This is a genomic window from Viridibacillus sp. NPDC096237 (genome assembly GCF_050278625.1).
Taxonomy (GTDB): Bacteria; Bacillota; Bacilli; order Bacillales_A; family Planococcaceae; genus Viridibacillus.
The window spans coordinates 1-57671 of sequence record NZ_JBNNTI010000019.1 but is presented as its reverse complement, the minus strand read 5'-3'; the positions used below and the strand labels follow the sequence as shown (position 1 = coordinate 57671).

Below are 57671 nucleotides of genomic sequence, written 5' to 3'. Positions count from 1 at the left end.
AGGCAGCTTTAGCGGCCCGGAATTTTCCTAAAGGGGTCATTATTCATTCAGATCAAGGAAGTGTCTATACATCGTATGCTTATCAAAAATATTTGAAGCAACAAGCACTTGTCAGTAGCATGTCTCGTCGTGGTAACTGTTGGGATAACGCAGTCATTGAATCATTCCATTCGAACTTGAAAACAGAAGAATTTCAGTACGTGAAACACCATTCGCTTAAACAACAGCAAGTCAAAGTACGTACTCAGAATTATTTAGAGCATTATAACGAAGAACGAATTCAGAAAAATTAGGCTACCTTTCTCCGAGAGAATTCGGAAGAAAGATAGCCTAATGAAGGTGTTTTATGTGTGTCCCAAAACGCTAGGTCAGTTCAGGGGTCAGTCCCAAAATTCATTTTATGGACTTTTTCGGTGCCCTCGATAATAAGAAAGTACTAATCCCAATCTTTCATCTGTTCTTCCTCTGCAACAACCTGCAAATCATAGGCGTTAATATTGAGAATAGTATAATTATGCTTGTCGGCAAACAGCTCGGCAAGTTTTTTTATATACTTTGGCGAACCGTCATTTTCTTCGTCATAAATAATGAGTATACCGTCTGAATTTTTTATAAGGAACTTATTTTTTTCGATAAATTGCCAAGGGGCTTCATAAGGGCGCTTCGTTAAACTTGTCACAAAGTCTGCTTTTGCCGCAATCATATCGTATTTCTCTTGTTTTTGTTCATTCCAATTCTTTTGCTGATCAAGAAATGGCGTGATAATCGCATATTTTAGCTCTGAATATTCTATTTGCAGTTCTTGTACAACTTCTGCTGCCCAAGTTTCTACACCGAGTTGACCACTTAAAATAATCCATTCCAATCCGTCGTTGATTAAGGATAGCAATTGATTATGTAATGCCTTCTTTATTATCGATATACCGGGGTGCTTATCATTAAAAATACCAAGCTCATGGGCTTTATAGCCAGTGATGACTAATCGTTTTAGCATGAGGCACCTCCTTTGTAGAAAATAAATTATAGATAATATTCTACACGTATAATGAAAGAATAGAAAAGAATCTACAACTATTAAAGTAGAGCAATTCAATTTTGGATAATTAACGGAGGGCAATATCTATGAGGTGAAACATAAAATTACCTTATATAGATAAAAAGAACCTATTTGAAAGTAATCCTCACAAATAGATTCTGTAATTAAATGATTTTTCGATTTCACCGAAACATGCACATAATTTGTTTATTTCAAATCTACAGCATTTGTTAATACATGAACTCATTGCAAACGAATTACTAGAGATGAACGAGATTACAGCGACATGTAACAGTAATTGGCGGGTCATGTTATAGCGTTTATTAATCATTTAATATATATAAACAGATTGAAGACAAAAGGCAGTTGGATTGAGCTCATTCACCTGCCTCTGAAACTTTTCTTGATTTTTCCTAATAAATCTCTATTATTATCGAGAGTAGTACTCTACAAGTACCAATTTCCACTTCGTAATTGGACGCATGCTCTTCCTTAGCACGCAAACTTAGAAAAGAAGAAGGCAGCATTTTGTTGGTTTAGGAAGCGTCCGCTTGACTCCCGCGGAAAGCGAGCGGTAAGCTTCGGAATAAGGGTTTGTTATATTAGAATTCCCATCTAATCAGTTTTATCAAGAGGTAGTAGCTGCGAACTGACATTTCCAATGCACGAAGGTGTTAATGTAAATGGAAAAGATGCACATCCAGTATTTCAAATATGTTACTGCACATTCAAAAGGGTCTTTAGGGAAAAGGGAATTTCACAAAATTTTTAGTGGATTTAGAAGGAGAAATTGTACAACGATTTGGATCAAAGAATAACAAATATAGTTTTGAAGAGGGAATTCTAAAACTTTTATAGAATTAAAGATATACATAAGTGCACTATTTACAATGTATCTCATTAAATAATCTTGGCTAGACCAGCACCTGCATGTTGGAACGTGGCAATAAATCTCTTCAAGCAACTTAGATGTGCTTTTTTCATGCTTAAAAAAGCAAGAAAGACATTAAGTAGTAATGATAGGAACAATTAAATAAGTGGGGTAAAAAAATATGGATATATTAGAAAATCAAGTAACAGACGAACTTGTAGTAAAGGCCATAGAAAATAATTTAGCTATTATTCGATTTGATTTGAATAGAAAAGTGGCATACGTAAATAATCTTTTTGCTCAAACTTTAGGTTATAGTGTGGGAGAAATGTATGGGAAGAATCATAAGGAATTTTGTTTTCCAGCCTTCATAAATAGTTCATCTTATGAAAGGTTTTGGAGAAATTTACTCTCAGGTAAGAGCTTTCAAGATAAAATTGAGCGGATGGATGCAATGGGAAATCGAGTATGGCTTGAAGCTACCTACATGCCCATTTTTGCTGAAAATAGCAGTAAAGTAGTTGGCGTTTCGAAAATAGCCACTAATATAACAGAGCGTCAGAATATGATTGTGGAAGTAGCTGACGATTTAAAGGGTATGTCCAAACAGTTACATAATCGTTCAGAAACCGGAATAATGAGAAGTCAGGAATTGCGAGAGACGATTAATCGTATCGCAAGAGAATCAGAGGAAAATACCGTTAATTTAGTAAATTTACAAAGCCAAGCTGATTCTATTAAAGGTATTGTGAAAACCATTCGGGAGATTGCTTCCCAAACAAATCTATTAGCATTAAATGCAGCGATTGAAGCTGCTAGGGCAGGAGAACATGGGCGTGGTTTTGATGTTGTTGCAAAGGAAGTGAGAAAACTGTCTGTGAAGGTAGAGCAATCAATTTCCCAAGTAAGGGACAATATTGAAGGGATTGCTATAGAAATTGAAAAAGTAACAGGAAGTATAAACCGTGTGTCTCAAAGCGTGGAAGAAACGAATGAGCAAATTAATGTTGCAATACAAGACTTTGTAGAAATATCTTCTTCGGCCGAAGCATTGGATGAAAAGGCGCAGAATTTCACAGAAATTATTTGATGGCATTTTAATAAAAAAACTGAAACCCAAAAGTGTACAAGAAATATAAAGTAACATTTTTGGGTTTTTTGTTATGTAGATTGCATGTGATAGATTACATTATTCTCATTCATAGTTTTACCTATATTTAAGGTCTTTATAGCAATAAATCATATGAATTGAATTTTATTTGAAGATGGCAGTAGGATGGGAGTGTAATAGGGTAGCCATAGGTGCCAGTAACCATTTCTTTTTCATTTCAAAATACCCTCATTTCTATAAATGTGTATATTTAACTATACAGGAAATTGTAACTATTGTGGAGGGTAAATAAAATACCGCTTGAATGAACAGTTTAAATATAAGGATTGTCACGGTAAGGTATTTTAAATTACAAAGATTTAACAGCTTTTATAATTAATCATCGTGAATTTTAACCCCAGTTTAACCCCAATGCAGAATATGTATATTAAAAAACACCCCAACCTTTTATGGTTGAGATGCTATATAAACCCTTTAGTATCAACAATTTAATAAGCCGCGTATGCCGTAATTTTTTAATATTGAAAGTTTTAAACCACCACTCCTCAAAGTGGGTGTTCGCAGAGGTTCTCGTGTTTGTCCGCATTAACAATGGAATGCGGCATGCCAGTCCTTCCTCAATTAAAACTCCCTTTTACAGCTTAAAGGTTAAAACTTAATATGATTACGAACAATGCAGCTTGTATTCATATAATACTGCAAAATTGGTGGAACTGCAAGAATGATGATTACATAGCAATTGCTTTCTTTTTCAAGTACACTAAAGACTGAAAAATGGAATAATAAGGGGAGGTAAATAGATGAATATTGATCATTTAGAAGCCTTTATGTATGTCGTACATTTGCAGAGTTTTCATAAAGCATCTAAGGCTTTATTTTTATCACAGCCTACGGTCACGGCACGGATTAAAACATTGGAACGTGAATTGAATACGGAATTATTTGAAAGGCAAGGAAGAGGAGTAATACTAACTCAGAAAGGGAAAGATTTTATTCCTTATGCACAGCAAATAATTCAAACATTTAATGATGGAAAACAGCAAATGAAACATCGGAAGAGCGAAGATGAAATTGTGATTGGGGCAAATATAATTACTTCTCAATACTTTATTCCATTTGCTTTATCTTTTTGGAAAACGCAAAATCCTGAGCGCCGCTTTAAATTTGTTTCGGCTACAAATGATGTGCTACTAGAAAAATTATTGAATAAGCAAATTGATATGGCTTTTATGAAGCAGTTAACAAGTGAAGGTATTCAGCAAGATAGTATGCTTGATAATTCTGTGAGACTAATTGTTAGTCCGGGACATCCGTTATTAGATGAGCAAATGATAACCGCAACAGTACTTGCTGACGAACCAATGGTGTTTTTTGAGTGTGGTGCTTTTGATTGGAACTTGGTTTATAAATTATTTGAGGTAGAACAGGTAGAACCGCGTATTGAATTTAAAGTAGATCATTTAGAAGTAGCAAAATCACTCATAAAAAATAAACACTGCATTGGTTTTTTACCTTATTTATGCGTGAAGGATGAGCTTGCAAGAGGAGAATTAGTAGAAATAGATACTTCTCATTTGTTATTGATTAAGCAACATGTCTATTTAACATATTTTCAAAGTGAAGTGGTAGAACTACTTCGTAAGGATATAAATAGCTCTATACATGCATTTTTAGAATGAAAAATAGATTGATAGAAATTTTTAATCAATTATTAATTTTTCCTATCACTATACCCTTGTCAGCACTATAAGAAAAATGTTAGTATTATCCACAATTAGAAAACGTATAATTCATATCATTTAACTAGTGATTAAAATTATGCGGAATTGAAAATGGGAGGTATTAGTATGGCTGAAAAACGACAAATCAAATTTGGTGCAATTATTCATGGTGTTGGTGGTAATATTTCAGGCTGGCGTCATCCAAAAGTGTTAACAAATTCAAGTGTAAATTTGGATTTTTATACGCAACAGGCACAAAAGGCGGAGAAAGGAAAGTTCGATTTAGTATTTATAGCAGATGGTCTATACATTAATGAAAAATCAATTCCGCATTTCTTGAATCGTTTTGAACCTATAACTATTTTGTCAGCGCTAGCTACAGTTACTTCAAAAATAGGTCTCGTTGGTACAGTCTCTACTTCTTATAGCGAACCGTTTACAATTGCGCGTCAATTTGCATCACTTGATCATATAAGCAATGGTCGTGCAGGTTGGAACGTTGTAACAACTCCATTAGAAAATACAGCATTAAATTATAATAAGACTGTTGCTGAGCATCCTGACCATACAAAACGTTATCGAATTGCTGAGGAATATTTAGAAGTCGCAACAGGCCTTTGGGATTCTTGGGATGATGATGCATTTGTTGGGGATAAAGAGAATGATCAATTTTTTGACCCATCTAAGTTACACCAACTTAATCATCAAGGGGAATTTTTCTCTGTACAAGGACCACTGAATATAGGGCGTACAAAGCAAGGGCAGCCAGTCATTTTCCAAGCAGGCTCTTCAGAAGCAGGAAAACGCTTAGCAGCTAAAGATGCCGACGCTATTTTCACAATGTCTAAAACATTGCAGGAAGCACAAAAATTTTATCAGGACGTAAAAGAGCAAGTAATAGCTTTTGGACGTAATCCAGAAGAAGTTGTTATTTTGCCAGGTATTTCTCCAATTATCGGTGATACGGAAGAGGAAGCAGAAAGGAAATATGAAGAATTAGCAAATTTAGTATCAATTGAACGGGCACTTGCTTACTTAGGACGCTACTTTGACCATCACGATTTTTCACAATATCCACTAGATGAAGTATTCCCTGAGCTAGGAGATATAGGTGCAAATAGCTTCCGTAGTCATACAGAACGTATTAAAAGAGAAGCTAAAGAGCAGGGATTAACATTGCGTCAAATAGCTTTACGTGAAGCAACTCCTCGTACACAATTTATCGGTACACCTGATAAAATTGCGGACTTAGTACAGTTATGGTTTGAGGAGCGCGGGGCAGATGGCTTTATTATTGCAGCCACATTCCCAGAAGCATTGGATGATTTTGTAGATAAGGTGGTACCGATTTTACAACAGCGTGGCATATATCGTGAGGATTATGAGGCTGCTACTTTGAGAGGGAATTTAGGATTGCCATTCAAAAAAAGCCGCTATACTAAGCAAACTGTATAAAATTTTTAAGTTAAATACCTAGTTATTCAATGTGAATAATAATGATTGTTGAGAGAAAAGTCTTGAGAGGAGGTATTAGATGATTGAGATAAAAGAGTTACGCAAAAATTTTGGACATAATGAAGTGCTAAAAGGAATTAATATCAAAGTAGAAAAGGGTGAGATTATTTCGGTTTTAGGACCAAGTGGATCTGGTAAGACAACACTTTTAAGATGTCTAAATTATTTAGAAAGTCCAGATGGAGGCACTATTACAATCGACGATATTTCTATTAATACAAGTAAGGTAAATAAAAAAGAAATAAATAATCTGCGAAAAAAATCTGCAATGGTTTTTCAAAGCTATAACTTATTCCAACATAAAACTGCATTGCAAAATGTGATGGAAGGCTTAATAGTTGTTCAAAAAAGAAACGTTAAAGAAGCGAAAGAAATTGCATTAGAGGTTCTACAAAAAGTAGGACTAAAAAGTAAAATAGATTCTTATCCTAGTCAATTATCTGGAGGTCAACAGCAACGTGTCGGAATTGCTAGGGCACTCGCATTGAACCCGGATGTTATTCTATTTGATGAGCCTACATCGGCTTTAGACCCGGAGCTAGTAGGCGAGGTATTAGATGTAATAGCTAAGATTGCAAAAGAAGGAAAAACAATGATTATTGTGACACATGAAATGAACTTTGCTAAGGAAATATCTGACAAAATTATTTTTATGGATAATGGTGTTGTGGTAGAAGAGGGAGCACCAAAGAATATATTTGTTGAGCAGAAGGAAGAACGTACAAGACAGTTCTTGAAAAGAATGACACCGGAATTGGATTATTCGATATAGGTGGAAAATGGGAGGGCTAAAACAATGAGTTATAAAATTGGAATTCTAGATCAAAGTCCAGTCATTGAAGGAGTATCTAATTATGACGTTTTGCAACAGACGGTGAAATTAGCACAACTGGCTGAGGAGTGGGGGTATGAGCGATTTTGGGTATCAGAACATCATAATTCAGTAGATGTTGCAGGCTCATCCCCAGAAGTGTTGGTATCCTACTTATTAGCTAAAACAAAAAAAATTCGAATTGGCTCTGGTGGTGTGATGCTTCAACATTATAGTCCATTTAAAGTAGCAGAAAATTTTCAAGTATTGTCTACTCTAGAACCTGGACGTGTAGATTTAGGAATAGGTAAGGCACCAGGCGGGTTACCTTTATCAACGAAAGCCTTACAATATGGCACTGTCAATAATGGAGAAGATTTTGATGAACGTTTAATATTCTTACAGCAAATATTGGATAATAAGGTTCCCGCAACACACCCATTAGCAGGAATTCAAGCAACTCCAATTCCGCCTGAAAAACAGGAATTATATTTATTAGGTGCTAGTATAAATAGTGCGAAATTGGCTGCAGAGTTAGGGATTACATTTGTTTTTGCACGCTTTATTAATAGTGATGACACCATTATTGCTGAGGCGGCAAAATTCTATCGTGAAAATAGTACGAATGGAAAATTCATTGTTGCTGTAGCAACAATTGCGGCACCAACTTCACAAGAAGCAAGAAATTTAGCTGAACACCAAAAAATCATTAAAGTACATCTAGCTAGTGGACGCATTTTGACTTTAACTTCGCACGAGGCAGCAGAAAAATTTGGGCAAGAGTCAGGTGAGGAATATGTAGTAAAGGAGTATGCAGCGAATATAATTGCTGGCACAGCTACTGAAGTGAAATGTACGTTGGATCAACTGCATGAACTATACAGTATAGATGAATTTATTTTACATACACCTGTACCTAAAAGTGAAGAGCGTTTAAAATCCTTTGAATTATTAAGTCCCAAATCTTTGGCAACAATTGTACGTAAAGTAGTCTCAATTTAATAGAGTATAAATAAAGAAATAGTTTATTTTGGAGGTTTAAAACATGTCGCAAAATGTATCAATTATCGTTTGGTCAAAGGAAGGCTGTAGCTATTGTCATGATGTAAAAAGATATTTAGCTAAACAAGAATTAACTTATAAAATAGTAGATATTACAAATAACGATCATTTACGAGATATTTTAGATGCAAAATACGGTGTACGTCATGTACCTGTTGTGGAAGTAGGTCAAGATAATGTGTATCGCGGAGTAACGGAAATTGGAATAGAACATTTACAACTAGCACTAGATGAGTTTTTAGTTGCGAATAAAAACCAAGTAAACCAATAGTAATAAAAAGAATTGTTAGGGAGGTATAAATTATGAGGAAAGTATGGTTATGGGGACTGATATCTGTAATAGCTTTATTGAGTGCCTGCTCATCAAAAGCAGAGTCAGTGGATAATCAAAAAGGAAGTTCAAAAAAGGTTCAAAAAATCATTGTTGGTACGGGTACTCAGTTTCCAAATATCTGTTTTATTAATGAAAAAGGTGAGCTAACGGGGTACGATATCGAAATCGTAAAAGCGATAGATGAAAAGTTACCGGAATATGAATTTGAATTTAAGACGATGGAATTTTCAAATTTATTATTAAGTTTAGAAACAAAAAAAATCGACCTTATCGCGCATCAAATGGAAGTGAATAAAGAAAGAGAAGAAAAATTCCTATTTAACAAAGAACCATATAATGTTTTTCCATTAAAAGTGACTATTCATCAAGATAATAATGATATTAAATCGATTGATGACTTAGCAGGAAAAAATATTAGTGTTACACCAACAAGTAATTCATCTGTATTTATAGAAGAATACAATAAAAAGCATAATTTAGGAGCAAAAATTAATTACGGAACTAATACAACCGATATTATCAATCAACTTAAAACAAGACGTATTGATGCTATTATTTCTACTCCATTTGCAACTAAATTTTACAATGAACAAGCAGATGCGCAACAAAAAGTAGTTGGGGATACATTACTTAATTCTAAAGTTTTTTTCTTGCTCAATAAGGACGAAACAACACTATCAGATAGAGTTGATGAGGCTCTTCAAGAGTTGAAAAAAGAGGGTGTTGTAAGCAAATTGAGCAAAAAATGGCTAGGGGCAGATTATTCAGTTGAATTTTAAATGATATTTTGGAAGGAAGAGAGTGGATGGGGAAAGTATTTGATCCGGTATTAATTATTGAATTTATCCCAACGTTAATAAAATACTTGGGAATTACTCTGGAAATTTTAGTTTATTCTACAATACTTGGAACTTTAATTGGTATAGTTGCTGTTATACCAAGATTATTCCATATCCCTGTTTTAAAACAAATGATCACTTTATATATTTCATTTATTAGAGGTACACCTATACTCATTCAGTTATTCCTTGTCTACTATGGGGTACCAGCAATATTAATGTTCTGGAATATAGATATTACAAGAATGGATGCACTCTACTTCGTTATTATTACTTATTCATTAAGCAATGGAGCCATTTTTGCAGAGATATTTCGCAGTGCTATCTCAGCTATCGATTATGGTCAAACGGAGGCAGCTTATTCAATAGGTATGACTCGTTTTCAAAATTTCTTTAGAATTATATTTCCACAAGCAATTAGAATCGCATTTCCTAATATTTCAAATTCAATAATAGGTTCTTTAAAGGATACTTCTCTAGCTTTTACAATTGGTGTAATGGATATGATGGGGAGGGGCGAGACGTTAATCGCTTCTACTGCGCATGCTTTAGAAGTATACATTTCCTTAGCTATTGTGTATTACATTGTTGTAGTAGTTTTAGAAAAAGTATTTAAAATTTCCGAGAAGTATTTAAATCGTAATCAACCAAATGAAACGGCTACTATTTAAGAAGGGGGTAGAGTAGTATGACAATTGACTTTCTTTTTATTTGGATTGCATTCAAGGAACTTTTAAAAGCCGTCCCGTTAACTCTTATACTTACATTCATACCTGTTATTATTGGGTTTCTTATCGGTATATCTGTTGCGATGATTAGGGCATATGATTTGAAGTATTTAAGTCGAATAGCTAATGGCTATGTTTCTTTTTTTAGAGGTACCCCTGCAATTATGCATATTATGTTAATTTATTTTGGTGTACCGCTATTACTAGATATCATTATTGAATATTTACATTTGCCTATACGATCAAATTCTATACCTATTGCCTTGTTTGTCATAATTGCTTTGTCGTTAACAGCTGGATCTTATTTATCTGAGATTATTCGTTCAGGAATATCTAGTGTATCACAGGGGCAAATAGAAGCAGCCTATGCAATAGGAATGAATACGTTTCAAGTAGTGAAAAGAATAATATTACCACAAGCATTAGCTCAGTCTATTCCTAATTTTACAAACTTAGTAATCGGCTTTTTACATACCACATCCATTGCTTTTCTTGTATCTCAAAAAGAGATTACAGGAACTGCTAATATAATTGCCTCCAAAAATCTGAAGTTTTTAGAAGCCTTCATAGCTGCTGGTTTTTTATATTGGATTATTACGGCAATTATTGAAGCCGTATCTTACGTAGTAGAGAAAAAGGCAAAAGCCTATACCAATAGTGCAATATAGATATCTAGAAGGGGGCAATGAAAAATGGGGAGTATTATCACTATAGATGCATTGTTAGAACATGAAAAAGATGCAACACGTGAAGTTTTAGTGGAAAGCTATAAACAATATAAAGATAGTTATGAAAATGAGGAAGTATGGAATACGTATATTGGGGAGATTAGATCCTCATTAGACAATCCTAATCTTGATCGTATATTAGTTGCGAAAAGTAACGATAATGTTCTAGGAACATTACAAATTTTTTCTTCATCTAAAGAAGCCTATGGACTGCCAGAATTAGAAATCCATACACCTATTGTACGTTTGCTAGCAGTACATCCTTCCGCTAGAGGGAAAGGTGTGGCAAAGGAATTATTAAGAGTAAGTATAGCGTATGCTAAACAAAAAGGTGCTAATTCTCTTTACTTGCATACGACAGATAAAATGTCAGATGCAATTAGATTGTACGAATGGCTTGGATTTCAAAGAGATCAATCAAAAGAGTTTTATAAATTTAATACATTAGTGAAATGTTACAGATTCGATATAACAGAGTAGGAAGGAGGTACTTAAAGTGACACGAGATTTCTACACAGCAGTAGAAGAAAGACGATCCATATATGGCATTACAGATGAGTTTGTGATTACAGACGAACGTATTGAGAAGATTGTCCAATTAGCTGTAGCAAACACTCCAACGGCTTTTAATTCCCAAACAGGTCGAGTTATTGTTTTATTAGGAAATAGTAATAAAGATTTCTGGCAAGTTGCATTTGAATCGTTAAAATCTGAAATAAATAAAGAACAAATAGGAAAAATAGAGGGGAAATTTAAAGCATTTGCAAGTGGATATGGCACAGTGCTGTTTTTTGAGGATTATGAGGTAGTAACATCGATGCAGGAGAAGTTCCCAACATTTCATGAACAATTTACTGAATGGTCGCATCAAGCTTCAGGTATATTACAATACTTAATATGGACATCTTTAGAGTATGAAGGGTTTGGTGCTAGCTTACAACACTATATTCCGGCGTTTTCATATGATATTAGGCAGCAATGGGGAATCCAACATGGATGGAAATTGATTGCCCAATTACCATTTGGAAAGCCAATTGTAGCACCGAAGGAAAAAGAAATAAAACCGCTCGACCAACGCATTGTTATCATAAAATAACTTTTGTTTTAAGAAATTTCTCGTCATACTCTTGACCGAACCCATTCGTCTAAAATAAACATATAATAAAGACATCATTATAAAAAGGAATTGAAAAATTGGAGTGGATAAAATGTCAGAGCACCAGCAAGCATTTCGTAAAGCTTTAGGTAACTATCCTACAGGAGTTACAGTCGTGACAACTTTCAATGAGAATCATGAGCCTATGGGATTAACGGTGAATTCATTTGCATCTGTTTCTCTAGATCCTTTACTTATTTTATGGTCAATCGATAAAAAATCAAAATCATATAATGAATTTATGAAAACGAAAAAATTTGCTGTAAATATTTTAGCAAGTGATCAACAAGAACTGTGCAACCTATTTTCTAGTAAAGTTGAAAATCGTTTTAGTCAATGTATATGGCAAGAGTCTGTACAAAGATTACCTATTTTGGATGATACATTATCAGTGCTGGAGTGTGAAACGGTCCAGCAAGTTGATGCAGGTGATCATACTGTTATAATCGGGCACGTCATCAATATTGAAAATACAGAGAAGGAGCCATTGCTCTATCACCGACGTAATGTAGGGGCAATTCCAGAAGAGTTCTATAAAATAGAAGCAAAGTAAAGGGCAAACTGTGAATTCCTAAAGTGTCTTGGGATTTACAGTTTTTTTATATGAAATAGGGTAAAATAAAAAAGCTCTTCGCCTTTTTATTTCAAGGCTTAGGCTTTATTGATAATTTCATGGGTTAAATCGTAGATATCAATTTGCGTTTCTTCTGCGATCACATCTGCTAACATAATTTCTTTGAAGTATGCTACGCTCGTTTGTAGTGGGATAAGCAATAGTTTTTCTAACGCAGTTTGATACATATAGACAAACTCTAAATCAGTATTACCTCTTTTTAGTTCTGCAAATGCTTCGTAGAATTGATCGAGTTTATCTGCGAATTCGAGTAGACGACCTTCTGTTGTGGCGTCTTTTCCTTCCTTCATACGGTCAAAGAATATGGCTTGGAACTCTTCTGGAATTTCTGAGACGATGAATTTTTCCATCATTTTTTCTTCGACATGAGCTAACATTTGTTTGAGCTCGGGTGATGCATGTTTGACTGGTGTTTTGATATCACCAATGAAGACTTCTGCAAAATCATGGTTAATCGTTTTTTCGTATAACGATTTCCAATCGATTGTTGCGCCGTTCATTTCCTCTAAGGTGCCGAAGAACATGGCGTATTGAGATACTTTCCAAGAGTGTGCTGCTACATTATGTTCCTCGAATTTGAAGCGTCCAGGACAGCGAATAATTCGCTCTAAGTCGTTTAAGCTTGTAAAAAATTTATGAATACCTATAGAAATCCTCTCCTCTATATTAAGTATATGCTGAGATGCAACCTTTTATGCATTGTTTTCACCACTACATATGTATCATACTACAGAAATAGAACGAAATAGTACAATTTACGATATCTTAATAAGTAATTTACATTAGTTTAATAATACTGCAAGTGTATATTATTAAATAGAAGAAAGGCTGTTTTTTTAATCTATTATTGAAGATTTAAGGGACTAAAATCTTTTGTTCATAATTCGGACATTGTACTCTAATACCTTTTCAATTATCGTGAATATTGAAGGAAGATAAAAAAATACCGTTTAAAGGACTTAATCAAATGACTTATTCAATAATCGTTTTTATACATGTAATTAGTGCCATTTTGTCTATTGGACCGTTTTTTGTGTTGCTGCTGATGTTGAAAAAGATGCGTAATACACAAAATCATCATGCATTGGAGGCCTATGTGGCGACATTTTCGATGGCCATTCGTATTGTGAAGCATGCCGGACATGTACTTGTCACTTCTGGGTTTCTTGCCATGTGGCTTGGTGGTTGGAATTTGATGACATCATGGATTGTTATGACATTTGCGGTGATGATTAGCTCAATCTTCTTTTTGGCGAGCGCATTCAAGCCGACAATTCGTACATTTAACACACCCGAATTCAATCAGCAGCTATTTATCAATAAACTAGTGAAGTCTGTTTGGATTTATATTTTACTGTTACTTATTATGTTGTGGTTTATGGTTGCAAAGCCAACACTATGGTAATAGAAATACGAAAGCTATCTATTCATCAAATATGATGAATAGATAGCTTTTTTTAATTATTAGAAATTTTAATGCTTGAGAAAGGTTTATCCGTTAGAATTGAAGATAACATTATCGTTCAAACAAAGGAGAAATTGAATGTTCGAATTGTTTATAACAATGTTAGAGAGACTAGGAATCATCGTCATGATTGCATTTATATTGACGCGCTTGAAATTTTTACGTGGCCTAATGGGACAGGAACAACTTAGTAAGCGTCAGCAATGGATGGCCATATTGTTTTTTGGTTTTTTTGGAATCATAGGTACTTATTCAGGCATGACTTTTAGTATTGAAACACAACAGTTTAATCGTTGGGCCTCAGGACTTACTGCGGATGAAGCGATAGCAAATTCACGGGTTATTGGTGTAGTTATTGCTGGTTTACTAGGCGGATATAAAGTTGGTATTGGAGCAGGTTTGATAGCGGGAATACATCGCTTAACCTTGGGTGGGTTTACAGCAATTCCTTGTGGCTCTGCCTCGATTTTAGCTGGTGCTATTGCAGGTGTTTTTCATAAAAAGAATAAGGAAATTAAGCTACCTACAGTATTTTTTATAGGAGCTATAAGCGAAGGTTTTCAAATGCTCAATATTTTGCTTTTATCAAAGCCGTATGAAAAAGCTTGGGATCTTGTTGAGCTGATTGGCTTGCCAATGATTATGGCAAACGGACTAGGTTGTACAGTATTTTTGTTAATACTAAAAAATGTTGTAAATGAAGAGGAAAAAGTTGGAGCAGTACAAGCGCAGAAGACACTTCGAATTGCAGACCAGACACTGTTCTATTTACGTGAAGGAATGAATCAGAAAACAGCACAAGCTGTATGTGAGATTTTACATAAGGAATTACAGACTAGCGCAGTTGCGATAACAAATCAATCAACAATATTAGCTCACGTTGGAATGGGTGATGATCATCATATACCACATAGCCCCATTATGACACGAATAACACGGCAAGTAATTGTAGAGGGGAAACTGACTGTTGCAAGTAGTGAGATGATCCATTGTCTTAGAGAAGATTGCCAGTTGCATGATGCAATTGTAGCCCCTTTAACTCAACGTGGTGAAACAATTGGGACGATGAAATTTTATTTTCAGTCGCGGAAGGATATTACACCTGTAGTAATCGAGCTTATTTCAGGGCTTGGTTCATTGCTTAGTAATCAGCTTGAAATTGCCGCTGCAGAGCAGTCTTATCAATTTGCGAAAGAGCTTGAAATTAAAGCATTGCAGGCTCAAATTAGTCCACATTTTCTGTTTAATTCTATGAATACTATAGTTTCATTAATACGATTAGATCCTGATAAGGCTAGAAAACTTTTAGTATCCTTATCACATTTTTTAAGACAAAATTTAGCAGCTACTACTATGGAAATTACTCCACTTGCCCAAGAAATAAAACATGTAAAAGCTTATTTAGAAATTGAAGAAACGCGTTTTGTACATAAATTAGTTGTGATTTATGACATTGATGAAAAAGCGTTAGCTATGGGCATACCTCCACTTACCCTACAACCAATTGTTGAAAATGCAGTGAAACACGGCATTCAAAATATGAGTGAAGACTGCGAAATCTATGTTCGAATTATGGTAGTAGATGACCTAGTTGTAGTAACGATTGAGGATAACGGCCGAGGAATGGCCCCAGAGCTAGCTAAACGAATTGGAAAAGAAGAAATTACTTCTAAAATTGGAAGTGGCATTGCATTATATAACGTGAACCGCAGATTGACGATGCATTTTGGTGAAGAGGCATCAATACAAGTAAAGAGTATAGAAGGACAAGGTACGGCTATTACATTTTCAGTGCCACAAAGGGAGATGATTGTTAGTGGAGTCCATTAGGGCATTAATTGTCGATGATGAGCTATATAATCGAGAGGAATTGAAGCATCTTTTATCCGGATTTTCTTCTATATTAATAGTAGGTGAAGCTAAAACGGGAGAAGAGGCGATCATGCAAGCTATTCAGCTCCAACCAGATGTCGTGCTTTTAGATGTTGAAATGCCGTCAATGAATGGGATGGAGGTAGCGAAATCATTACGTGCATTAAAAAAGGTGCCCCTTATTATCTTCTCAACAGCTTATCCACAATTTGCAGCTGAGGCCTTTCGATATGAAGCGGTCGATTATTTATTGAAGCCATATGATGAAGAAGAAATGAAGCAAGCAGTTGAACGTGTTAAAAATAAATTGCAGTTCCAACCAGTTGGTGAGCAGAAGAAAAATTCGGGTAAATTAGCTGTTGAAGTAGAGGGAGAAATAGTCTATTTGAATTTAGAAATTATATATTATTTTTCACGTGAAGATAAAATAACGAAAATTATGACTCAGCTAGGTGAGTATGAGACAAAGGCAGCGCTTAAAGATTTGGAGTTTCGATTGCACTCCTACTCTTTTTTTCGTATTCATAAAGGTTTTTTAGTGAATTTGAAATATATTAAAGGGTTAAGCCCCTGGTTTAATGGGGCATACCAATTGGAAATAGAAGGGCAGGAATCATTATTACCGGTAAGTCGTAATTATGTAAAAGGGTTACGCAAAAGTTTAGAGATTTAATGTTATGCACAGTTTCATAAAAAAATAACCGCATTTTAGACCGTTATAATTGCATGTAAATCATACATATCGACATGTTAGTCACAGAATGTTCATAAACGATCCTCTTTTATTATAATTATGTAAACGTATTCAAAAATTATTATTTAAGGGGGGAAGGCTATGGTTACATTTTTGTTTGGTATAGTCTTATTGATTTTCGGATATTTTACTTATGGCAAGTTTGTTGAAAAGGTATTTGGCTCTAAGGAGGAACGTCCAACGCCGGCCTATACAAATGCAGATGGTGTAGACTACATACCGATGTCGACTAGTAAAAACTCATTGATCCAGCTGTTGAATATTGCTGGAGTGGGTCCAATATTTGGCCCAATTATGGGTGCCTTATATGGTCCTGTTGCATTTATATGGATTGTAATTGGCTGTATTTTCGCAGGAGCTGTACATGATTATTTAACGGGTATGATTTCAATTCGTAACCGAGGTGCACATTTACCGGAGCTTGCAGGTAAATTTTTAGGGAAATTCATGAAGCACGTTGTAAATGCTTTTGCTATTTTACTTCTATTATTAGTAGGTACGGTCTTTGTAACTTCACCCGCAACATTACTTTATAACTTAATGGATGGTTGGGCAGCGATGGGTATTATCGTTGGTGTTATTTTCGTCTATTATATTTTAGCAACGTTATTACCGATTGATAAGATTATTGGTCGCTTTTATCCAATCTTTGGGGCATTACTTTTAATCAGTGCACTTGGGGTTGGGGTAGGACTAGTTGTAACAGATGCTCCAATTCCTGAGTTATCATTACAAAATTTCCACCCTGATAATTTACCAATTTACCCTTTATTGTTCCTAACGATTTCATGCGGAGCACTTTCTGGTTTTCATGCAACTCAATCACCCATCATTTCTCGTACAACGAAAAATGAAGGAGAAGGTCGTAAAATTTTCTATGGCATGATGATAGCTGAAGGTGTTATCGCTATGATTTGGGCTGCTGCAGGGATGAGTTTATTTGGTAGCTATGAAGGTTTAAATGAATTACTAGCAGCTGGTGGTCCAGCGAAGATCGTTAGTGATGCTTCTATTATGATGCTTGGCGCATTTGGTGGTACATTAGCTATCTTAGGAGTAATCATCTTACCAATTACTTCGGGAGATACTGCTTTCCGAAGTGCGCGTATGATTATCGCGGATTATTTTAAATTATCACAAGTTAAATTCATGAGTCGAATTTGGATTGCGTTACCTTTATTTGTTATTTCATTTGCTTTAACAAAAATAGACTTTAATATTCTTTGGCGCTACTTCTCATGGGCTAACCAATCTACAGCAGTAATTGCACTATGGGTTGCGACAATGTATCTATTCTTAGCAAAGAAAAACTACTGGATTTCTCTTATACCAGGAGTATTTATGACAATGACAACAACGACATACATTTTAAATGCTACGATTGGTTTTAATTTACCGATGAACGTGGCATATATAGGCTCAACAGTTATCACTTTGGCAATTATCGCCATCTTCTTTGTTGCTGCAGTTAAACAGAGAAATGAAAATTCGGTATTACTAGATGAAGATGTATCAGGTAATAATAAAGACTATATTTAATGGGATGTTGCAGTCCTAATTATCGTTAGTTAGTCGATGAAGAAGAGAGAAGAGTCAACTCAAAAGGAAAAGAAAACACGCCTTGGTTATTCAAATTAACCGCCTTCATAATCATTATTGAATAATAAAATAGGTTGAAAAAGCCATTTCATCAACTAGATGAAGTGGTTTTTTGCTTTTGAACTAAATCGCATTCACTTTGTAAAATAATTATTATTCTAATAAACATAAAAATTTTCTCTTTAAAGCAGAAAAGTTGTTAAAAAGAAAAGGTTTAAGAATGCAGTTGTCGAATTGTATAGGAGTAGGATTATTTTGCAATAAAGGGGATGAATGTGTATGAATAAGGTAGAAAAAATAGCTATTCAGGATGAATATCCAGATGAATTTGCTTGGTGCTATGGTTGTGGAAGATTGAATACTGACGGTCATCATATTCGCACAGTTTGGGAAGGTGAGGAAACCGTTACTTATTATGAATCGGGTGATAAATTCACTGCTATACCCGGATTCGTATATGGCGGATTTTTAGCTTCACTAATTGACTGTCATGGTACTGGATCAGCAGCTTTGGCACTGCATCGAAAAAATGGGTATGAGCCAGGTGATAGTGTGGAACCACCCAGATTTGTTACCGCGTCATTACATGTGGATTACTTGAAACCGACGCCACAAGGGGTACAGTTAAAAGCTGTTGGTAAGGTAGAAGAAATTCACCCAAAGAAATTCAAAATTCATGTGAAATTATATGCTGGGGATGAGCATGTAGTAAATGGAGAAGTAGTAGCGGCTTATATGCCAGCTAGTTTTGTTAAATAATTATTTAATTTCAATTTATATTTCCCACTAATATTAGTCATCAAAGCTAGTTTTCAACACTAAATTTCAATAGTACAAATCCGAAAACTATATAATAAAAGTAACTCAAAATTCACAAAAGGAAACACATTTAAAGGAGTGAAAAAAATGTTTGATGCGCAAGCTTTTGGAATGAAATTGAAGGAACTACGAGAGTTAAATGATTATTCGATGTTGTCATTAGGTAGGAAAATTGGCACATCTGCAAGCCGTATTAAAAGTTGGGAGATGGGAGAAAGTGTTCCATCTGCAAGCTGGATTGTAAAATTGAGTGGAGTACTACAAGTATCGGCTGATGAATTACTTTTAAATGTAATGGAAGAGTCAGTTGAACAAAAAGAAGACAAAGACAAATTTAAAAAACGTAAAGTATTACTACGAGATATCCATTTGCTATTGCCAGAACTTAATAAACAGGACTTATTAGAACTTTATACTTTGGCTGAATTAAAGGCAATGCAAAAAGAGGTTACTTCATAATTATTTATTAAATGTTTGGGATAAAGCACGATAACCAGCCCAAGATTATATTGAATTTACTTATCACCTTCCATGAATCTTAATGGAAGGTTTTTTTACGAAGAAATGGAATGGATGTACTTTAAAACTAATTATTTATTTTAAAATAAATAATTAGTTTTAAATAATTTTTTCTGGAAAAAAGTGAATAACATCCCGTTATTATGTACTTAATCTAAAAATAAACATGTTTTTTGTAATATTTGAGTCCTTTTCTCTCTATTTTTACCCTCTATTTAATCAAAACTCCCTCATTTTTCACGAAAATTAAAAAAATCTCAGACAATTTCTTTACTTTTTTTAGCAGAATATTTTTTAGAATTAAATATTTGAAATTATACTCCAATGTTCATCCTAGCAGTCATGGCAAGCCTCTTGAATACTTCATAAATTTTTTTAATAGAAAAATGTATAAAATGACAGAAAATTGCCAACTATTGTAACAGGATTGATACCCCCCCTACATCTTTTAGAAATATTCATGAAATGTGGGGATGTTAGAGTTATCCGTGTTAGTGAAAAGGAGGTCGTTTTTAACGATGAGAAAACAATTGATTGCACTAGCAGCAGGTTTGATATTAGGATCTGCAACATTGACAGCACATGCTGCACCTGTTAGCTATACTGTAGAAAAAGGGGATACACTTTGGTCTATTGCACAGGACAACAACGTTACAGTTGGAGATTTACAAGCATCTAACCTGCTAGATTCTTCTTTAATCTTCCCAGAACAACAACTAGATTTAGAATCTAAATCTGATGAAAAATCAGATGACACATATACTATTAAAAAAGGTGATACACTTACAAAAATCGCCGAAGAAAAGGAGGTTACTATAGCGGATTTGATGAAATGGAATGATTTATCAAGCGATTTAATCTTTGCAGGAGATAAACTCGCTTTATCTGCTACGGCAACTTCAGACATAACAAGAGTTACACAAGCACCTGCACAAACAAAGCAAACAAAATCAACATCTGCACAAACATCAACGCCTCAACAAGGGGGTAAAACGATGACTGTACGTGCGACTGCATATACGGCCTATTGTACAGGGTGTTCTGGTGTGACAGCTACTGGGTATGATTTACGTGCAAATCCGGGAGCGAAAGTTATTGCAGTTGATCCTTCTGTTATCCCTTTAGGATCAAGAGTTTGGGTAGAAGGTTACGGAGAGGCAATAGCTTCTGATACGGGTGGTGCTATTAAAGGAAACCGTATTGATGTATTTATCCCAGATAATAATAAAGTTTATCAATGGGGCGTACGTAATGTCACAATCAAAGTTTTAGACTAAACTGCAGAGTAATATAAAATGTACCTCTCATGTCGAAAGTAGTTCGTCGTGAGGGGTGTTTTTTTATTCATTTTTTAAAAAAAGCGAGGGATTTGGCAATCATCATACATAATTTTCGACAAATTACCCATGCTTATATAAAAGGAGTGGTGTTCAATGAGTGGAAAAAAATCGCAATGGATGTTATTAAGTCTGACAAGTATGACATTATTGCTTGGTGCTTGCTCTGCAAATAAAGAAGCTTCACAGCCAGTAACTGCAATTCCAGCTGAATCGGCACATGCAATGTTTATTAATAGTGAAGGAAAATCTATTGGTGAAGCAGTTTTAACTGAAACAGAAGAAGGTGTTAACATCGGACTTGCATTACAAGGGTTAGAACCTGGTGAGAAGGCGATTCATATTCATGCAGTCGGAAAATGTGAGCCACCTACATTTGAGTCGGCAGGTATGCACTTTAACCCAACACATAAGCAACATGGTTATCTTAATCCAAAAGGATACCATTTAGGTGATTTGCCAAATTTACAAATAGATAAAGATGGTACAGTTGATTTGGAATTTTCGACTAAGGCTTTTACTTTGAAAAAGGGAGATAGTCGTTCCATTCTAGATGGAGATGGTAGTGCTTTTGTTATACATGAAACATCGGACGACTATAAAACAGATCCATCAGGGAATTCTGGTAAGCGAATTGCATGTGGAGTTATCAAAAAATAGTCGATTTGTGAAAAAAAAAAGAATTTAAGCCACGAATTCAGCATTTTTTGCGTCACAACTGTATAGTAGTATTATACAAAGTTGATGTAAATGGGTGGTTACGAATGAAACTAAACAAATCGACAATTTTTCAATGGCTGAAAATCATTCTTCCAGTACTATTAATGATTTTCGCTATTCATGAAATAGGTAAGATTCTTGGGAATGTTAATGGGCAAGAAATTGTTCGAGAGCTAAAGAATTTAGATGTCCGTACTTTAGTATTAATGGCAGCTGTTCCTTTAGCACTAGTATTCCCAATGTTTTTCTATGATTATTTTATTGTGAGGAAATTAAAGCTTAAAAGACCGTTAAAACGTTTAATGAAAGAATCGTTAATTATTAACTCGTTCTCTAATCTAATTGGTTTTGGTGGCTTAATTGGTGTGCTATTGCGTACACATTATTTTAAGAAAAAAGAAGTGGATAGTAGCACATTTTTTAAGACAATTGCATCAGTAACCTTATTTTATTTAGCAGGTCTTTCATTTTTTGCTTGGGTATTACCTATCTTCTATTGGGATTTCCCATTATTAAATGAACGGAAAATTTTAGTTGTTGCTGTATCAATTATTGGTTTATATGTGCCCTTTTTAATTATCAAGGCTATTGTTCAATTAGCTAAAAAAACGACAACACCTCGCCATGTATTAGGAGATGTAGGCTTACTAGGTGTATCAGTTTTAGAATGGTTAGGTGCATTTGCATTTATTTACTTAATCAGTTATATGCTAGAAGTGCCAATTGGTTTTGAAAAATTACTGCCGATTTTCATTATTGCCTCATGTGCAGGTATTGTGAGCATGATTCCAGGTGGTCTTGGATCTTTTGATCTTGTATTCATCTGGGGGACCCAAAGCTTAAATGTACCTGAAGAGTCCGTATTATTGATGCTGTTATTTTACCGCGTCGGATATTATATTATTCCTTTTTTAGCAGGGCTTGCTTTGTTCCTACGTGATTTATGGGGCAAATTAAATGCTGGCTTTAACAGTGTTCCCAATATTATTTTAGAACGAGCTAGTCATATCACTGCTACGGTCCTTGTGTTCTTATCTGGCCTTTTGCTTTTGATATCTTCGGCTGCTCCTGGAGCTATTGAAAGAATTAAGTATGCAAAAGATGTATTATCTTTGCCAATAGTTAATGTATCTCACCAGGTAGCTGTAGCGACTGGGTTTATATTGCTAGCGTTATCGAATGGGATTTCTTACAAGGATCGGCGCTCATATCAATTCACATTATTCGTCTTATTATTTGCTGCGGCATTGTTTATTTTAAAAGGTATTCAATATGAACAGGCACTATTTATGATATTTGTAGCTGGACTACTATTTGTATCGAGAGATCGTTTCTATCGTGAGAGTTACATTGTTACGTGGGGTCGCTCAATCGTAAATGTTTCTATTATTTTGGTTATCACAGCTTTATATGTAGGTATTGGTATTTGGGCGAAACCATCTGCAAAATATCCTATTCCAGAAAGTATGAGACCATACTTTATTACCGACTCAGGTGATTTGTTTTGGAGTGCCTTTATTGCTTTGATTGTTGTGACCATTGTTGTGTTAATAGAAATTTGGTTAAGAAAGGTCACACAATTTAAAAAAATATCTTCAGTCCAACATGAAAAAGAAATATTTTTACATCTCAATAAATATGGTGGTAAAGAGTTATCACATCTCATTTTCTTGCATGATAAATACATTTTTTGGAATGAGAAGAAAACGGTCTTATTCCCTTATCAAGAAAGTGCCGATAAGTTAGTTGTTCTTGGAGACTTGGTTGGAGAAAAAGCAGATTTTGCGGAAGCGATCGAGGAGTTTGTTGCTCATGCTGATTATTATGGTTATACGCCAGTCTTTTATGAAGTGAGCGATCAGTTCGTACCTTATCTACATGGCTTCGGTTATAATTTCTTTAAATTAGGAGAAGAAGGTTTTATAGATATAGAGAATCTTGTATATTCCCAGGAAGATGCGAAGACCGTTAGTAAGCTTACAAATAGTTTAGAGCAGAAAGGCTATTCTTTTGAAATCATTCAACCACCTTTTCAAAAAGATTTGCTGACAGAATTACGTACCTTATCAGATGAATGGCTGGACAATCGGAAAGAAAAGGGATTCTCACTGGGCTATTTCAATGAAGATTATTTACAATTTGCACCGCTCGCTGTTGTGAAAAATGGCGAAGCGCAAGTTGTGGCATTCTCAAATATTATCCAGTTATATGACGAAGAACAGACCATTTCGATTGATCTAATGCGCTCGAAAAAGACGGATTTGCCATCAGGCATTATCGACTATTTATTTCTCAATATTTTCATCTGGGCCAAGAGTGAGAATTTAAAACTTTTAAATGTCGGAATGACTCCACTTTCGCATATTGGTGTATCTAAGTATGCTACGTTAACGGAGAAAATTGCTGCAGAAATTATTTTTAATGGACAGGAATATTATAATTTCCAAGATGTTCAACATTTTAAAGAAAAATTTGCTAATACTTGGAAACCCAAATATTTGGCGTATCGAAAACGAGCTTATTTGCCTTTTACAATGTTACAAATTATGATATTAATAGGTGACAATAAATACGCTACAATGAGAGAGCAAGTATCAGAAATTAAAAACTCTCGTAATCGATAAAGAACTATAAAACCTTAGAGTCATTTATACGATTCTAAGGTTTATTTTAATTATAGAAAAGCAAAAATTCTTATAAAGGAGTGGTTTTGTTGATAGGTGAACCCATTTTACGATTACAAAATGTTGAGATGACTTTTGGTACTAAAAAAGTCTTAAATGGTATTAATTTAGAAGTAGGTAAGGGACAGATTATAGGTTATATAGGGCCAAATGGTGCTGGTAAAAGTACGACGGTAAAATTAATGCTTGGACTAATTGAAGGCTATACAGGAAAAATTGAAATTTTCGGTAAGGATATTGCTGATGTAGATTATACATATAAAAAACGTATTGGTTATGTACCCGAAACTGCAGAGCTATATGATCATTTAACGGCAGCAGAGTATTTGATATTTACTGGGGAAATGTATGGGTTAGGACGTGAGGATGCAGAGAAAAAGGCTTATGAGTTGATGTTTCAATTTGGCTTAGAGAATGCCTTTCATCAACGCCTAACCTCTTTTTCAAAGGGGATGCGTCAGAAGGTACTGATCATTTCGAGCGTATTGCATAACCCAGATTTACTGTTTTATGATGAACCTTTGAGTGGGTTAGATGCAAATAGTGTACTCGTTGTGAAAGAAATTTTAGCAAAACTTGCTGAGGAGGGGAAGACTGTTTTTTATTCTTCTCATATCATGGAAGTTGTTGAGAAGATTAGTGATCGAATTGTACTTTTAGTTAATGGTTTAGTAGTAGCAGATGGTAGTTTCGAAGAGTTACAACAGCAAGGCAAGGAGGGGACACTAGAGGAAATATTCAATCAGATGACAGGATTTAATCAACAGGTTGAGATTGCTGAGCGTTTTGTCGAGATTGTGAAAGAAGGTCGAGTATATGAATGATTTTAAATCGTTAAAGGTACTCGATGTATTCCGGGTTGTTTTTGAGAAATTTGATATCGATTATCCTATTATGAGGAAACTTATCCAATTGAAACTGACGATGGATGGTCGTCGAATACCTGCTATTTTCAATGGACAAAAGCAGAAAAAAGAAGGCAATCAATTTATTAAATCACTCTGGGTTTATCTTTTCTATGGTCTTTTATTGTTAACCCCGTTTTTATTTTTGAAAAATCAATATATGTTCGCATCGAGTATAGTATTTACTATGCTAATGTTTATAACAATTACGACGATGGTGTCTGATTTTTCAGCGGTGCTGTTAGATGTGCGTGACAAAAATATATTACAACCAAAACCAGTCAGTAATCGTACCTTGAATGCAGCTAAAATAATGCACATTGTGATTTATTTAGCGTTACTTGAAGGTGCATTTGTCATTGCTCCACTTGCTGTTGGTATATATAGATTTGGACTTTTTTACGGTTTCATTTTCATCGTTAGTATAGTTTTTGTTAGTTGTTTTATCGTTGTCATTACTGCTTTTACATATTTATTTATCCTGCGTTTCTTTAGTGGTGAAAAACTGAAGGATCTTATCAATTATGTGCAAATTTTTTTAGCTGTTGCAGTTATGTTTAGTTATCAAGTAATGGCGCATTCATTTGAGTTAACTCAATTAAACTTGCAGTATACGTTTACTTGGTGGCATATTTTTTTACCCCCTCTTTGGTATAGTGCTTTCTTTGAAGTATTACTAAATCAAGATTACTCGATAAATATGCTTATATTGATGGCATGTGGTATTGTTATTCCTTTGTTGATGTTGCGGTTCTATATTAAATTGATGCCAGTATTTGAGCGAAGCCTCTCAAAATTGTTAAGTGATTCTGTACGTACAAAAGGTAAGTCCCACAAATTTGAGGAATGGACTTCGAAGATTTTATGCCGTAATTCTCAGGAACGTACCTTTTATCGATTTGCATCACTAATGATTCGACAGGAACGAGAATTTAAATTAAAGGCATATCCACAAATAGGTTTTGCTATTGTTTTTCCATTTGTCATGTTTTTTAATGAAGTACGAATCTATTCTTTAAAAGAAGCCATGGCAAACGAAAATGTGTACCCTTTGTATTTTAGCGCGCTCATGATTCCGACTGTTGTCCATTTATTGAAGTTTTCGGGGTCATATAAAGGTAGTTGGATTTTTAGAGCAGCGCCAGTTAGCAATGCGAAAATGTTTTATAGTAGTACACTAAAGGCAGCAATCATAAAGCTGTTCTTTCCGACATTCTCCATCTTAAGCATTGTATTTATTGCCATGTTTTCATGGGCTATAATTCCAGATTTAATCATTATTTTATTAGTTGCGATTATGATGACATTGCTTTCATATGTACTTTTGAATGGAGAAATCTATCCATTTTCAAATTCACATGAGTCAACTCAAGATAATAATACATTGAAAATTTTTGTTGCAATGTTTGTCATTGGTGCATTTGCTTTAGTCCATTATTTAATCGCTATGGTTCCATATGCTAAATTGATATATATGCTGATACTAATAATTGCAGTTGTTATTGGATGGCTTATTGTTTTCGGAGAAAAGAAAAATCACGGTCACTCTTAGAGCGACCGTGATTTTATTTTGTTTCTTTAAATGAGATTGGCGTAGGTTCTATAGTTAAGTCTGGTTGGATAGGTTTAAATTCTAATAATGCATCTTTGGATAGTGAAGATGATGAACGAACTTGTCAATTTCTAAACGGAGTTTTTCTGTTTCAGCTATGAAACTTTGTTGTTTAAGTTTTTCAAGCTCAATTTCATCTTGGAGTATACTGTGTTTTATTCTCAAGCGATCGTTGAAAGCTTTCGATGAAATAGCAACAATTGGAATTAGTAATGCGAAAATGGGTACTATAAAAGGGCTCATGAGAAATCTCCTTTGGGTGTATAATGTTTACATTATTATACTGTAAATTGTTGGATTTGGATTCATATTTATCAATTGACAGAAAATTTAAATTAATTAGGTTATAACGCTTGATTTTGTGTGGAGAAAATTGTAATATAAAAAAACCATAAAAATTATTTTATAAAGGGGGGGATGCTAATGAAAGCTTCTAGATTTGAAACGTACTTGGTAGATCAGGATTTTGAGGTTCAAAGAAAAGAAGAAAAACATGAAGAGATTTGCCCTGAGAATGATCTTGAGCAATATCCTGAAGGTTTTTTCACTGAATTATAGGTATTGAACAGCCGCATTTAAAGGCTGTTTTTTTTGTAATGAGAAGGGACTTGATATTCATAATTTTACGAGTCTATCTTATTAGCTCCACAAACGGTATTAAACCCTTTAAACTTTAATTCATTTTCTATCAAAATTTTAACTGGAAATAATAATAGAACTGAAAAGCTTGGATGGAAATCTATGCTTTTTTGCAGTATGATGTGATTCAGATGGGGTGTTTAACATGACAATTGATGAACAAATAGTAATTTGGTTTGAATATTTTCATGCCAATCCTGAAATAAGCTGGGAAGAACATGAAACAACAAAAAAAATTGCTTCTATTTTAGAAGAGTTGAACGTTTCCTATAGACTTTTAGGTGATGTACCTGGTTTATTAGCGGAAATTGGTGAAGGGGAAGAAATTGTAGCAGTACGTGCAGATATTGATGCTTTATGGCAAGAAGTTGATGGTGAATGGCGTGCAAACCATTCATGTGGCCATGACGCCAATATATCGATGGTGTTAGGTGCGCTACTAAATTTGAAAGAGCAAGCTTTAAATCACCGTATTCGTTTTATATTCCAACCTGCTGAAGAAAAAGGAAACGGTGCTGTTGCTGCTTTTGATAGAGGAGCGGTAGAAGATGTAACCCATTTATTTGGTGTGCATTTACGTCCTTTTGAAGAACTTAAATTAGGGCAAGTATCTCCGGCTATTCACCACGGCGCGGCTGTATTTTTAGAGGGTAGAATTCATGGAACAGATGCTCATGGTGCAAGACCACATCAAGGTCAAAATGCTATTGATGTTGTAGTAGCTATTCAACAAATGGTGAAGAGTATATATATATCGCCGTTTGAACCACACTCAGCAAAACTTACGAAAATTGTAGCAGATGGTGGAAGTATCAACATTATTCCAGGTGGCGCAAATTTCACTATGGATGTACGTGCACAGAAAAACGTTGTATTAAAAGAGATACAATCACATGTTGAACATGGATTAGAAGCAATCAAGCAACAATTTAATGTAGATATTACTTGGAACTGGGTGGATTTAACACCAGGTGCAGAAGTATCTTTGGAGGCTGCGAAAATTGCACAAGAAGCTATTATTGAAGTGCTAGGTAAAGAACATTTAGCGCCACCAGTCATAACTCCTGGTAGTGATGATTTCCATTTTTATACGGTTCTGAAGCCGGAATTGAAAGCGACAATGCTCGGTATTGGCGCTAATTTAGCACCAGGATTACATCATCCTAAAATGACTTTCGAAAAAGAGTCATTACTAGACGCTGCCAAAGTATTAGCGAAAGTACTTTCAAAAACTCTAGTGAAATAATTTAAGAACCTATGCGAAGGAAATCTTTGCATAGGTTCTTTATTTTTTAGGAATATTAGTTAGGTGAATTTTGCTAGTTTATGTGCAGGAAATGCTAGCGCTTTCAAAAAAAGGTTTGACTCAAAAAGAAGTGGCTATTACTATTATTATAATAGTGTTTATTTATAGACTATTCTAAAAAATTCATATTTTCACAAAGGGGTTTTGGGGAATGAAAAAGGAGATTAGTGCAGGCTGGGCTGGTTTAACATTTTTGATTATGATTATTACGATGTTAGTAACCGTTGTTATGTTAAAACAAAGTCCACATGTGCCGTTAATTGTGGGGACAATTGTAGCTTCGATTATTACATGGAAGCATGGTTATAAATGGATAGAAATTGAAGGCATGATGTATAAGGGGATACGTCTTGCATTACCAGCAATTGTAATAATTATGTTAGTCGGATTAACGATCGGTGCCTGGATTGGTGGCGGAGTCGTAGCAACGATGATTTTCTACGGTTTGAAAATTATTTCACCAGCATGGTTTTTAGTAACGATTTTGATTATCTGTTCAATTGTATCACTGGCTATAGGTAGTTCATGGTCGACAATGGCTACAATTGGTGTAGCTGGCATGGGTATTGGTTTGAGTATGGGGATTCCTGCTCCAATGATTGCGGGCGCAGTTATTTCTGGCGCTTATTTTGGTGATAAAATGTCTCCGCTTTCTGATACTACGAACTTAGCTGCAGGTTTAACAGAAACAAATTTGTTTGATCATATTAAGCATATGTTTTATACAACAATTCCTGCATTAATTATTTCGTTAGTTGTTTTTGGCATTCTAGGTCGTCGATTTGCATCATCTTCAATGAATATGGAAAAAATTGAAGGAACATTAAGTGTTTTACAAGAAAGCTTTGTCATTACTCCCTGGTTACTATTAGTACCGGTTATTGTTATAGCATTAGTAGCGAAAAAAGTACCAGCTATCCCTGCTTTAATTGTTGGGATATTACTAGGGTTTATCGCTCAAATTTTCGTGCAGGGCGGAGCACCAGCAGATGCAGTGAATGCTTTGCAAGAAGGATTTAAACTAGAAACTGACAATGAAATGGTCTATGAATTGTTTAATCGTGGTGGTTTAGATTCAATGATGTTCACTGTCTCAATGACTTTAGTTGCGATGACTTTTGGCGGTGTATTGGAGTATTCGGGTATGCTTCAATCAATGATGAATATTATTGTAAAAGCAGCAAAATCAACGGGTAGCTTGGTAGCTGCAACTATTGCCTCTTGTATTACAACGAATGCAACATGTTCTGAGCAATATATATCGATTGTTGTACCTTCTCGTATGTTCGTTAAAGTTTATAAAGATAGAGGATTGCACTCTAAAAACTTATCACGTACTTTAGAAGATGGCGGTACATTAACTTCGGTATTCTTCCCATGGAATACATGCGGTGTATTTATACTAGCGACACTTGGTGTAAGCGCTTTAGAGTACGCTCCGTATGCGATATTGAATTTTACAGTACCAATTCTCTCAATTATTTATGGGTATATTGGGTTTTCAATCGTTAAATTAACGCCGGAAGAACAGGCATTAAATAAGAGTAATGAAGCAAAGTTAATAGAGGAAGAAGAGATAAATAGTGTACCTGCACTAGATTAATAGGCAAAAGCCTTCTAGAATTTTGGATGTCTAGAAGGCTTTTTTTAATGATATGTGGAGAAATTTAGCTCATATAAACTACGTGGTCGACCTTGCTGATATGTCATTTCTTCTCCAATAATTTTAGCGTAGTTATGTTCAACAAGTTTTTTTAAGATTCGCTCTGTTGTTCGTCGTGTTACTTGTAAATGTTCAGATAAATCCTGAGCTGTAAATTGTAACGACTGTCTTGATTTACTAAAGGTCATAATTTTCGAGATGTTAAGAGGGCTAAGTTTTGTTTCCTTTGCCATAAGGACGATATAAGGGTCTTTAGCTTGTAATGATAGTGTTGTGGTTGAATTAGGGAACGGTCCTTGTAGTTCTTTGTTTTCAGTTAATATATAAATAGTATTAGGTGATGCATATTGTAACGCCTGCTGGGCATTTCTTTGTGCTTCTAAAATAGATTCACCGTAACCAAAGACGAGCTTCGCAAACTTCTCTGGAGCAGTAAAGAAAGACTCCAGTTTGTTTTGGGTAAGTGCATTTTGTAAGTGTCCATAGGTTGTGAATATTTCAAACCGGCAAGCGTCTACCTGTTGATACGAAGCATGGATAATAGTAGTTAATTGTTCAACAGTTTGTAATGGATTGTATGAAGCTTCATGGAATTCTATAATCCCGGCAACGGCTTTTGCAGATTCAAGTTTTGTTAATTGTGATAAAGATATAGATTCGTTTAGATGATGAATAATTGAACTTTTTGGATCAAGCATACGTATTACAGGAACGCCTAAAACCATTAATTCATCATAAATAGCGTGTATACTAGTTATGACTAAATCAATTTGTTTTGTCTGCCAAAGGGCGATATGATTTGTAAGTAATTGCTTAGTGGGTGTTGTTAATTCAATTTCTTGCACAAATGGTAATGGTCCGTCATACTGGATATCTTGTAAGACATTCTGTATAAAAGTAGAGCTCATTACATCAATAGAAAGTCGATCAATTGTGACATCATGTTTTGAAATAGCTGAAAGAATAGTTGTTGATATCATCGTTTCATCTTGTTTTATATATGTCCAAGGTATTGGCCATTGTTGTAATAAATGTTTAGCATACAAATAAGGCAATGTACCTGCCAACAATAATACATCGCAAGGTTTCACTTGTTTCATTAAGTTAGGTGCTTCTTCTGGTGAATTGTAAATATAAAAATCTAATTGTATATGTGGCATTTCATGTGAGATAATATTGAGACGATTCATAAATGCCTTTGAACAAATGACTGCTATTTTTGTCGACATAGAATATGGCTCCTTTGTTATATTTTTTTATCAATTAACGACTATTTAACGACAACTATAACAGCTTGTAATTAAAAAGAAAAGAGTGAATGTAAATGAAAATTACTGAAATTGAAATTTTTGCAATCGAACTACCTTTAATTGAACCATTTATTATTAGCTATGACACATATCCATCAATGCCCTCTATTATCGTGAAGATGACTACAGATGAAGGCATTGTCGGTTACGGTGAGTCTGTACCTGATGAACATGTAACAGGGGAGACTTGGGGAAGTACTTACGCTGTATTAAAAAACCAACTTGCTCCATTAATGATTGGACAAGATCCAATGGCGTTCGAAAAAATTCACACATTAATGGATAATGCAGTTTATCAAGTACCTGCAGCAAAAGCGGCGATTGATATCGCTTGTTTCGATATAGCAGGTAAAAAATTGAATGTACCGGTTTATCAACTAATTGGTGGACGCTATCATGAAAGGTTTCCTATAACACATGTTTTAAGTATAGGTACACCTGAAAAGATGGCAAATGAAGCACAAGAACGTGTGGAACAAGGCTATCGCTCATTCAAAATGAAGGTCGGAACAGAAGTCATGAAGGACGTAGAACGTATTCAGGCAGTTCGTGATTGCGTTGGTTTTGATATCGCAATCCGTGTAGATGTCAATCAAGGGTGGAAAAATAGTGCCACAACTTTACGAGGTTTACGTGCGTTACGTGACGTTGATTTAGATTGGTTAGAGCAACCTGTTGTTGCGGATGATATAGATGCGATGGTAGAAATAAAATGTAAAACAGACATACCTTTAATGATTGACGAAGGCTTACATGGGATAAAAGAAATGCGTGAAATTATCGCTAAACGCGCCGCTGATAAAGTTAATATAAAACTGATGAAATGCGGTGGTATTTATCCAGCCATGAAACTAGCAATAATGGCTGAAATGGCAGGGATTGAATGTCAGGTTGGATCAATGGTAGAATCATCAGTTGGTTCTGCGGCTGGTTTCCATGTTGCCTTCTCAAAAGAAATTATGACAAGTGTGGAGTTAACAGGACCATTGAAATTCTCAAAAGATGTGGGTAACTTGAAATATGATGTACCATTCATTTGTTTAAATGAACGTCCAGGATTAGGCATTGATGTAGATGAGGTTGTCATACAAGAACTTTGCCACTACTCAGATGTAGTGAAATAATAGTTGGAGGAGGACTTGAATGAACAGTATATATAAAGGTCATTTAGGTGAAACACCATTTGATATACGAATATTAGCAATGGAACATTTACCGATTATACAACGATTACAAACTATTGTTTATAATGCATTACCAGATCAATCTGTGTTACAGCCTCTATCGCAAGGAGAATTTGAATATATTCTTAACGGCAACGGCTTAATGATTGGAGCATTTGTAGGGGAAAATCTAATAGCATTCCGCGCATTACTTGAGCCTGAAATTGATGATGAGCATCTTGGGCGTGATTGTGGAATAGAAGAATCTGAATTGTCACGTGTGTTATATCAGGAAATTTCAAATGTATCGCCTGACTACCGTGGCTTTGGACTCCAACAGACATTAGCTAAAGTTATTATGAATCAGGTAGATGTAAAACATTTTGACTATATTTGTGCGACAGTAAAGCCGTTTAATATCCCAAGCTTAAAAGACAAATTTTCTCAAGGTATGGTAGTAGCAGCTTTAAAAATAAAATATGGTGGCAAGCTCCGGTATGTATTTTTCAAAAAAACAGTTGAAGAAGTTTTGTTATTCACTGAGTCCTGTAAAGTATTAATGAGTAATACCACTATGCAACAACAGCTATTGAAAGAAGGCTGGCTCGGTGTACAAGTTTTTATGGAAAATGATGAATGGTTTGTAGAGTATAAAAAACTGTAATGAGTATGAGTCGCTTTCAATAAGGAAAGTGGCTTTTTGTAAAAAAATATTGATAAATATAGACCAGAGAGTAAAACGTTGATAATACAAGTTTCAAAAAAGGTTACAATATTTATTAATAAAAAAAGGTTTCCAATATTTATTTGGAAGTTATGGCTGTGGATTGGTGGATTGTTGCGCTAATTGAGGTGATTGTTGCACTATCTTGGTTGATTGTTGCGCTAACTCGAGTGATTGTTGCGCTAACTCACTCCATTGTTATTTAGCAGAATATTCACGTCTTCTGTACTCTCTAAATTACTACTTGTTTTATTAATAGATGAAGATGTGTTAACATAAATACCAATTACTTCGCCAGCAAATCTTCACCGAAAATCGATACGGTTTGGCGATCTGGAAAGTTCATGTCCATTCCATTTCAATGGCATGGTATCTACCCGCGATTTCTTGGTAAGCCAAAAATTCGTAGTAAATATAGAACTACAAAATAATAGTAGTAACTGTATAGAGGAGTGAATCTATTGGTAAAAATTCCTGTAATATTAGACTGTGATCCTGGTATCGATGACACAATGATGCTAACACTTGCTTTTGCAAGACCTGAATTAGATATTCGTTTAGTAACAACTGAAGCTGGAAACGTATCACAAGATAAAACTACATATAATGCACTAAGTTTTTTAACTTACATTAAACAAGATGTTGAAGTCGCTAGAGGTCTAGATGCGCCTATGTTCCGTAAATTAGATGTGGCTGAAGACATTCATGGTGAAGGTGGATTAGGCAATGTGAAATGGGCAGAGCCAACGTTTCAAGCAAGTGAACGTTCAGCTATAAATGCGATGCGTGAAACGCTATTAGCTAGTGATGAACCAATAATAATTGTGGCAACAGGCCCATTAACGAATGTAGCAGCATTATTATTTGCACACCCAGAAGTAAAGCCGAAAATTAAAATGATTTCATGGATGGGCGGAGCAGCAGTAGGTGGTAATATGTCAGCAACTGCTGAATTTAATGCTTATGTTGATCCACATGCGGTAGAATTAGTTTTCCGTTCGGGTTTACCGATTGTTATGAGTGGTTTAGATGTAACGCATAAAGCATATATCACCCTTGATGAAATGGAACGATTAAGCAAGTCAGGAACCCCGTTTGCTGAAAAAGTTGCTGATATGATGAAATTTTATACATTCACGCAATCACAAACACCATTCCATGCTCCAAATTTCGACAACCAAATTCGCGTGCATGATGTGTGTGCAGTTGCTTACCTTGTTGCTCCAGAGTTATTTCAAGGCGGAGACTATTTTGTGGAAGTAGAGATGGAAGGGCGTTTAACAGCTGGTTCAACAATTGTTGATTATGTAGGTAAAACAGGAAAGGCACCAAATGTTAAAGTACTACATACAGTTAATCGTGAAGGATTTATCGAATTATTCTTTAATGCTGTTAACACGATTGGTAAACAACTATCTTAAGTAAGAAGTATTGAAAAACTACTTAATATCTATTTGGATATTGAGTAGTTTTTTTGAGTAGTAATATTTTGCGCCAATAAAAATAATAAAGTAGTTTTGTATATCGAATATATAATTTAATAACAAAGCATCGTGAATTGATAGAAATAAGGTATGTATTTGAACTTTAAATAATTGTAGTGTTTTCAAAAAATGAAATGTCAAAAAGGAGCTAAAATAGATTATGACTAAAAATATTATAGTAGCAGGTAGTATTAATATTGACCTTGTATATGAAGTACCTCATATAGTTAAAGAAGGGGAAACTATTCATAGTACGAAACATGCTATGTTTTTTGGGGGAAAAGGAGCTAATCAGGCAGTCACTGCGGGACAATTAGGTGCAGATGTTCGATTTATTGGTAGCGTTGGAGCAGATGACCACGGTGTTCGTGCAAAAGAAAATATGGAACAAAAAAATGTGAATACTACAGCGGTTTCTTCACAAGGAGCGACTGGACAAGCAATTATCCAATTATCAGATGAAGGGGAGAATTCAATAGTGTTATTCCCTGGTGCAAATTTCCTTGTGACACCAGAGCAGATCCAAAAATCTAAAGTCATGTTCGAAAAATGTGATATTTTATTATTACAATTAGAAATACCGATAGAAGCTGTTGAAAAGGCAGCAGAGCTTGCTTCTGCAAAGGGAGCAGAAATCATTTTAAATCCAGCACCTGCTCGTGAAATCCCAGACTCCCTATTGCAAATGGTTTCGATATTAACACCCAATGAAACAGAACTTGAGTTATTAACAGGAATAACAGCAGACTCAGAAGAAAACTTGAGTAAGGCATGTTCAATAATGCTAGACAAAGGTGTTCAGGCAGTAGTCGTTACTTTAGGAAGTAAAGGAGCATTTTATATGACTTCCGAAGAAAGTGGATTTGTAGCAGCTGAAATAGCAGTAGCAGTTGATACAACAGGAGCAGGAGATTCTTTTAATGGAGCTCTAGCAGTAGCATTATGTAATGGAGATTTGCTTACAGATGCTATTACTTACGCTTCAAAAGTAGCAGCATTTGTTGTAACTGAAATGGGTGCTCAACCAGACATCCCGAAAGAATTCGATAGATGATTTGTTTTTATAAATAATCATTTTCGTCCATTTTTAGTACACAGAAGACGATGAAATGTTCCTAGAAAAGCAACGAAAAAGTTTATTGTTTTATACGTTTGCAAAACCAATGGTAATTCCTATTGTGTATTTTCCACTTAATCGTTATTTTTTCATTTTTATAATTCAAAATTTATTGTACTATGTAACAATTGTCTGTAAACCTAAAGAAGCTGTGCATAAAAGACTTTATGCACAGTTTCTTTATAATTTACTACTTTGTAATATAGTCATTTTAAGCTTCGGTATCCTTTTTCGAGCGTGAGTATTTCCGCTTCGTAGAGGAAGTAGATTTTGTTCCATGATGATTGTCTTCATCCTTCACTGTATCATTTAGCTCTTCAACAGGAATGGCATCGACGGTTTGCATATCTTCATGCAAATCGAACAAGCTAATGGAATCTGTAGCGACAACATCAGGATTATCTAGATACGGCAAATCAGTGAAAATCTTTTTATCCGCAGGAATTTCAGGTCTCTCCATTTCATCACACTCCCTTATAAAAAGAAGTGTGCTCGAACTAGTCAAGATTATGCACCAAATGCCATTTGATAAAGTAAATATAAATTCAAGAAAATTACGATTGCAGCTACTATCCAACCTACAATTGTTGTAACTTTGTAGTTTACGAGCTCGCCCATAATTTTCTTATTACTTGTAAAGACGATTAAAGGAACGAGTGCAAAGGCGATACCAAAAGATAAAATAACTTGGCTTAATACCAATGCATAAGTCGCATTAACACCAAATGCAATAATAGCAAGAGGAGGCAACATTGTAATCGCTCGACGTAAATAAATGGGGATTTTTTTTCGAATAAATCCTTGCATTACGATATCACCAGCCATTGTACCAACTGAAGAACTCGCTAGACCAGCAATCAATAATCCGAGACCAAAAGAAATACCAGCCATTGGTCCGATATATTGTGTTAAGCCCTCAAAAGCCACATCAAGATCCTCAACAGCAATACCTTTTTTAAAGAATACTGCAGCTGCAATAATTAACATACTCATATTAATTGCACCTGCAATTACCATAGCAATTATAATATCGATTAATTCGAAATGGAAAATTTTCTTTTTTTCTTCATTGGTACGTCCAATGACACGGCTTTGTGTTAATGCCGAATGTAAATAAATTGCATGAGGCATAACGGTTGCACCTAAAATACCTGTTGCAAGTAAGATGGAATCTATTCCTTTAAATCGTGGTGTGAACATCCCTAAAATGACACCGCCCACATCTGGCTTAGCCATAAATGTTTGAAAGGCGAATGCTGCTACGACGATTAGAACCATTCCAGATATACCAGCTTCAAACGCACGATACCCACGACGTTGTAACTCTAATATAGCAAATGAACCAGCCGCTGTAATAAGAGCGGCAGGGAGCATTGGAATACCAAATATTAAATATAATCCTAGAGCAGCACCAATAAATTCAGCTAAATCGGTTGCCATTATGACGAGCTCAGCCTGTATCCATAAGAATATTGATGTTTTTTTAGAAAAGTTTTCACGAGCAACTTCCGGTAAATTCCGTCCTGTAGCTATCCCTAATTTTGCAGAAAGTGATTGAATGAGGACAGCCATTAAGTTAGAAACTGCAATCACCCATAATAGTAAATAACCATATTCAGAGCCTGCAGTAATATTTGTGGCAAAATTACCTGGGTCTATATAAGCGACAGCAGCGATAAAGGCTGGACCTAGAAAGGGTAAAATACGTCTAAAACCTTTCACATCGCCTCTTAATACATCCTCGGCGGTAGGCCCTTCGAAGCGTTTATAGACAGTTTTCTCTCTAGCTTGCGTCATAGTTTCCCTCGCTCTCAAAAATGTTGTGTGAACAATAAATTTTCCTTTAGGAAACTTTTGGTGTCTAAATTATAATCCTCAATTTGGAAATTGTAAAGAAAAACATCATTTAATTTCATGGTTTTTTTATAGAAAGGCTCTGTTAAAGCTAAATAAATGAAATGCGTGAAACTCGCTTCAATGAAGGGTTTGAATGCCCTCATTATGCATCGGAACATGTTATAAAGTTTGGAAAATACAAGCACGAAACAAAATATTAAAGAATTTCTATTAACATCATTTGTATTTGAAATGACTGATACTTATGATAGTTTGTGGCTATAAATAATAGCTATAAGTCAATTTAAAATGAAGGGAGTTATACAATGTGAATGACAGAAAAATGATGGATATGGCTTTAAAGAATATCGTAATATCAATATTGAGAGAACAAGGATTCAAGGGTTCATCCAAGCATTTTAGAAGGCAACGAAAACAATATAGATTTGATTACGTTTCAATTCAACAAATGGGGAGGTTCATTTGTTGTTGAATTAGCATCTTGCCAGAAGGATGGAACAACAATGTCGTGGGATGAAAAAGTCCCACCTAATAAAGTTATGCTCATCATATAAATGAGCGTTTTAGGTTAGGAGCAAAGTCTTAGAAGAGGATGGGATATGGTTTAATTATGAAAAAGCCAATTCCGAAGAAGACTATTCCAAAGTTGCTGTAAGTGTACTAAATCAACTTGAAACATCTGATACATATGGGGTTTCTTCTCTATTAAGATAATCTTTTTTTGAGAAAGTTCCTTAGAAACAGGAACTTCCTCATTTTTTATCAATTTATCAACATTAAAATTTAACAGAGCCTATAGAAAAGAAAGAAAAGTCTTATTTTAAAGGGCAGAAACCACATTGTAACCATCCTGGTACGTCTTTTGAGAAACAACATGTTTTACGAACAGGAATATTGACTAATTTAGATGGATGTTGATTGCCTGTATACTTTGCAAATTGAGAGCGTTTTAAGAACTTAGACCATACGTTATCATCCTCTAAAATGTCTAAATCAATACGTGCTTGATCTTCAGTTCCGGGGTTAGAAAGCAGCGAATGGAAATGCCAAAGCATATAACCGAATATGTTTTCCCACAACATTAACGGGGAAACAGATGTAATTTTGCGTAACTGCTGAATAATTTCATGACATTGTGTTAGCAAAATATGCGCAATTACTTCCTCTCGTTCTGAATCATCAACAACTCGCCAATCATCTTCTTTTATAAATGTGCAAAGTGCTGTTCTGCCAAATTCTTCACGTGCTCCAAAATGAATAGAAGAAACATCACCATCCCAAACTTCGTCATATGTACTTAGCATGTAGAATTGCATAGCGACGAACATACCATAACGTTTTGTGAAATATGAAATCGCAATTGTTTCCGTTCTTACACCACTAATAGCATACATAAGGTTTATAAAATCAGGAAGAAATGAATCATCATACAATTGATCAAGTCGGAAGAGTACCGTGGATGGCTTGTCCGTATATACACTGTATGAATTTAGTTGTTGTCTTTGATCTTTAGATAAAGTCCCCATTTAATCACCTCTTACAAACTACTATACAATAAAATTTTAAAGACTTATTGAATTAATATTTAGACATTCAAAGTAACAATTTCTAAAGAATAAAATTTAAGTGAATTTTCTATAAAATGCTTGACTATTTATATGATAATGATTATCATTATCATATAAAGAAAACCTCCTTTACAACATAGCAAGTAGAGAAGGATTTTAATTAGCTACTTTTCTCCAAAATTTAGCTAAACACTACAATGTGTTCTTAAACCCCCCTCAAAAGTTTAGGAATATATCGATAAAACTGGAACGGTAATCCTTTAAAGGTTTACCGTTTTTTGTTGTTCGTTTTCTTGCCCTATATCTAGGTAGTAATCATTTAATGTTAAAAAATGGTTTGTGAAATGAAAATAAAATATCTAAATTACAAAATACAGTCGGGCAATCCAGACAAATAAATATAAGAAAAACGCTTGGAGAATATCCTAGCGTTTTGTGTGCTAAATTCTTTGCTAAAGGCGGCTCCCTGAGCTTGTACTAGCCAAAAAGAATCGATTTTGAAAAAGGATTAATTTAAATAGATTATTTTCCTACTAATTGGTATATCAATTTTATAAATAAGTTTGATTATTTCCTGTTCCTTAACCCTTGCTTCCAAAAGTTAAAGAACAATTAACTCAATAGCTAGTTAAAAATACTTTCCCTTTAGTTTTCTTAAAAGATTCGACTACATCAATAGCTTTTATTACGTCTATCAAATCATACTCGGAATCTACCCTCATTAAACGTAATTTTTTATCATCTATTAAACTAATCAAGCGATGAAAGGTTTCTTGCCATTTATCTACTGAGACATTTCTATCCCAATTCCGTAAATGAAACATATTAGCATTTACTCTTGCTTTATTTACAATATCTGTCTAATTTACTTGTATCCCTGATAGAAGACCTATGGTTAAAAAGTTTCCATTAGGGTGTAAACAAAAGGCCAATTCGTTTCCATCTGAGCCTCCAATGGAATCAATAGCTGCATCTGCACCTATTCCATTTGTTAATTCCAGCACTGATTCATAGAGTGAAACTGTAGAAGTATCTATTACATTAGAAGCACCAAGATGAAGTAACTCTTCTGTATATTTATTATTTCTTGTAACTGCAATTAATCGAAAATTTAAAATCTGGGATAATTGAGCAAAAAGATGTCCGATGGAAGAACCACAAGCGTTAACCAATAAAACATCATTAGGTTTTAATTTTAGAATTTCCGTACAAGTCACCCATGCTGTAACTGGATTGATGTACATTTGTGATGCCGTAAAATCATTAATTGAATCAGGTATAGGAATTGCAAAGTCTGCAGATGTCTTAACAAACTCTTGCCAAGTACCTTCCCCACGTAAAGGTAAAACACGTTTACCAATGAGATCTTTGGAAGCTAAATGGCCTACATCTTCTACAATGCCAACTCCTTCATAACCAGGTATATTGGGTAAAGAAATCCTATGTGAGTATGACCCATTTATTGGGATTAAGTCAGATGGATTTATAGGTCGTGCTAACATTCGAACTATAACTTCTTTGTTTTTTGGTGGTTCTATACTTTTATATTCAACTTTTAACACATTTTTAGGACTACCGAACTCATAAAATTTAATACATTTTCCTTGCAAAACAATTCCCCCTATAATCAGCTTCCATTAAACTTCCTCTTTTGTTTAAATAAAGAACCTCAGCTATACAAGGTTGAGAACATCATAACATTTTTTTAAAAAGTCGTGACTTTATTCAAAACATCACGTCTTTTTTAGAAACATTGTAACTTTGTTTCAAAGCTCCATAATTTATGAGCTGCACTAGGAAATTGCTTTTTCACATCAGTACCAATTTCAGATAAAATTTGTTCCGCCATTCTTGTAGCTATTCCAGGAATAGAATCTAGTCGGTCAATATCATCTTGATGTGTGCTTACTCTTTCAGGTTTTTCACCATTTTCATTCTCTGTGGTGAAGCGCTGATTTTGCGCTTCATGGATGTCTAACGGGGAGCTTTACTTCAATTTCTACAAAGTTCGCCGAAATTAGGCATACACTCTGTCTTGGGTGAAATATCTTAATGGGAAATTACTTTTTAATAATTGGGGTGATACACTTGGGATACTTTGTAACTGTCGAATCAGGGGTCAACGTATTTATAGAGGACATCAATCCGAAGGGAAATAAAACGATACTTTTTATTCATGGATGGCCGCTAAACCATAACCAGTTCGAATATCAGTTCAACTACCTTCCAACGCTTGGATATCGTTGTATCGGAATGGATTGGAGGGGATATGGCAATTCGGATAAACCTTTTAGCGGGTACAGTTTCGATAGATTAGCAGATGATGTCCGCATGGTCATTGAGGCGTTACAGTTAAAAAACATAACACTGGCAGGACACTCTACAGGAGGCGCGATCCCGATTCGTTATATGGCTCGTTATAAAGGGTATGGGGTATCTAAACTCGTCCTGATCGACGCTGCCTCTCCATCTAGCGTTCCAAAAGAATTTACAAATAAAATCATCGAAGATACAAATCATGACCGACCGCAAATGCTGCAAGACCAAACGGGAATTTTTTTCTTTCAGTATATTTCCGAACCGAAATCCGATTGGTTCGTTTTAATGGGATTACAAGCGGCGAATTGGGCGACTTCCGCCATTATGGTCACGCTTAGAGATGAAAATGTTTACAACGATCTCGGTCAGATCGATGTACCCACATTAATTATTCACGGAATTCATGATAAAGTCGCTCCGTTTACCCAAGCTGAAGAAACAAATAAGCTGATCAAAGATTCGAAGCTAGTTCCGTTCCAATACAGCGGCCATTGCGCTTTTTTAGAGGAGCGCGATAGATTCAACCAAATATTATCTTCTTTTGCATAACGACTCGGTGAAGACAAGTTGTAGATTTGAAATAAAGTCGAGGATAACCGTAAGTAGGAGAGATTATTTAATAAGGAGTACTTTGCTTATTGAACTAACTGATGCTTTACTTCAATAAGGAGTAGAGCCATTTTCTTATTGAGCTAACGTGGCAGTTTAGTTGAATAACTATTTTTTTAAAATCATCTAGAATAAGGTGAGAATATTAAGGACGGTAATATTAAAATTTTATTGGAGTGGTTCAAGGATTTTGAAAAAAGAATTCCTAATTTGAAAGTTAATAAAGCTAATGAATCAAGTTGAAACATTAAATACTGAAATAAGCTCTTTAAAAGCTCATATAGATATAGACGTTTTAAAAGAAAATGTAAAGGTTTTGTATCAACAAACGAAAAAAGTCTTTAAAGAGCAATTTAAGGCGTTTAGAGGTCTTATTAAGAATGAACTGGATATGAAGGGGGTAGATAATCAATTTGAGCGTGAATATAAGAAAGAAATCAAGAAACAACGTGGATATGACATGGAACGTTAAAACCGCCTTAGAATCAATTCTGGGGCGGCTCGTCGTTTTTGTATGTTATTTTTGTTTTAAGCTCTCTCCTCTTAGCTGAATAGACTTGTTGTAATCGAATTTCTTGTATATCGTACCAATGGCCACGACCAAAATAACGAGCATTTACTTGATATGTACCAGCACCTTTTCTAAAAAAATGTCTGCATTTACAAGTTTGTTAATGTTGTTATTAAGAACTTGTACTGTTTTATATCCTAGTTCTTGTGCCCTTTGCTTTTATTGTCATAAGACATTACTTTTAATAAGACGATAATAACTCTATCTAAACCTTTAGGCAAATCATTTAAAGCTACAATATCTTTTAAATATGATCAATAAATGGGGTCAGATTATGTTGATATTTCGTATAAATAATATCATTACATTAATTTTCTTTCGGAAGTACAATTCCTTTATACAATTGAACTGTAATCAAGTAGTAAATCGAGTAAATCACTACGAAAATAACAATTGGTAACCAAATACGGAAATACGGATCGATCAAAAGAGGGCGGAGCACGTTCATACCAACTAATATGTGAGTAATACCCACAATTGCTGGGACTAAAAATACGAAGAATAACTCCTTATAAATCGATTGTATTAATAACTCCTGGCGAACACCGATTTTACGAAGCATTTGATAACGTGTACTATCTTTGGATGCACCAGATAGAATTTTAAACATTAAGCAACTTGCCATCATTGCTAAGTACGCAATTCCAACGAAGAATCCCATAAACGTTATTCCGCTGGTAAAATGATGAAACATACTATATGTTTGATACTTACTATCCAGTTCTTCCACTGTTACATTTTTATATTTAACTACCTGTAATTCATCAAGTGCTTTCCATTCTTTTAATAATGACTCAAAATCACCTGTTTTCCCAATAAACACAGTACTTTCTTTACATTTCATACTATCGTATATGTTTTGATCTACAATTTTCATTTCATGATCAGGATACATATAATTTGGTTGGATTGTTTTGAAAGCTTCACTCCATTGTTGTGATAACTTTTTCGTGTTTGCACCTTTTTTAACTTTGTCACTTGGATTTAAAAATGTACCAATTGGTAATTCTTCTGAAACTCTCTTTGTTTCCCCAAACTCTTTATCATTATTTGCTACTAAAGGACGATTTTTCTCTAAATCTTCTTTTAGATAATAAATATACTGGTCATCTATTTTGTAACGATATTCAAGCTTATCTGTAAATACGATTGCATTCAAAATTTTCTTTTCTTCCGCTGTTGGATTATGAATGACTGAATCGTAAATATGTCTTTGATCAATCATTACTCCGGTGTTGTTTTTAAATGCCATACCACACGCAATTCCACCAGCTCCAAGAGCCACTAAGATTGCTACCGTGGCAAGTACATTTGCAAGGCTATTCATACGGAAATTTAATTGTGCAAAAGTAAAAGCATTAAGCTTTTTTTCCCTACGTTTTTTATTACTCTTTAACTTTTTAATCATAACTGGGAGAAGTGATCCAAATAACATGTAAGTACCAAAGGTTGCTGTGATTAATCCAAGGGCCATTACTCCAGTAGCAATTAGCGGGTTTACATATGGCATATAGATTAGTGATACATAACCAATACCCAATAAAATCACACCAAGGATTGCAACTAAACCTGTCATGTTTCCTTTTAATGCAACACGATCTGTTTGTGCATCTGCATGTACAAGTTGCAGTACAGAAATACGAGATAATTTAATACTATTCATAATTGCCGATAATACAAATAGTACGCAGAAGAATATGCAAGTATTGGTCATAGATGGAATATAAAATGCTTTATAACCATCACCAACAAATTCGAGTTGTTTCATTAATAACTGTCCGATACCTTTTGCAAGTCCTACACCAAATGTAATTCCAATCACAAGAGACGCGGCGCCTAATACAATTGTCTCAATAAACATTAGGAATGTAACTTTATGCTTTTTTGCTCCTAACATCATGTACATGCCAAACTCTTTTTGGCGAAGAGATAATAAGAAAGAATTTGCATATAAAATATAGAAAAATGTGGTAACCGCTAATAAAAAGGAACCGATTTTAAATACAGATACAATATCCTTAATAGAAGAGTTAGATTCAAGGAACGCCTTATTGAGTGCTAATGTTTGAAACATATAAAAAGTTGAAATTGAGACAATAAGACCGACAAGTAAGACGATGTAATCTTGTAACCTACTTTTTAGTCCTGACATGGCAAGCTTAAATAACATGATTGAACTTCCTTCCTTACGCTTTTTGTGTGCCTAAGTCTGCAAGCACGTCTAAAATTTTTTTATAAAATTCATCACGTGTACCACCGCGATGAATTTCTTTATATAGCTCACCATCTTGAATGAATAAAATACGCTGACAGTAACTTGCACTGTACGGATCATGCGTAACCATCATGATAGATACACCTTGTTCTTTATTTAAGTTTGTCATCGCATCCAGTAAACTTGTTGCATTTTTAGAATCAAGAGATCCTGTTGGCTCGTCCCCTAAAATAATTGCTGGTTCATGAACTAACGCACGTGCTGCTGCCGAACGTTGCTTTTGTCCACCAGATACTTCAGATGGATACTTTTGAAGTATTTCTGTAATTCCTAACATACCCGCTACTTTCTCGACTTTTGGTCCAATATTACGTGATGAAACACCTTGAAGAGATAGTGGAAGTGCAATATTTTCATAAATAGACAGGTTCTCCAACAAGTTGAAATCCTGGAAGATGAAACCTAATTTTTGTGAACGAAAATCAGAAAGCTCACCTTGCTTCATTTCCGTAATATCCGTTCCTGCAATTTCAACAACGCCGCCTGTCGCTTTATCTAACGTTGAAATTACATTTAATAATGTTGTTTTACCAGAACCAGAAGGTCCCATAATGCCAACGAATTCACCCTCTTGAATGGAAAATGATACACCTTTTAACGCGTATGATTGGTTCTCCCCTTTTTTACCGTATACTTTTTGAACGTTTTTCACGTCTACAACTGGTTTTGTCATATATATCCTCCTACATTTGGTTTTCCATTATCTATCTTACGTTTTTTGGAGATGAACGGGTATTGATTAAGGTGATATAAACTTACATTTTTGTAAGAGCCTATTCATTCGGTAATTAGTTCTGTGATATATAAGGGGGTATGTCTTTCGCTTGGAACCATCTACTTTAATATGGGTAGGATACACATAAAAAAAGAAAACACCAAATGATGATAGGATTGTTACTGGTAAATCTAGCTACTGGTTTTGGTCGTGTAGAATTGAATATTGAGAATGCCTTAAACTCAATTTATGATATTAACCCAGACGCTCTTATGTTCGGAACAGATTTGCCATCTACAAGGGCGAAAAGACACTTTGAGTATGCAGACATTGATTTGATTCAGCATGTATTTAATGAAAAAGCTACCGAAAAAATATTGTGCACGAATGCATTAAAATGGTATTTTAAGTAATTCAGCCATAAGATTTAGAATGAAAATTTAAAGTTTGTGAGTGAATACACTTAAACTAACGGATGCTTTACTAGAAGATCATTGAGTTGCATATGCATCTCTTTTTTTCTTTCTTGAACTAACGCAGCAGGATAGTTGAAGAAGGATTTAGATTGAACTTTATAGAATATTTAGGTTAATCAGTTAAGTGGAATTCGAATTTTATTTTGTAGGGTTATTAAAAAAGAAGAAAAAACATTTATAGGGGGATTTTCATGTTCCAATCATTAGGCTGTTTTTTAGAATCTTGGGAGTTTGAAGCTGCTGCTACACAGAAACTACTGAGTAATCTAACTGATGAATCACTCAAACAGGAAGTAACTTCACAAAATTGGAATTTAGGACGTATTGCTTGGCATACTGTAGCTGCTATTCGAATTATTACTTCAAATACAAATTTAAAGTTTGAAGCCCCAGACGAAGATTATCCAGTTCCTACTACGGCTCAGATTATAGAAGACAGTTATCATCAAGCTAGTAATGCATTTATACAAGCATTAAAAGAACAATGGACTGAGCGTACACTGCAAGAGCCTATAGAATTTCTTGGTCAACAAATACCAAATGGTTCACTATTATTGTTTTTGCTTCAACATCAATGCCATCATCGAGGACAAATGACGATTCTTATGCGAATGGCTGGATTAACAGTTCCAGGAATTTACGGACCTTCAAAAGAGGAATGGGCAAAGTTTGGTATGAAAGCGCCGGAAATGTAGTTCAACACCCCAAAACTAGTGGTCAATTTTCTTTATTACATTTTCATCTGATATTGTAGAATCAATTATTGAATCTTTTTTAATTGATTCTTTTTGTTTATCCTTTATTGAACTAACGGAGTAGTCTAGTTGAACAAGAAGTACATTATATGGTCTTGGCTCTAACGGTGATTTTAGTACAGCACAATTAGATACATTATTAAAAGCTATTGGCAAGGAACGTACAATTTACTTAATGAATACAAGGATGCCAGAGGATTGGCAAGACGGGGTAAATAAAAAATTAAGTAAAGCTGCAGAAAAAAATAGTAATGTAACATTAGTAGATTGGTATAGTGAAACAAATAATAATAAAGACATTTTCTATCCTGACAAGACTCACCCGAATCCAAAGGGTGAGAAATTTTATGCTACACTTGTACATGAAGCTATAGCGGAATCTATGAACGGTTAATAATAAAAAAACGCTCCTTTAAAAAAGGAGCATTTCAGTATATAGACAAAAGGCATTCAAACCCAAAGGAATATCACAAGAACTTAATGAATACTTGGAGAGAAAAAAGTAATTCACAAAAATAGAGACAAATTTTTATGAGAGTCCTTATTCAACTACAGAGGGGTTTTAGTTAAATAAAAAGGAAAGGGCGTTACATATTAGTTATATCAAATATGTAACGCCCTTTTATTTATTTGTCTTTTTTTAATTTTGGTCTTGATAATAATCCACAGTGGGCGGTTGTTTTTTCTTCATAATCATTGTGTAATAGCTATGTAAAAACATTCCGATAATGATAACAGTTAAGCCAAATAGAGCAAGTAATTCTGGTAATGGAATACCTAGTATAATCATCTCTCCAGCTATAACAAACACAATTTCAGTTGATTGTGTCGCTTCAACAGCTGCAAGTTTACCTTGGTTATCACGGACGCGATCTGTTGCGATAAAGAAAAGAATAGTCGCAATAACACCTGAGCTAACCCCAACAAGAAGTGAATTAATCACTTGGCTAGTGGAAGGCAATCCGACTGTTAGTAGAGCAATAACAGCTAATATAATCCAAGCAGGGAGAGAAGCGACGGTCATGCCAAGAACCCTTTGGAAGGTATCTAAGCGACCATCGCACACATCCATCATCTTACGATTGCCAAGTGGGTAAGCAAACGCTGCTACAATAACCGGCAGGATACCTAGCATCAAGCTTTCAGCAGAAACTGTTTTAGCACTTGGGATTTGAATTAATATAATTCCAACTAAAATAATGCATGAAATAAGCAAAGATACGATAGGAATCTTTTGTCGTATTTTTTTTTTTTCAAGTTTTATGACGAAAAGTGGTGCTAATAATACCCCTGCAACAATTGTAATTTGCCATGTTCCGGATACAAGCCAACCAGGTCCATAGGCAGCCGCGAATGTTAGCGGTGCATAAAATAGGACGAACCCAACAAAGCTCCATAATAGCCAAGCTTTAGGTTGTCTTTTCATTTCTTTTGTCATTGGTTGTACGCCTTTACGGTACATCACAATAACTAGTAAAAAGGGAAGCATGAAAAAGTAACGTAATGATGAGCTCCATAGCCAACTACCACCATCTAACTCCATTACACGATTTAAAATAAAAGTTACAGCAAAAAATAATGACGCTAAAACACCTAGAGCAATTTCTTTCAAATTTTCACCTACCTATTAATTCACATTATGCTCGTTGCTCAAACAATTGGACAATTTCAATGATAACTTCAGTCGCTTTGACCATTGTTTCAGCAGAAACATACTCGAATTTACCATGCATATTTTCGCCACCAGCGAAGATATTCGGAGTTGGCATTCCCATATAAGAAAGTTGAGAACCATCTGTACCTCCACGAACTGGTAAAATTAAAGGTTTGATATCTAAATTTTCCATTGCTTTATATGCTACTTCAATAATGTGTTTTTCTGGTTCAATTTTTTCTGCCATATTAAAGTATTGATCTGCTACTTCAACAGTAATGGCACTTTCACCGAATTCAGCTTTAATTTTAGCTTCAGCTTCTTTAAACAATTGTTTTCTTGATTCAAATTCTTCTCGTTCAAAGTATCGAATGATATAAGAAAGTCTTGCTTCTTCAATATGTGCATTGAAGTTCATTAAGTGAATGAAGCCTTCATGACCAGCAGTTTTTTCAGGTACTTCATCTTCAGGCATATAAGATTGAAATTTAATAGCCACTGTAATAGCATTGACCATTTTATCTTTGGCAGAGCCTGGGTGTACACTTACGCCGTAAGTTTTTACTTTTACTCCAGCTGCATTGAAACTTTCATATTGTAATTCGCCTAAAGGGCCACCATCCATTGTATAAGCAAAATCAGCATTAAATGCGTCAACATCAAATTTATGTGGTCCACGGCCGATTTCTTCATCAGGTGTGAAAGCAACCCGGATTTTTCCGTGTTTAATATCAGGGTTAGCAATTAAATACTCCATAGCTGTCATGATTTCAACAATACCAGCTTTATCATCAGCACCAAGTAATGTAGTACCATCAGTCGTGATCAAAGTTTGACCTACATAGTTAGCAAGTTCTGGCGAATTTTTTGGAGATAGAATTGTGTTTGCATTTAGTTGAATATCTCCACCATCGTAATTGTCGTGACGTTGTGGCTTAACGTTTGTACCAGTGTAGTCAGTGGCAGTATCAACGTGTGCTAGAAAACCAATTATCGGTAATTGTTTATCTGAATTAGCTGGTAGTGTTGCAAATAGGTATCCATTTTCATCAAGTGAAATTTCAGTCATACCAATTTCGGCTAATTCTTTCTCCAGTACACGAAGTAGATCCCACTGTTTCTCAGTTGATGGAGTTGTTTCACTTTCAGCATCAGACTGTGTATCGATTTGCGCATAGCGTACTAGTCGTTCAATTACTGTTTCTTTCATTTTGGAATAGCCCCCTTATTGTAAAAGCATTGTCACTATTCTAACACTTTCTTTCGGATGACGGAATAATAAGAAATGCTAATAGCAAATAATAGCTGAGCACCGTAATAGCTCACCATAATAAGTGCATGCGAAAATGGTACATCTGTAATGAACATATTAATCGATAATATTGAATCAGAAAAAATAAATGACAGAGCCCCAATAATAGCAAATTTCGCGTTTGTCTGAATTGCTGTCCAGCCCATAGTTAAAATAACAGTGATGTACGCGACAACTGCAATGGCTAAAATAAGGTCCCCAGATTTAAAGACAGTCCCAGCGATCCAAAAAATCATAAATCCCCCATATAGTAATAGAAGACTAGCTGCAGGTTTAATAATAGCTTTCTCCTTTAATTGAATAAATGCGACGATATAACAGATATGCCCAATTAAAAAACTGGATAACCCAATTAAAAACCACTGAAGCGTTGCGTCACCAATCATACAAAAGAGCAAACCGAGTAGTAACCAATTCTTAAAACTTGTATTAGGTGGTGCTTTTTGAAGTGAAGCTAACCAAATAATGAGCAGCATTGGAACTACTTTAAAGCTAAGTTTCACAATAACTGGTTCAGCAGGTATAAAGAAAATATAAATGATACCAAATAGGACGATTACGCTTATAAGAATCTTTTGTTTCATGTACTTACCTCCTTGTATTAAAGAGTATTCTTGCCGTTAACCAATAAAACCTTTCTAATAAAAAATATAACTGAAACTTTCTAGAGGTTGTATCGTAAAATAGATATGTGAAAGGATGGTTAAAATGATTGCTACATTAATAATGTCGGCCATAGTTGCAGCAGTAGCTGGACTATTAATTGTACCGATAACAAGTAAGACAGAAGATGGAGATTTGAAAACCAAATTCAAAATCCAATTTTTTATTTTCGTATTCATAGTTGCTTTTATAGCTACAGCTACAATTTACTATGTTCTAATAATTGATCAAAACTGGACGCTTTTATGGCCAGCTATGATTGTTTTAACAGCGCTTGGAGCATGGTCTGCAAGTGGTATGGAACGTAATTTAAAAGGTATTCTGTTTTTAGGAAGCTTAGGCTTTGGCGTATATATTTTGACGGCACCTCTATTTAATGCGAATGATAAATTCTCATCAGCTGAAATGACACAAAAAGTTGAATTGAAAGCATTCGATGAAACAAAAAAGCCAGCAAGCGTGCCACCAAAATTTGCACGTAATAAAATGAAAAAAGCATTTAGCCAAGTACCAAATACAAGTTACTATGAATTAGGTAGCTTACAAATTCAAAAGGTAAACGGTGAATTTGTATACATCGCTCCTGTTGAATTCTCAGGCTTCTTTAAATGGACGAAGGGGAAAGTAACACCGGGTTATTTTAAAATGAGTGCGACAGACTCTTCAGATAATCCAAAGTTCATCAAATCAGAAATGAAATATACAACTTCGTCTTTCTTAAACTATAATATTGAGCGTCATATTCGTTTAGAAAATCCGACGAAAATCTTCTACGGTGAGCCGCAACTTGAAGTAGATGATGACGGTAAACCGTATTATATTCGTTCATATGGTAAATTCATTACAGCTCGTAACGGCTTTGACGCAGAAGGAATTGTCATGGTAGATGCTGAAACTGGTAAATCCCAAACATTTGCATTAAAAGATGTTCCAGCATTTATCGATGGCGCAATTTCTCCTGAAGCAGTTAGTCTCCAAAATAGCTATTTCGGTAACTATATTCATGGTTTCTGGAATAGTAAATTTGGTAAAAAAGATGTGAAATTACCTTCAGATGAAGGAACTGAAGCAAATGTTAGCCCGATATTTGATGAGAATGGCGATATGTACTACTTCACAGACTTTACAAGTCCAAAAGAAGGTGTCGATTCGATGCTTGGCTATTCACTTACAAATGGTCGCACAGGAGAGGCAACATATTACACTGGAAATCAAGAAGATTCGTACATGGATTCTCAAGGTGCATTACAAATAATCGAAAAGAAATTCATTGAGAAAAAATGGCAAGGTCAAATGCCAATCATCTATAACTTCTATGGTGAGGCAAGCTGGTTAACACCAGTTCTCGATTCAAATGGTTTCTTACAAAACTATTTCATCGTCTCAGCAGCTAATCCTGAGCTTTCAGTTTCAGGTACAACTCCAAATGAGGCATTAAGACAATATAAATCGATCTTAAGCCGTGGTGGCGGTTCTGTAAACGGTAGCTCGCAACAAGAACAAGCGACAATTAAAGGGAAAATTGTTCGAGTTTATAAAGAGAAAAATGGCGATTTCACAACTGTGTCGTTTATGTTAGATAACAAAGATAACTATAGTGTCAACTCAGAAGTTGTACCACTAGCAATCTATCTAGAAGAAGGCGACAAAGTCGAAGTGAAATATATCAACTCAGGCGAAGTCTTCTTACCTGTAAAAGAGCTCGTAATAGAAGGATTAGTAAAAGAATAAAATGAAATGTCTACCTGTCACTTCATAGTGGCAGGTTTTTTCATAGGTTTATGATTAAGTGAAAGAGATAATTAGTATTATAAAATGAAGCAAATTAGGTCAAACGCATACAAAAAACCTCTAAAACTAGGTATCCCTAATTTTAGAGGTTCCTTTATTACTTCCAAGTAAAGCCTTTTTGCGCCAAAAATTCATTGATATGTGGTCGACGTTGCTCTATTAAGAAGTCAGCCATTTGTTTTGTCCAGTTAGCCATTTTACGATTTGATCCACGACTAGCGTAGTAAGCTTCCAGTGTTGCATCATATTCATCTAGCAATGTGTCATATTGTTCTACATCATAATTATTTTCATGCAGTACAGCTTGTACTGGTAAACGAGGTTTTGTTTCATTTCGCTTAGTAGGTACACCGATTGTTATAGCGAACAAGGGGAAAACGTATTCTGGAAGCCCGAATAATTCGCTAATTTCATTTGGATTATTACGCGCTCCACCAATATAACAAATACCATAACCTTGGTCTTCAGCAGCAATAACGAAGTTTTGAGCGAAAAGTGCAACATCTGCAACACCTACAAGTACGTTTTCCGCAGAATCAGCAATAATTTCTACACCATTTTTTTGACCAGCAACTTGCAGTCGTTTAAAATCTACACAAAATAAAAACGAAGCACCAGCTGTTCCAAACTGGAACTCATTATTTGAAAGTTCTCCAAGTTTTTTCTTCTTATCTTCATCCGTAACCCAAATGACGCTGTATGCTTGTACGAAATGAGAGCTTGCCGCCATTTGTGCTGTTTCAATTAAATCGATAATGACTTCTTTAGGAATACTTTCTCCTGTATATTTGCGTACAGAAGAGTGACTACGTAGTAATTCTTTTACCATAATTAGAAACCCCTTTGTGAAATGAAAATATTTACTTTCTTTAGGCTACCATAATTTAAAGTTTACTTAAATTAATTTTATATGACTAAACAGAGTATCTATTAAATTAATTTTCAGAAAAGACAAATAAAGGTATTGACATCGGTTCGATATATCTTCTATACTTGTCAACAAGATGGAACTGAATCAAATACTCTTATCAAGAGCGGCGGAGGGATAGGCCCTACGATGCCCAGCAACCGGTGAGTGACGAACTCACAATGGTGCTAATTCCTACAGATTTTTAATCGGATCTGACAGATAAGGGGAGGAAAAATTGCGTATGCAACCCTCTTCTTAGTGAAGAGGGTTTTTGTTTTTCCACAAAATCCTCATCATACCTCCGATTTGCCATCTAAAAACATTCAGGAGGAATAAATGATGACTAACTTACGTCCAGAAACTTTATTATTACACGGTGGCCAAGTAGCAGATCCAACAACAGGTGCACGTGCGGTACCAATTTATCGTACAACCGCTTACGCTTTTAATAGTTCGGAGCATGCTCAAAAACTATTTGCACTTGAAGAACCTGGTAATATTTATTCTCGTATTATGAACCCAACTGTCGATGTATTCGAAAAACGCGTTGCACTTTTAGAAGGTGGAACAGCAGCAGTAGCATTATCTTCAGGAATGGCTGCTATTTCATTCTCAATTTTAAATATTGCTCGTGCTGGAGATCATATCGTTGCTTCAGGTAGTTTATATGGCGGTACATATAATTTATTAGCCAATACTTTACCACGCTATGGCATAACAGCTTCATTTGTAGATGAAAGAGATCCAGAAAATTTCCGTTCAGCAATTCAAGAAAATACAAAAGCGATTTATGTGGAAACAATCGGTAATCCAAGTTTAACTGTAGTAGATATTGAAGCCTTGGCAAATATCGCACATGAAAATGAGATTCCATTAATTGTTGATAATACATTCCCATCACCATATGGTTCAAATCCAATCAAGTTCGGAGCAGATATTGTAGTGCACTCTGCAACAAAATGGATTGGTGGACACGGTACAGTAATCGGTGGAGTCGCTGTTGATGCTGGAAAATTTGATTGGACACAAGGGAAATTCCCTGACTATACTGAGCCAGATGCATCTTATCATGGTATTCGCTATGGTGTTGATGCTGCAAGTGCTGCATTCGCAACTCGTCTGCGCGTTCAATTACTACGTGATTTCGGCCCAACATTAAGTCCTGACAATGCATTCCAATTAATTCAAGGTCTCGAAACACTACATTTACGTGTACCACGCCACAATGAAAATGCACAAAAAGTTGCAGAATATCTACGTAGTCACGAAAATGTAGAGTGGGTTAGCTTCAATGGCTTTGAAGACAGTGCAACTCATGAAAATGCAAAGAAATATTTAAAAAATGGCTTTGGTTCAGTTCTAACATTCGGTATTAAAGGTGGGCGTGAAGCCGGTCGTCAATTAATTGATAATATCGAGTTATTCTCCCATGTAGCTAATGTTGGTGATGCACGTTCGTTAATCATTCATCCAGCATCTACAACACACCAACAGTTAAGTGCGGAAGAATTAGTAGCTGCAGGAGTATCTGAAGAGCTTGTACGATTATCAATTGGTTTAGAAGCAATTGAAGATATTATTGCAGCTCTAGATAATGCTTTCGCAAAAGTAGATGAAGCGGTAGTAGCAAAATAAGTATTTATATAAGAAGAAAAGATCAAGACAAGGGATGACGAGAGGCATTATGTCATCCTTTTTCCTTTTCAAAGTATAATATTTTATACTATGAACAATTTGTCTGGAAATTTAAAATACAGTTAATATGTTATTATTAATGGATTAATTTGACCTTTCTAGAAAAACAATTGTCCTCTCCCGAAAGATTTTTCTTGTAATCTGTTCATTAATAGTCTAAAATCATCAATAAGTAAAAAAATTGAAACACAGTGTATTAGTGATTGATAGAATCGCTAAACACTATTTGAAGAACTATTCGTAAGGGGATTGTGAGGCATACACGCTGTGAAGGGGTTCAATACAGCAGTACAGCAACATAATTAGCAAATAGCGATATATCTTTTTCTCTGAATTAATTGGAAGTCAATATCATATGGTGTTGGGCTGAAGAACAAACAAAATCTGAACTACACAATGAGTTTTAACATCTGATTTTGATACCAATACCATCAATACTAGATGGGGTTTGAACACAATTTGGAGATTGAGTGTAAGATTGCAATATTATTTTGGAGGCGATCGTATGGCAGCGGTAAAGGTAGCAATTCTAGGATTTGGTACTGTAGGGCAAGGAATTTATCATATCATAAATGAAAAGCGTGAACAGTTTAAGGAGACATTAGGAGTAGATATTGAAATTGCAAAAATTTTAGTGCGTGACGTGACTAAACCTCGTTCAAATGCACCTCAAGAGTTAATGACAGATAACTTTGAAGATATTTTAGCGATTCCAGATTTACAAGTTGTATTCGAAGCGATTGTTGGTGAAGAGCCAGCATTCAAATATTCAGCACTTGCAATCGAAAGTGGCTGTAACGTAATTACAGCTAACAAAGTAATGTTCTCTAAACACGGCCTATCTTTACAAGAAAAAGCGAGACAATATGGCGTACAAGTGGGCTATGAAGCAACAACTGCTGGTGGCGTTCCTGTCATCAAAACAATGCAAAATATCTTACGAGTAAATGACGTACACCATATTCAAGGGATCTTGAATGGTACATCAAACTATATACTAACTCAAATGCGTAGTGAAGGCCTAGCATTCGATGATGTATTAAAAGATGCACAAAGCCTAGGATATGCAGAAGCGGATCCTTACAATGATATTTCTGGTCAAGATGCTTTCCGAAAACTTATGATTCTAAGTGCGTTAGCATTTGGTAAACAACCAAGATGGGAAGATGTTGATGTAATTGGTATTACTGAAATCACTTCCGAGCAAGTAGAAGAAGCTTCTGCAAAAGGCTTACGTTACCGCCATGTAGCAGATGTACAATTAGGCGAAGATGGAGAGTTAATCGCCAAAGTTGGACCTGAATTAGTTGGACCAGAACATCCACTTTACTCAATTGAAGGTGTTAATAACGCAGTAGCTCTTGATACAAACTACATTGGTACCTTAACTCTTGTAGGACCGGGAGCAGGTATGTTCCCAACTGCAAGTGTAATGGTTGAAGATTACGCAGACATGCTAGCTAAACAAACAGCGCCAGTTACAATCTAATTTTATATTGGAGCAGCATTCAGTTGCTAGCTTCTACATATGATAAACACCAGTGGCTATTCAAAGACGCCACTGGTGTTTTTGTTATTGAGTGTATGGGGTATGTAAGGGGTTCTATTTATTTAACCTAAAACTAAAAGACAGCTCTTGGCTGTCTTTTAGTCTTCATCTTTAATATCAATATCTTCTGGAATCGGTGTGTTCTTCCAAATTTCAATTTCTTCTTTGATACGCTCAAGTTGATCATGGTAACGCTCAAATTGGTCACTGCTGATTAAAAACTGTTCTCCATCGTGAACAGCATGAATGCGACCTTCTAGTATATAACGCAGCACTTGTTGCTCTGGCATTGAGATATCTTTCGCTGTATCCGCGACGGTTTTGTACATAGATCAATGCCTCCTTTTGCCTTCATTATAATAGAAGAAAACGTTTGCCTCAACTTTCAGAATTTATGGTATATTTATGAAAAGATACATAAGGAGTGAGCTATTAAGTGAGTATATTACCATATGCTTTTGTATTATTGGCAGCTGTTTTATGGGGGACAGTTGGTACAACACAGACATTTTTAACAGATGGTATTCATCCACTAACAGTTGCCATGATGCGATCAGCAGTTGGTGGGGGTATTTTACTCTTAATACTCTAAATGAGTATTTTTAAATACAAATATTACCACATAAAATGCAATGACTGGTACCTTATGCCACTTGAAGCTCATTTTTGATTTGTTCAAGTGGTGTGCCGTCTGTTGTTGCTACGTAGACGAAC

52 protein-coding genes, 1 other RNA gene, 5 pseudogenes and 1 riboswitch (1 of these 59 running past the window's edge) are annotated in these 57671 nt (G+C 35.0%); of the genes and pseudogenes, 41 read left to right on the top strand and 17 right to left on the bottom strand.

Going from position 1 to position 57671, the window contains the following annotated elements; genetic code table 11:
* Positions 1-293: the 3' portion of an IS3 family transposase gene (locus ACQKMD_RS12140; RefSeq protein ID WP_427752374.1), read on the top strand. It extends 178 nt beyond the left edge of the window; 293 of the gene's 471 nt are visible here — the last part of the coding sequence; its start codon lies beyond the left edge, outside the window; its stop codon occupies positions 291-293.
* 143 nt (positions 294-436) lie between these two features.
* Here the strand turns inward: ACQKMD_RS12140 and ACQKMD_RS12135 are convergent, their stop codons facing one another.
* The gene (locus tag ACQKMD_RS12135; protein WP_427752373.1) at positions 437-994 is read right to left on the bottom strand and encodes an SLOG family protein; all 558 of its coding nucleotides are present in this window, start codon (positions 992-994) and stop codon (positions 437-439) included.
* Between the two features lie 1094 nt (positions 995-2088).
* On the opposite strand from ACQKMD_RS12135, the gene ACQKMD_RS12130 reads away from it, so the two are divergent.
* Positions 2089-2997, top strand: a complete 909-nt coding sequence (locus ACQKMD_RS12130) for a methyl-accepting chemotaxis protein (RefSeq protein WP_427752372.1) — start codon at positions 2089-2091, stop codon at positions 2995-2997.
* Positions 2998-3507: 510 nt separating this feature from the next.
* Here the strand turns inward: ACQKMD_RS12130 and ssrS are convergent.
* Positions 3508-3703: non-coding RNA, 6S RNA (gene ssrS / locus ACQKMD_RS12125), on the bottom strand.
* A 115-nt stretch (positions 3704-3818) separates the two neighbouring features.
* Between ssrS and ACQKMD_RS12120 the strand changes: the two genes are divergently transcribed.
* The 11 genes from ACQKMD_RS12120 (at position 3819) to ACQKMD_RS12070 (ending at position 12465) form a co-directional block, all read left to right on the top strand.
* The gene (locus ACQKMD_RS12120) at positions 3819-4697 is read left to right on the top strand and encodes a LysR family transcriptional regulator (RefSeq protein WP_427752371.1); all 879 of its coding nucleotides are present in this window, start codon (positions 3819-3821) and stop codon (positions 4695-4697) included.
* A 168-nt stretch (positions 4698-4865) separates the two neighbouring features.
* The gene (locus ACQKMD_RS12115) at positions 4866-6194 is read left to right on the top strand and encodes an LLM class flavin-dependent oxidoreductase (protein WP_427752370.1); all 1329 of its coding nucleotides are present in this window, start codon (positions 4866-4868) and stop codon (positions 6192-6194) included.
* 79 nt (positions 6195-6273) lie between these two features.
* On the top strand, positions 6274-7026 hold the full coding sequence (locus tag ACQKMD_RS12110; RefSeq protein WP_427752369.1) for an amino acid ABC transporter ATP-binding protein: 753 nt from the start codon (positions 6274-6276) through the stop codon (positions 7024-7026).
* Between the two features lie 24 nt (positions 7027-7050).
* Positions 7051-8067 carry an LLM class flavin-dependent oxidoreductase gene (locus ACQKMD_RS12105; protein ID WP_427752368.1) on the top strand — a complete coding sequence of 339 codons (1017 nt, stop codon included), beginning with the start codon at positions 7051-7053 and terminating at the stop codon, positions 8065-8067.
* A gap of 43 nt (positions 8068-8110) precedes the next feature.
* Entirely contained in the window at positions 8111-8398 is a 288-nt protein-coding gene (locus ACQKMD_RS12100) for a glutaredoxin family protein (protein ID WP_427752367.1), read from the top strand.
* Between the two features lie 32 nt (positions 8399-8430).
* Complete coding sequence (locus ACQKMD_RS12095; protein ID WP_427752365.1) at positions 8431-9240, top strand: transporter substrate-binding domain-containing protein; 810 nt, start codon at positions 8431-8433, stop codon at positions 9238-9240.
* 26 nt (positions 9241-9266) lie between these two features.
* On the top strand, positions 9267-9971 hold the full coding sequence (locus ACQKMD_RS12090; RefSeq protein ID WP_427752364.1) for an amino acid ABC transporter permease: 705 nt from the start codon (positions 9267-9269) through the stop codon (positions 9969-9971).
* 17 nt (positions 9972-9988) lie between these two features.
* Entirely contained in the window at positions 9989-10696 is a 708-nt protein-coding gene (locus ACQKMD_RS12085) for an amino acid ABC transporter permease (protein ID WP_427752363.1), read from the top strand.
* Between the two features lie 24 nt (positions 10697-10720).
* Complete coding sequence (locus tag ACQKMD_RS12080) at positions 10721-11236, top strand: GNAT family N-acetyltransferase (protein ID WP_427752362.1); 516 nt, start codon at positions 10721-10723, stop codon at positions 11234-11236.
* Between the two features lie 16 nt (positions 11237-11252).
* Positions 11253-11852 (top strand): nitroreductase family protein, encoded by a 600-nt coding sequence (locus ACQKMD_RS12075; protein ID WP_427752361.1) that lies wholly within the window; start codon positions 11253-11255, stop codon positions 11850-11852.
* A 112-nt stretch (positions 11853-11964) separates the two neighbouring features.
* Positions 11965-12465, top strand: coding sequence for a flavin reductase family protein (locus ACQKMD_RS12070; RefSeq protein ID WP_427752359.1), 501 nt, complete (start codon positions 11965-11967; stop codon positions 12463-12465).
* A 98-nt stretch (positions 12466-12563) separates the two neighbouring features.
* Here the strand turns inward: ACQKMD_RS12070 and ACQKMD_RS12065 are convergent, their stop codons facing one another.
* The gene (locus ACQKMD_RS12065) at positions 12564-13193 is read right to left on the bottom strand and encodes a YfbR-like 5'-deoxynucleotidase (protein WP_427752386.1); all 630 of its coding nucleotides are present in this window, start codon (positions 13191-13193) and stop codon (positions 12564-12566) included.
* Between the two features lie 320 nt (positions 13194-13513).
* Between ACQKMD_RS12065 and ACQKMD_RS12060 the strand changes: the two genes are divergently transcribed.
* From ACQKMD_RS12060 to ACQKMD_RS12010, 11 genes are all read left to right on the top strand, one after another.
* Positions 13514-13951 carry a hypothetical protein gene (locus ACQKMD_RS12060; protein ID WP_427752358.1) on the top strand — a complete coding sequence of 146 codons (438 nt, stop codon included), beginning with the start codon at positions 13514-13516 and terminating at the stop codon, positions 13949-13951.
* 138 nt (positions 13952-14089) lie between these two features.
* Positions 14090-15841, top strand: a complete 1752-nt coding sequence (locus tag ACQKMD_RS12055; RefSeq protein ID WP_427752357.1) for a LytS/YhcK type 5TM receptor domain-containing protein — start codon at positions 14090-14092, stop codon at positions 15839-15841.
* Positions 15828-16556: a LytR/AlgR family response regulator transcription factor gene (locus ACQKMD_RS12050; protein WP_427752356.1), complete on the top strand. Its 729-nt coding sequence runs from the start codon at positions 15828-15830 to the stop codon at positions 16554-16556. Before ACQKMD_RS12055 ends, ACQKMD_RS12050 begins: the two co-directional genes overlap by 14 nt.
* Positions 16557-16718: 162 nt before the next feature.
* On the top strand, positions 16719-18176 hold the full coding sequence (locus ACQKMD_RS12045; protein ID WP_427752355.1) for a carbon starvation CstA family protein: 1458 nt from the start codon (positions 16719-16721) through the stop codon (positions 18174-18176).
* Positions 18177-18515: 339 nt separating this feature from the next.
* Complete coding sequence (locus ACQKMD_RS12040; RefSeq protein WP_427752353.1) at positions 18516-18995, top strand: PaaI family thioesterase; 480 nt, start codon at positions 18516-18518, stop codon at positions 18993-18995.
* Between the two features lie 147 nt (positions 18996-19142).
* The gene (locus ACQKMD_RS12035; RefSeq protein ID WP_427752352.1) at positions 19143-19514 is read left to right on the top strand and encodes a helix-turn-helix domain-containing protein; all 372 of its coding nucleotides are present in this window, start codon (positions 19143-19145) and stop codon (positions 19512-19514) included.
* 578 nt (positions 19515-20092) lie between these two features.
* Positions 20093-20851 carry a LysM peptidoglycan-binding domain-containing protein gene (locus tag ACQKMD_RS12030; RefSeq protein WP_427752351.1) on the top strand — a complete coding sequence of 253 codons (759 nt, stop codon included), beginning with the start codon at positions 20093-20095 and terminating at the stop codon, positions 20849-20851.
* A 156-nt stretch (positions 20852-21007) separates the two neighbouring features.
* Positions 21008-21571: a superoxide dismutase family protein gene (locus ACQKMD_RS12025; protein WP_427752350.1), complete on the top strand. Its 564-nt coding sequence runs from the start codon at positions 21008-21010 to the stop codon at positions 21569-21571.
* A 104-nt stretch (positions 21572-21675) separates the two neighbouring features.
* A complete protein-coding gene (gene mprF, locus ACQKMD_RS12020) occupies positions 21676-24255 on the top strand; it encodes a bifunctional lysylphosphatidylglycerol flippase/synthetase MprF (RefSeq protein ID WP_427752349.1) in 2580 nt (859 codons plus the stop codon).
* Positions 24256-24383: 128 nt separating this feature from the next.
* Positions 24384-25139 carry an ABC transporter ATP-binding protein gene (locus ACQKMD_RS12015; protein ID WP_427752385.1) on the top strand — a complete coding sequence of 252 codons (756 nt, stop codon included), beginning with the start codon at positions 24384-24386 and terminating at the stop codon, positions 25137-25139.
* Positions 25132-26772: a hypothetical protein gene (locus ACQKMD_RS12010; RefSeq protein WP_427752348.1), complete on the top strand. Its 1641-nt coding sequence runs from the start codon at positions 25132-25134 to the stop codon at positions 26770-26772. The genes ACQKMD_RS12015 and ACQKMD_RS12010 overlap by 8 nt, the downstream gene beginning before the upstream one ends.
* A gap of 81 nt (positions 26773-26853) precedes the next feature.
* Here ACQKMD_RS12010 and ACQKMD_RS12005 read toward each other — a convergent pair whose 3' ends face one another.
* The gene (locus ACQKMD_RS12005) at positions 26854-27075 is read right to left on the bottom strand and encodes a hypothetical protein (RefSeq protein WP_427752347.1); all 222 of its coding nucleotides are present in this window, start codon (positions 27073-27075) and stop codon (positions 26854-26856) included.
* A gap of 180 nt (positions 27076-27255) precedes the next feature.
* Here ACQKMD_RS12005 and ACQKMD_RS12000 point away from each other — a divergent pair, with 180 nt between their 5' ends.
* The 3 genes from ACQKMD_RS12000 to nhaC all read left to right on the top strand — a co-directional run bounded on the left by ACQKMD_RS12000 (position 27256) and on the right by nhaC (position 30380).
* Positions 27256-27390 (top strand): hypothetical protein, encoded by a 135-nt coding sequence (locus ACQKMD_RS12000; RefSeq protein ID WP_427752345.1) that lies wholly within the window; start codon positions 27256-27258, stop codon positions 27388-27390.
* 226 nt (positions 27391-27616) lie between these two features.
* Entirely contained in the window at positions 27617-28717 is a 1101-nt protein-coding gene (locus ACQKMD_RS11995) for an amidohydrolase (protein WP_427752343.1), read from the top strand.
* Positions 28718-28928: 211 nt separating this feature from the next.
* On the top strand, positions 28929-30380 hold the full coding sequence (gene nhaC / locus ACQKMD_RS11990; protein ID WP_427752341.1) for a Na+/H+ antiporter NhaC: 1452 nt from the start codon (positions 28929-28931) through the stop codon (positions 30378-30380).
* 44 nt (positions 30381-30424) lie between these two features.
* Here the strand turns inward: nhaC and ACQKMD_RS11985 are convergent, their stop codons facing one another.
* A complete protein-coding gene (locus tag ACQKMD_RS11985) occupies positions 30425-31669 on the bottom strand; it encodes a hypothetical protein (protein ID WP_427752339.1) in 1245 nt (414 codons plus the stop codon).
* Positions 31670-31764: 95 nt separating this feature from the next.
* Between ACQKMD_RS11985 and ACQKMD_RS11980 the strand changes: the two genes are divergently transcribed.
* The 4 genes from ACQKMD_RS11980 to rbsK all read left to right on the top strand — a co-directional run bounded on the left by ACQKMD_RS11980 (position 31765) and on the right by rbsK (position 36175).
* Positions 31765-32874, top strand: a complete 1110-nt coding sequence (locus tag ACQKMD_RS11980) for a mandelate racemase/muconate lactonizing enzyme family protein (protein WP_427752337.1) — start codon at positions 31765-31767, stop codon at positions 32872-32874.
* Positions 32875-32893: 19 nt separating this feature from the next.
* Complete coding sequence (locus tag ACQKMD_RS11975; protein ID WP_427752336.1) at positions 32894-33577, top strand: GNAT family N-acetyltransferase; 684 nt, start codon at positions 32894-32896, stop codon at positions 33575-33577.
* A 521-nt stretch (positions 33578-34098) separates the two neighbouring features.
* Complete coding sequence (locus ACQKMD_RS11970) at positions 34099-35058, top strand: nucleoside hydrolase (protein ID WP_427752335.1); 960 nt, start codon at positions 34099-34101, stop codon at positions 35056-35058.
* Positions 35059-35281: 223 nt separating this feature from the next.
* On the top strand, positions 35282-36175 hold the full coding sequence (gene rbsK / locus ACQKMD_RS11965; RefSeq protein ID WP_427752333.1) for a ribokinase: 894 nt from the start codon (positions 35282-35284) through the stop codon (positions 36173-36175).
* A gap of 274 nt (positions 36176-36449) precedes the next feature.
* Here rbsK and ACQKMD_RS11960 read toward each other — a convergent pair whose 3' ends face one another.
* The gene (locus ACQKMD_RS11960; RefSeq protein WP_427752331.1) at positions 36450-36698 is read right to left on the bottom strand and encodes a hypothetical protein; all 249 of its coding nucleotides are present in this window, start codon (positions 36696-36698) and stop codon (positions 36450-36452) included.
* Positions 36699-36745: 47 nt separating this feature from the next.
* Complete coding sequence (locus ACQKMD_RS11955) at positions 36746-38035, bottom strand: Nramp family divalent metal transporter (RefSeq protein ID WP_427752329.1); 1290 nt, start codon at positions 38033-38035, stop codon at positions 36746-36748.
* Between the two features lie 152 nt (positions 38036-38187).
* On the opposite strand from ACQKMD_RS11955, the pseudogene ACQKMD_RS11950 reads away from it, so the two are divergent.
* Positions 38188-38292: pseudogene (locus tag ACQKMD_RS11950) on the top strand (IS1595 family transposase); the annotation flags it as partial.
* 618 nt (positions 38293-38910) lie between these two features.
* Here the strand turns inward: ACQKMD_RS11950 and ACQKMD_RS11945 are convergent.
* From ACQKMD_RS11945 to ACQKMD_RS11935, 3 genes and pseudogenes are all read right to left on the bottom strand, one after another.
* Positions 38911-39621, bottom strand: coding sequence for a Fe-S oxidoreductase (locus ACQKMD_RS11945; RefSeq protein ID WP_427752327.1), 711 nt, complete (start codon positions 39619-39621; stop codon positions 38911-38913).
* Positions 39622-40280: 659 nt separating this feature from the next.
* A pseudogene (locus tag ACQKMD_RS11940) lies at positions 40281-41273 on the bottom strand (zinc-dependent alcohol dehydrogenase family protein).
* A 173-nt stretch (positions 41274-41446) separates the two neighbouring features.
* Positions 41447-41554 (bottom strand): annotated as a pseudogene (locus ACQKMD_RS11935) (transposase); the annotation flags it as partial.
* A gap of 197 nt (positions 41555-41751) precedes the next feature.
* Between ACQKMD_RS11935 and ACQKMD_RS11930 the strand changes: the two are divergent.
* Both ACQKMD_RS11930 and ACQKMD_RS11925 read left to right on the top strand, forming a co-directional pair.
* Positions 41752-42531, top strand: coding sequence for an alpha/beta fold hydrolase (locus ACQKMD_RS11930; protein ID WP_427752324.1), 780 nt, complete (start codon positions 41752-41754; stop codon positions 42529-42531).
* A 283-nt stretch (positions 42532-42814) separates the two neighbouring features.
* Positions 42815-43063, top strand: a pseudogene (locus tag ACQKMD_RS11925) (plasmid recombination protein); the annotation flags it as partial.
* A 406-nt stretch (positions 43064-43469) separates the two neighbouring features.
* On the opposite strand, the gene ACQKMD_RS11920 reads toward ACQKMD_RS11925, so the two are convergent.
* Both ACQKMD_RS11920 and ACQKMD_RS11915 read right to left on the bottom strand, forming a co-directional pair.
* Positions 43470-45332, bottom strand: coding sequence for an FtsX-like permease family protein (locus ACQKMD_RS11920; RefSeq protein WP_427752322.1), 1863 nt, complete (start codon positions 45330-45332; stop codon positions 43470-43472).
* A 16-nt stretch (positions 45333-45348) separates the two neighbouring features.
* A complete protein-coding gene (locus ACQKMD_RS11915) occupies positions 45349-46110 on the bottom strand; it encodes an ABC transporter ATP-binding protein (RefSeq protein WP_427752320.1) in 762 nt (253 codons plus the stop codon).
* 236 nt (positions 46111-46346) lie between these two features.
* On the opposite strand from ACQKMD_RS11915, the pseudogene ACQKMD_RS11910 reads away from it, so the two are divergent.
* From ACQKMD_RS11910 to ACQKMD_RS11900, 3 genes and pseudogenes are all read left to right on the top strand, one after another.
* Positions 46347-46565: pseudogene (locus ACQKMD_RS11910) on the top strand (amidohydrolase family protein); the annotation flags it as partial.
* 254 nt (positions 46566-46819) lie between these two features.
* On the top strand, positions 46820-47323 hold the full coding sequence (locus ACQKMD_RS11905) for a DinB family protein (RefSeq protein ID WP_427752318.1): 504 nt from the start codon (positions 46820-46822) through the stop codon (positions 47321-47323).
* Positions 47324-47558: 235 nt separating this feature from the next.
* A complete protein-coding gene (locus tag ACQKMD_RS11900; RefSeq protein ID WP_427752316.1) occupies positions 47559-47777 on the top strand; it encodes a hypothetical protein in 219 nt (72 codons plus the stop codon).
* Between the two features lie 246 nt (positions 47778-48023).
* Here ACQKMD_RS11900 and ACQKMD_RS11895 read toward each other — a convergent pair whose 3' ends face one another.
* The 3 genes from ACQKMD_RS11895 to ACQKMD_RS11885 are packed head-to-tail and all read right to left on the bottom strand — an operon-like array spanning position 48024 to position 50933.
* A complete protein-coding gene (locus tag ACQKMD_RS11895) occupies positions 48024-48995 on the bottom strand; it encodes a DMT family transporter (RefSeq protein ID WP_427752314.1) in 972 nt (323 codons plus the stop codon).
* A 25-nt stretch (positions 48996-49020) separates the two neighbouring features.
* Entirely contained in the window at positions 49021-50247 is a 1227-nt protein-coding gene (gene pepT / locus ACQKMD_RS11890; protein ID WP_427752312.1) for a peptidase T, read from the bottom strand.
* Between the two features lie 35 nt (positions 50248-50282).
* Entirely contained in the window at positions 50283-50933 is a 651-nt protein-coding gene (locus ACQKMD_RS11885; RefSeq protein ID WP_427752310.1) for a lysoplasmalogenase, read from the bottom strand.
* A 124-nt stretch (positions 50934-51057) separates the two neighbouring features.
* Here ACQKMD_RS11885 and ACQKMD_RS11880 point away from each other — a divergent pair, with 124 nt between their 5' ends.
* Entirely contained in the window at positions 51058-52743 is a 1686-nt protein-coding gene (locus ACQKMD_RS11880) for a hypothetical protein (RefSeq protein WP_427752308.1), read from the top strand.
* Positions 52744-52900: 157 nt separating this feature from the next.
* Here the strand turns inward: ACQKMD_RS11880 and ACQKMD_RS11875 are convergent, their stop codons facing one another.
* Positions 52901-53632, bottom strand: a complete 732-nt coding sequence (locus tag ACQKMD_RS11875; protein WP_427752305.1) for an NADPH-dependent oxidoreductase — start codon at positions 53630-53632, stop codon at positions 52901-52903.
* Between the two features lie 193 nt (positions 53633-53825).
* Positions 53826-53939, top strand: a riboswitch (SAM riboswitch).
* A 113-nt stretch (positions 53940-54052) separates the two neighbouring features.
* Between ACQKMD_RS11875 and ACQKMD_RS11870 the strand changes: the two genes are divergently transcribed.
* Positions 54053-55348, top strand: coding sequence for an O-acetylhomoserine aminocarboxypropyltransferase/cysteine synthase family protein (locus ACQKMD_RS11870; protein WP_427752303.1), 1296 nt, complete (start codon positions 54053-54055; stop codon positions 55346-55348).
* A 565-nt stretch (positions 55349-55913) separates the two neighbouring features.
* Entirely contained in the window at positions 55914-56897 is a 984-nt protein-coding gene (locus ACQKMD_RS11865) for a homoserine dehydrogenase (RefSeq protein ID WP_427752302.1), read from the top strand.
* Between the two features lie 158 nt (positions 56898-57055).
* Here the strand turns inward: ACQKMD_RS11865 and ACQKMD_RS11860 are convergent, their stop codons facing one another.
* Positions 57056-57286, bottom strand: a complete 231-nt coding sequence (locus tag ACQKMD_RS11860; RefSeq protein ID WP_427752300.1) for a DNA-binding protein — start codon at positions 57284-57286, stop codon at positions 57056-57058.
* 107 nt (positions 57287-57393) lie between these two features.
* Between ACQKMD_RS11860 and ACQKMD_RS11855 the strand changes: the two genes are divergently transcribed.
* On the top strand, positions 57394-57549 hold the full coding sequence (locus tag ACQKMD_RS11855) for an EamA family transporter (protein WP_427752298.1): 156 nt from the start codon (positions 57394-57396) through the stop codon (positions 57547-57549).
* The last annotated feature ends 122 nt before the right edge of the window (positions 57550-57671 follow it).

Coding starts and splice junctions, on each gene's coding strand:
- ACQKMD_RS12135 (WP_427752373.1), bottom strand. CDS start 994: ATGCTAAAACGATTAGTCATCACTGGCTATAAAGCCCATGAGCTTGGT.
- ACQKMD_RS12130 (WP_427752372.1), top strand. CDS start 2,089: ATGGATATATTAGAAAATCAAGTAACAGACGAACTTGTAGTAAAGGCC.
- ACQKMD_RS12120 (WP_427752371.1), top strand. CDS start 3,819: ATGAATATTGATCATTTAGAAGCCTTTATGTATGTCGTACATTTGCAG.
- ACQKMD_RS12115 (WP_427752370.1), top strand. CDS start 4,866: ATGGCTGAAAAACGACAAATCAAATTTGGTGCAATTATTCATGGTGTT.
- ACQKMD_RS12110 (WP_427752369.1), top strand. CDS start 6,274: ATGATTGAGATAAAAGAGTTACGCAAAAATTTTGGACATAATGAAGTG.
- ACQKMD_RS12105 (WP_427752368.1), top strand. CDS start 7,051: ATGAGTTATAAAATTGGAATTCTAGATCAAAGTCCAGTCATTGAAGGA.
- ACQKMD_RS12100 (WP_427752367.1), top strand. CDS start 8,111: ATGTCGCAAAATGTATCAATTATCGTTTGGTCAAAGGAAGGCTGTAGC.
- ACQKMD_RS12095 (WP_427752365.1), top strand. CDS start 8,431: ATGAGGAAAGTATGGTTATGGGGACTGATATCTGTAATAGCTTTATTG.
- ACQKMD_RS12090 (WP_427752364.1), top strand. CDS start 9,267: ATGGGGAAAGTATTTGATCCGGTATTAATTATTGAATTTATCCCAACG.
- ACQKMD_RS12085 (WP_427752363.1), top strand. CDS start 9,989: ATGACAATTGACTTTCTTTTTATTTGGATTGCATTCAAGGAACTTTTA.
- ACQKMD_RS12080 (WP_427752362.1), top strand. CDS start 10,721: ATGGGGAGTATTATCACTATAGATGCATTGTTAGAACATGAAAAAGAT.
- ACQKMD_RS12070 (WP_427752359.1), top strand. CDS start 11,965: ATGTCAGAGCACCAGCAAGCATTTCGTAAAGCTTTAGGTAACTATCCT.
- ACQKMD_RS12060 (WP_427752358.1), top strand. CDS start 13,514: ATGACTTATTCAATAATCGTTTTTATACATGTAATTAGTGCCATTTTG.
- ACQKMD_RS12055 (WP_427752357.1), top strand. CDS start 14,090: ATGTTCGAATTGTTTATAACAATGTTAGAGAGACTAGGAATCATCGTC.
- ACQKMD_RS12045 (WP_427752355.1), top strand. CDS start 16,719: ATGGTTACATTTTTGTTTGGTATAGTCTTATTGATTTTCGGATATTTT.
- ACQKMD_RS12040 (WP_427752353.1), top strand. CDS start 18,516: ATGAATAAGGTAGAAAAAATAGCTATTCAGGATGAATATCCAGATGAA.
- ACQKMD_RS12035 (WP_427752352.1), top strand. CDS start 19,143: ATGTTTGATGCGCAAGCTTTTGGAATGAAATTGAAGGAACTACGAGAG.
- ACQKMD_RS12030 (WP_427752351.1), top strand. CDS start 20,093: ATGAGAAAACAATTGATTGCACTAGCAGCAGGTTTGATATTAGGATCT.
- ACQKMD_RS12025 (WP_427752350.1), top strand. CDS start 21,008: ATGAGTGGAAAAAAATCGCAATGGATGTTATTAAGTCTGACAAGTATG.
- mprF (WP_427752349.1), top strand. CDS start 21,676: ATGAAACTAAACAAATCGACAATTTTTCAATGGCTGAAAATCATTCTT.
- ACQKMD_RS12015 (WP_427752385.1), top strand. CDS start 24,384: ATGACTTTTGGTACTAAAAAAGTCTTAAATGGTATTAATTTAGAAGTA.
- ACQKMD_RS12010 (WP_427752348.1), top strand. CDS start 25,132: ATGAATGATTTTAAATCGTTAAAGGTACTCGATGTATTCCGGGTTGTT.
- ACQKMD_RS12005 (WP_427752347.1), bottom strand. CDS start 27,075: ATGAGCCCTTTTATAGTACCCATTTTCGCATTACTAATTCCAATTGTT.
- ACQKMD_RS12000 (WP_427752345.1), top strand. CDS start 27,256: ATGAAAGCTTCTAGATTTGAAACGTACTTGGTAGATCAGGATTTTGAG.
- ACQKMD_RS11995 (WP_427752343.1), top strand. CDS start 27,617: ATGACAATTGATGAACAAATAGTAATTTGGTTTGAATATTTTCATGCC.
- nhaC (WP_427752341.1), top strand. CDS start 28,929: ATGAAAAAGGAGATTAGTGCAGGCTGGGCTGGTTTAACATTTTTGATT.
- ACQKMD_RS11985 (WP_427752339.1), bottom strand. CDS start 31,669: ATGTCGACAAAAATAGCAGTCATTTGTTCAAAGGCATTTATGAATCGT.
- ACQKMD_RS11980 (WP_427752337.1), top strand. CDS start 31,765: ATGAAAATTACTGAAATTGAAATTTTTGCAATCGAACTACCTTTAATT.
- ACQKMD_RS11975 (WP_427752336.1), top strand. CDS start 32,894: ATGAACAGTATATATAAAGGTCATTTAGGTGAAACACCATTTGATATA.
- rbsK (WP_427752333.1), top strand. CDS start 35,282: ATGACTAAAAATATTATAGTAGCAGGTAGTATTAATATTGACCTTGTA.
- ACQKMD_RS11960 (WP_427752331.1), bottom strand. CDS start 36,698: ATGGAGAGACCTGAAATTCCTGCGGATAAAAAGATTTTCACTGATTTG.
- ACQKMD_RS11955 (WP_427752329.1), bottom strand. CDS start 38,035: ATGACGCAAGCTAGAGAGAAAACTGTCTATAAACGCTTCGAAGGGCCT.
- ACQKMD_RS11945 (WP_427752327.1), bottom strand. CDS start 39,621: ATGGGGACTTTATCTAAAGATCAAAGACAACAACTAAATTCATACAGT.
- ACQKMD_RS11920 (WP_427752322.1), bottom strand. CDS start 45,332: ATGTTATTTAAGCTTGCCATGTCAGGACTAAAAAGTAGGTTACAAGAT.
- ACQKMD_RS11915 (WP_427752320.1), bottom strand. CDS start 46,110: ATGACAAAACCAGTTGTAGACGTGAAAAACGTTCAAAAAGTATACGGT.
- ACQKMD_RS11905 (WP_427752318.1), top strand. CDS start 46,820: ATGTTCCAATCATTAGGCTGTTTTTTAGAATCTTGGGAGTTTGAAGCT.
- ACQKMD_RS11900 (WP_427752316.1), top strand. CDS start 47,559: ATGAATACAAGGATGCCAGAGGATTGGCAAGACGGGGTAAATAAAAAA.
- pepT (WP_427752312.1), bottom strand. CDS start 50,247: ATGAAAGAAACAGTAATTGAACGACTAGTACGCTATGCGCAAATCGAT.
- ACQKMD_RS11885 (WP_427752310.1), bottom strand. CDS start 50,933: ATGAAACAAAAGATTCTTATAAGCGTAATCGTCCTATTTGGTATCATT.
- ACQKMD_RS11880 (WP_427752308.1), top strand. CDS start 51,058: ATGATTGCTACATTAATAATGTCGGCCATAGTTGCAGCAGTAGCTGGA.
- ACQKMD_RS11875 (WP_427752305.1), bottom strand. CDS start 53,632: ATGGTAAAAGAATTACTACGTAGTCACTCTTCTGTACGCAAATATACA.
- ACQKMD_RS11870 (WP_427752303.1), top strand. CDS start 54,053: ATGACTAACTTACGTCCAGAAACTTTATTATTACACGGTGGCCAAGTA.
- ACQKMD_RS11865 (WP_427752302.1), top strand. CDS start 55,914: ATGGCAGCGGTAAAGGTAGCAATTCTAGGATTTGGTACTGTAGGGCAA.
- ACQKMD_RS11860 (WP_427752300.1), bottom strand. CDS start 57,286: ATGTACAAAACCGTCGCGGATACAGCGAAAGATATCTCAATGCCAGAG.